Source organism: Acinetobacter ursingii DSM 16037 = CIP 107286, from assembly GCF_000368825.1.
Classification (GTDB): domain Bacteria; phylum Pseudomonadota; class Gammaproteobacteria; order Pseudomonadales; family Moraxellaceae; genus Acinetobacter; species Acinetobacter ursingii.
Genome location: NZ_KB849717.1, coordinates 1 through 57671, shown reverse-complemented (window position 1 = coordinate 57671; position 57671 = coordinate 1). Strand labels below are relative to the sequence as shown.

Below are 57671 nucleotides of genomic sequence, written 5' to 3'. Positions count from 1 at the left end.
GCTATAGACTTTAAGCGCTTGTAAGGCCTGTTCAATGGCTTGAATATCATTGGCATTAAGTTGTACATATAAATGATCTTTAGCGACATTTAATGCAGTCAACTGCTGTTCAGACAATAGCGTAGCATCGACTTTCAAGGCTTGCTCAAGTGCTTCAAGTTCACGTTGAGCTTCAACTTTGGCTTCTTGTAAATGACGCAATAATTTGTCTTCTTCAGCATGTTGAAAGCCTTCGATCAATAGACGTTCAGTGTCTGTATCTGATAAGCCATAAGAAGGTTTGATATCAATCTCAGCTTTTACGCCAGAAGTTGTTTCTTGCGCAGAAACAGTTAATAACCCATCAGCATCGACTTGGAACGTCACTTCGATACGTGCTTGACCTGCGGTCATCGGGGGGATGCCATGCAAGACAAAACGACCAAGTGAGCGACAGTGCTCAACCAGATCACGTTCACCCTGTACCACATGAATCAACATGGCGGTTTGACCATCTTGATAAGTCGTAAATTCCTGTCGACGAGCAACAGGGATGGCAGTATTGCGTGAAATGAGTCGTTCAACCAAACCACCCATGGTTTCTAAGCCAAGAGAAAGCGGAGTGACATCAAGCAGTAACGATCCATCTTGTGAATTACCAATCAATTGATTGGCTGTAATAGCAGCACCGATAGCGACCACTTCATCTGGATTGATGGTACAAAGCGGTTCCTGATCAAATACATCACGCACTGCTTTTTGTACAGCATAGGAGCGCGTAGAACCACCGACTAATACTACATTTTGAATATCGTCCAGATTCAGTTTTGCATCACGTAAAACACGTTTACAAACACTGATTGTCTTCTCTAGTGCGATTTGAATGATCGTTTCAAACGTAGCGCGATCGAGTGCTAAAGCATGATCTAGTGCTTTAAATTGAACCTGAGATTGATCAGATAAAGCTTCTTTTGCTTTGCGGGCAGCAACAATAAACGCAGCATATTCTGCATCATCCAATACATCGATATTAAGCTGTTTTTTAGCCCATTTCACAATTAAGCGATCCAGATCATCACCACCCAAAGCAGTATGACCACCTGTCGCAAGCACTTCAAATACGCCTTGTGAAAAACGTAAGATCGAAACGTCAAAAGTACCACCACCCAAATCATAAATCACATAATTATGATCGGTTTGTAGGTTTGTATCCTGATCGAGGCCATAAGCAACCGCAGCCGCAGTCGGCTCATTTAAAAGTCTTAGGACATTGAGACCTGCGAGTTGAGCTGCATCACGTGTTGCTTGACGTTGTGCTTCATCAAAATAAGCAGGTACAGTAATCACTGCGCCATTCACAGGGTTTTTAAGGCTGGCCTCTGCACGATCTTTAAGCTGCTTAAGAATTTCTGCTGAAACTTCAACAGGTGTTTTACGACCTGTACGAGTTTCAAAAGCAGGCATTTCATTGTCTGCACCGATTAACGTGTAAGGATGCTGAAATTTAATATCTGTCTTGGAACGACCCATAAAACGTTTAACTGAAATAATCGTATTTTTAGGGTCTGTGGTGATAAAGGACTTGGCATCATCACCATATTCTGTGGTTTTCTCAGCATAATGCACAATTGAAGGCAACAAGACGCGATCTTTGTCATCTGGTAGAACTTTTGCTTTGCCAGAGAGTACTGTGGCAACTAAAGAATGTGTTGTTCCAAGGTCAATCCCAATCGCAATACGATGTTGATGCGGGGCACTTGATTGACCTGGTTCAGCAATTTGCAAGAGTGCCATGAGTTAAATCCCTTGAAAGTAAATCGGTACAACTAAATTAAAATTCATCATCTAAATCGAAGCTCTCATCATCGAGCATTTGATCTTCAGCTTTATCGATATCATTGAGAACACGCTGAAAGAAACGTAATTTGCGGACTGTATCACGCGCTTCGCCCCAATCTTCATCTGCATAATCGATTTTAAACTCACGAATCAGACCATCCACCCATTGGTTAACTTCAATTTTTAGGGTTTCAAGTTGTTCAGGATCACTGGCTTCTTCGAGTTGCTCACGAATTTCCAATGCTGATTGCAAAAACTCAAAATCACTAATCGATTGATCCAGATGATAATCCTGCTTTTTAAGTGCTAATAAGTAAGCAGCGCGGCTGTCTACTTGTGAAAGTACTTTATAAGCTTGGTTGATTTCACTGGACTTGATGAGTGCCTGATCTTTATCTTCCGCTTTATCGGGATGATATTGTTGCTGCAAGTTCAGGAAATTTGTTTTTAACGTGGCTAAATCGATATCGAGTGCTACGGGTAAGTTAAACAACTCAAAATGATTCATGGGAGATGAATTCCGTAGTAAATAAATATATTAAAAACAGTGTAAAAACACTGCTTTTAATATGAAGTGAAAAGGGTAAGGGCTTTAAACTGTGAAGGATTCTCCACAACCACATTCGCCTTTTTTATTGGGGTTATTAAACTCAAAGCCTTCATTTAGACCATTTTTAACATAGTCCATTTCCATCCCGTCAAGATAAACAAGACTTTTGGGATCAACGAAAACTTTTACGCCATGCTGTTCAAACATTTGGTCATGCGTATCCATGTCATCGACAAATTCAAGCACATAAGCCAGACCTGAACAGCCTGAAGTTTTCACACCAACGCGAATGCCTTCACCTTTACCACGATTCAACAAATAATTGCGAATGTGAGTTGCCGCATTTTCAGTTAAATGAATCATGAAAACTCCGTCAAATTAAGGCAATCAATTAAGCTTTGGTCTTTTTGTTGCGGTAATCGTCAATCGCAGCTTTGATCGCATCTTCTGCTAAAACTGAACAGTGAACTTTAACAGGCGGTAGAGCAAGCTCAGTTGCAATATCAATGTTCTTGATTGCTTGCGCTTGGTCTAGTGTTTTACCTTTAAGCCACTCTGTGACCAAAGAGCTCGATGCAATGGCTGAACCACAACCATAAGTCTTGAAACGTGCTTCTTCAATCACACCGTCATCATTGACTTGAATTTGTAGGCGCATTACATCACCACATGCTGGTGCACCTACCATTCCTGTACCTACATTTTCAGCGTTTTTATCTAAAACACCAACATTACGCGGGTTTTCGTAATGATCAATAACCTTTTCACTATAAGCCATGTTGCTTCTCCAAACCTCGGGGTCAGCCTAATATTAAATATGAGGGCAAAAATATGTTTTTCAATCGACAGATCAATGGATTAGTGTTCAGCCCATTCAACTGTTGAAAGGTCGATACCTTCTTTATACATATCCCAAAGCGGAGAAAGTTCACGTAATTTCTCGACAGCAGCTTTGGTAATTTCAAGCACATGATCAATATCAGCTTCAGTAGTATATTTACCAAAACTAAAACGAATTGAGCTGTGTGCCAGTTCATCAGATAGGCCTAAAGCACGTAAGACATAAGATGGCTCTAGAGTTGCAGATGTACATGCTGATCCAGAAGATACAGCCGCATCTTTAAGTGCCATCATCAATGATTCACCTTCAACAAAGTTAAAGCTGACATTAAGATAATTTGCAACGTTCTGAGTTGGATGACCATTCAGGAACACTTGTTCAAGATCCTGTAAACCATTCCAGAGTTTGTCACGTAACTGACGAATACGAGTTTGTTCTGCTTGCATGGTTTTACCAGCAATTTCAAACGCTTCACCCATACCTACAATTTGATGAGTCGCTAAAGTACCTGAACGCATACCACGTTCATGACCGCCACCGTGTATTTGTGCTTTTAAACGAACACGTGGGCTACGACGCACATAAAGCGCACCAATACCTTTAGGGCCGTAAACTTTGTGACCAGAAAAACTCATCAAATCAATTTTCATGGTAGAAAGATCAATTTCAACCTTACCAGCAGCTTGGGCCGCATCTACATGAAAAAAAGTTTTATTAGCACGTGTAAGCTCACCAATTGCGGCAACATCTGTCACAGTACCAATTTCATTATTCACCATCATCAGTGACACTAAAATTGTATCTGGACGTAGTGCTTCTTTTACCATTTCAGGAGTAATGAGACCTGTACGCGGTTCTGGCTCAAGATAAGTAATCTCGAAACCTTGTTCTTCTAACTCACGGCAAGGATCTAAAATCGCTTTATGTTCAATTTTACTGGTAATGATATGTTTACCCTTTGAACCATAAAACTGAGCAATCCCTTTTAATACCAAGTTATCAGATTCAGTCGCGCCTGATGTCCATACGATTTCACGAGGATCAGCTTTGATTAAATTTGCGACTTGTTCACGTGCATATTCAACTTTTTCTTCTGCTTGCCATCCATATGCATGAGAACGTGATGCAGGATTACCAAACGTACCATCAAAAGTCAGGCATTCCATCATGCGTTCTGCAACTTCTGGAAGTACAGGCGTTGTTGCAGCATAATCAAGATAAATCGGACGTTTCATTTCAAATACCTGTAGCCGATAGTAGGGCAGAATCATAATCTGCTGAGTTCTGACGCAGTGCGACGGTTTGTACATTGTCGCGATTGACGAGATCAGCAAGTGAGATTTTTGCAAGGTAATCGGCAATGTGGTGGGAGAGTTCTTGCCATAAATCGTGAGTCAAGCACATTGCACCATTTTGACAGTTGCCTTTATGGTCACAACGCGTTGCATCTACAGTTTCATTTACGGCTTCGATAATTTCTAATATGGTAATTTCATTGGCTTTGCGAGCTAAATGATAACCACCATTCGCACCACGAACACTAGAAACTAATCCATGACGCTTTAGTTTGGCAAATAACTGCTCAAGATAAGCGACTGAAATGGATTGGCGGGCTGCAATTTCAGCGAGTGTGATCGTTTGTTCAGTTGGCTGCAAAGCTAGATCAAGAAGAGCAGTCACTGCGTAGCGACCGCGAGTTGTAAGGCGCATGATTCGGTACACATGTTTAGACTAGATAGGTTAATTTTAAGAATCCCGACTAAAATAGTCAAGTTTTTTTATAGTTATTAAAATGATTTGTTGAGCAGGAAAGATGTGTTGGTTAACCTGCCCATAAATTATACACTAATAAAGCAACTAAAACGACAGTAATTACGCCAAAACCGATATTGATGGAACGCTGACGCTGTTGAAGGCGGCGGATACGGTTTTTATATTGTTTAAGCTCCACATGTAGACTGTTAATTTGAGAGCGTTGAGTATCAATTTTCTCAAGTAACGGAGCGATACGTTTTTTTGAAGCAATCGCCTGATGGGGCTCATGAGGTTGGCGTAGCCATTGTTTCCAATCCGCAAACAGCTTTGGCAAACTAAAGTATAAAAGTAAATCTTTAAACTGTTCTTTGAGTTCAGTATCGCCACCAATCCGCATAGTTTTGATACTGCGACGATTTCCAAAAATAAAAATTTTAATCAAATCTAATAGAGTGCTACTGATCTCAAGATCGATATCTCGATCGGGCGCTTGTAAGTCAAATAACACGCCTTTGTCAGTAAACTGCACATAAAAATCAAAGTAAGGAATATAACTATTGATTCGTAATGAAATTTTTTTATCTACAAAAGGTTTAGATTGAAGGCGTATCACGCTATCATTTTTCAAAATAAACGAAAAAACGGTTTCAAGTACAATTAACAAAATGTTAAGCAACAAGTGAGACTGTTCTTTGCTTTGTTGCGACTCGCTCATACCCACATGGTCCTTAAACGCTATATAAAGTTCGAGATCCGATCTCAAATTGTAAAAATAAATAAAAAATAAAGTAATTGCCTTGCTTTGTAGAACACTTTAGCAAAAGGATCAAGTCTTTGGTTTGCTATTATGAATACATTTTATGGTTAAATGTAGCCATATGACGGTAAAGTGATCAGGAGTAACGAAATAATGGAAAAGGAAAGCATAGATCAGGGTACTGAACTTGAATCTGAGAAAACAAGAGGAAAAACCAGAGCTTCCCGTAAATCTGCGCTTGATTTTAGAAAATATTCAAAGCAAATTTGGTTAGCAGGTCTTGGGGCTTTTTCACGTGCAGAAGAAGAAGGGAATAAATTATTTGACTCATTAGTCAAAGTTGGTGAAGAGCTTGAATCAAAAACAATAGATGCTGCGGATACGACTGTTAACAAAGTAGCAGAAAAAGCAAAAGAGTCAGTGACTGATACTAAAGATAAAGTTGAGCGGATCATTGATCAGAGTATTCACCATTCATTGAACCGAATTGGTTTGGTGACGGCAAAGGATTTACAGCACATTGAACAGCTATTATTACAACTGCATACTAAGATCGATATGCTGATTGAGGAAAATGAAAACTTAAAGTCAAAATTGAGTGAAAAATAAAAAAAATAGCATTTAGGCGTTTTTATAGCAGAAATTCACGTTTATTTTTGATAAAACGCCTGATTCAGTATTGCCTTTTGCCCTAAAGCATTGCTATAAAGGCGTCATGGCCTTTTAAACTTACAGCCTTAGATTTTAAATAAACGAAATAAGAGGACGTTATCTTCATGAATAAATCAGAATTAATTGATGCGATTGCAGAAAAAGGGGGATTGTCTAAGACTGATGCTGGTAAAGCATTAGATGCGACTATCGCTTCAGTAACAGATGCACTTAAAGCGGGTGATACTGTTACTTTAGTAGGTTTTGGCACTTTCAGTGTTAAAGACCGTGCAGCTCGTACAGGACGTAATCCTAAAACTGGTGAAGAGTTACAGATCAAAGCGACTAAAGTACCTAGCTTTAAAGCAGGTAAAGGTCTTAAAGATTCTGTTGCTTAATTGCACGAGTTAAATTAACGCGCCTTTTGGGCGCGTTTTTTATTAAAAAGTGCAAAAGCAAGAGATTACGCATTCATTCAGCAAGCTTTTTCAGTTAAAATCTCTCCGAAATAAAATAGTGGAATACTTATGGAATCGTTTCGTACAATCATTAAGGGTTGGCTTGGCAAAGTGCTTCTAGTCTTGTTTTTGACGCCTTTAGCGCTTGTAGGTATTGAAGGGTATTTTGGTAGTCATAATAAGGCAGATGTTGCAAAAAGTGTAAACGGTCAGGATATTCCTAAAAAAGACGTTGAGAACTTAACAAAAACTTATAAAGATCAATATTTATCGATGGTTCATGGTGATGAAACTTTACTGAACCAACCATTTATCGAGCAAACTGCTTTAGATACGCTAGTTGCTCGTACAGTTCTTTTACAGCAGGCTGAAAAACTGGGAATTTCTCTCAGTGATGGTCAAATTGAGAAAATGTTGGCGCAACAACCAAGCTTTCAAGAAAATGGAAAGTTTTCTCAGACTTTATATGAAAATTATTTACGTTCAGTTGGAATGACCAGTCAGGCGCTCATTACCAGCCTGCGTCAAGACCATGCGCTTAAAATGCTGACTTCGAGTATTAATGGGACTGCATTGGTTAGTAAGGCTGACATCAATCAGATTGCGACTTTACAAACTGAACAGCGCACCTTGCATTTGGCGAGCATTAAATTAGATGATTATAAAAAAGATATTACCGTGAGTAATCAGGAAATATCTGACTATTATAACAAACACCAAAACAGCTTTAAGCAAGTTGCTAGCGTAGATGTTGATTATGTGGTTTTGTCTCCTGTGCAAGTGGTAACCAATGCCCCAGTAACAGATGCAGAATTGCAGCAAGCTTATAAAGCTTTTGTGGAAAAACAGCAAAAAGATGCAAAGCGTGATGTTAAGCATATTTTGATTACTACTGATGCGCGTTCGGATGCAGAAGCTCAAAAGCTTGCCAACGATGTTTATGCAAAAATTAGTGCAGGTACTTTATCTTTTGCTGATGCTGCTCAACAATATTCAGATGATACCAGTTCTAAAAATGAAGGTGGTTTACTGGCAGCATATCAACCAGGTGTCTTTTCGGCTGAATTTGATCAAGCTGTGAATTCATTAGGTAATGGCCAAATTTCTAAGCCAGTCAAAACACAATATGGCTATCATATTATCGAAGCAAATACTGCTACTGCGACAATTGCTTCATTTGAATCTGAAAAGGCACGTTTAACTGCTGAAGTTCAGAAATCTAAAGCAGCAAATGCATATTCAGATGCAGTGAATCGTCTAAATGAAATGGTGGTGAGTAGTGATGATCTGACCGCAATCACTCAGGAAGTCAAAGCAACGCATGTTGAATCTGTGAAAGGGGTAACTTTGGCTACTGGTCATCCTGTATTAAGTGATTCAAATGTTAAGACACGTATTTTTAACGATGATGTTAAAAATGGTGATCGCAATGCTTCGAGCAATATTCAGCTTGCCAATGGCGATACAGTTTGGGTAAAAGTTCGCGATTATCACGCAGCTGGTATTAAACCACTTGCACAAGCAACTGCTGATGTAAAAGCGAAATTGATTGAAGATAAAGCATATCAGGCTGCTAAAGCTAAAATTGCGAAGTCTTTAGATGCATTTAAAACACAACCAGCAGCACAAGTTGTTGCAGCAAGTGCTATTCATTTTGAAGATGCAGGTACGTTTACACGTTCACAAGGTTTAAAACGTGAAATTGAACGTGCGGCATTTAGCGTTGCAACACCTAAAGATGGGTTTTGGTCTGTTACGACAGCAAAGCTTCCAGATGAGTTAGTAGTGGTTGGTGTTTCAAATGTCAATTCAACCACTGCAAATGCATTGACACCAGAGCAGTTGAGTGAGTTAAGTAAGCTTTATCAGCAGTTCCGTGGTCAACAAGAATTGGATGATTATACGCAGTACTTAAAGTCCAAAGCTAAGATCAAGTAAGTTATAAGAAAACCGCTTCGGCGGTTTTTTTCTTTACCGTATTAAGTTTCATAGAGATATATTTTGATACTACGCTTTTCAATTTAATAAAATCAGGAACGTTTTATTTTCGACGAAAGTTTTATCGAGAGGTTTAATTTTATCTTAATCGCAACTATGGGAGAGATAGATAAGTTTTATCGCTTGATATCCCTCACTAAGTTCACTACTCACTATGCCTCGCACAATGTTAAATGATCAGTACTGATCAAAGTACAAAGTATTCTGCGTAATTTATCTGTTCATCACAATTCAAATTTACGTAATTTTATTATTGATGGAACCATGTATGATATTAAAATTGCACCAGAGTTAATCTTAGGACTGGATTTAAAAGAAACACAAGTTGTATGTGCAGATAAGGGCTATGATTCAGAACCATTAAGAGAGCTGATTAAGCAAACAGGCACTAAAGAGAAGATAGCTAACAAAAAAAGTCGAATAGTCAGTCAAATAACGATCATATGGACTGGTATTTATATAAAAGTAAGCATTTAACTGAAAATATGTTTTGTAGGTTAAAGCAATTTAGAGGAATAGCCACTCGATATGACAAACTCAAAAGAAATTATAAAAGTTCAGTTGTTCTAGCTTGTATATTTTGATGGCTACCTCGTATAGATCAGCATTTGATCATGGAATTTCAACAGACTTTAGATTATTTGGGACTGTTCTAAATTTTGTGTAAGTACTTAATTTTCATTTATCCTTCAGAGGATAATTACAAAAGGTACTTCACATGGATGAAGCAACAATCAAAAGTATGGCTGCTGAATTGGCTAAGGGTCTAAAAACACCAGAAGACTTAAACCAAATGACCGCCATATTTAAAAAGTTCATGATCGAAACTGCACTCAATACAGAGCTTTCAGATCATCTTGGTTATGAAAAGCATCAGCCGAAAAAAGGCTCAAATAGCCGAAATGGTTTTAGCTCAAAAACTGTTTCAACTCAAGATGGGCAATTGGCTTTAGATATTCCACGTGATCGGGAAGGTTCATTTGAGCCACAAATTATCAAAAAACATCAAACACGCATTACCAGTATGGATGACCAAATTCTTTCCCTGTATGCCAAAGGAATGACCAATAGAGAAATTGTCGCATTTTTCAAAGAAATGTACGATGCAGATGTCTCAGCATCACTTATAAGCAAAGTGACCGATGCTGTGATTGAGCAAGTGACTGAGTGGCAAAATAGAGCATTAGATAGTCTGTATCCAGTCGTCTATCTCGACTGTATTGTTGTAAAAGTCCGTCAACACTCCAATGTGATTAACAAGTCTGTATACCTTGCTTTGGGCATCAATATGGATGGGCAAAAAGAATTACTCGGTATGTGGATTGCTCAGACAGAGGGTGCCAAATTCTGGCTATCCGTCATGACAGAACTCAAAAATCGAGGGGTACAGGACATTCTTGTTGCCTGTGTAGATGGGTTAAAAGGCTTTCCTGATGCCATTGCCTCTGTTTATCCTCATACGGACATTCAGCTGTGTATCGTGCATGTTGTACGCAATAGCCTGAGATTTGTAAGCTGGAAAGACTACAAGGCTGTTACAGCTGGTCTAAAAGCGATCTATCAAGCAAGTACAGAAGAAAATGCCTTAAAATCTCTAGATATCTTCTGTGATCAATGGAATCATCAATATCCGAAAATTGGAGAATCCTGGAGAGCCAATTGGGAAAATATCCGTACAATATTTAGCTATCCAGCTGAAATACGTCATGCGATTTATACAACCAATGCAATTGAATCGTTGAATAGCGTAATTCGCCATTCAACCAAGAAGCGAAAGATCTTCTCGTCAGATGATTCAGTCAAAAAAGTCATTTACTTAGCAACAACCAATGCTGCTAAGAAATGGACAATGCCAATTCAAAATTGGCGTTTAGCAATGAATTGGTTTACGATTCAGTTCGATGATCGATTAAAAGATCATTTATAAAAAATAGAACTTACACAAAATAATTTACAGGCTCGATTATTTAAACGAATATTAAATCTATGAGTTCAAACCTGATGTGACTGTTAACGATATGCGTTTTCCAACTTATAAATTAAGATGTAAATTTTTTGTTTAAATAATGGTATAGCCACCATCAATCGTGATGCAAGCACCATTCATAAAACGTGCTTCATCGGATGCCAGAAAAATCGCTAGGTCTGCAACTTCTGATGCTTCGCCAAAACGATCTAATGGAATTTTATCTGTTGGCCGGGTTTCTAGCATTTTTGCAGTCATTGGCGTGCGAATGGTTCCTGGACAAATCGCATTAATTTTAATACCGTATTTTGCATACACAGCAGCCAAATGTTTGGTATAGCCAATCACCGCATGTTTAGATGCGGTATAAGACGCACCTCCCATTTGTGCGACCAATCCAGCAACAGATGCAATATTAATAATGGTGCCCGAACCTTGTTCAATCATTTTGGGTAAAACCAGATTGCTCAAACGAAAGACCGATTTGACATTAATATCAAACATGGCATCCCAAAGTTCATCTGATGTTTCTAAGCTGTTGGTATATTTATCAAAAACACCTGCATTATTGAGTAAAATATCAATTCGCCCAAATTTCTCAAGACTAAACTCAACCAGATGTTGTAGCTGATCTAGTTCAGTCACATTGACTTGACAGGCAAATGCTTCGCCACCCGCAGTGACAATCTGCGCTGCTACACGATTGGCCTGTTCTAGATTTAAATCTGCAATCACCAATTTAGCCCCTTGTTGTGCAAAGGCCAATGCTTCTGATTCTCCCATGCCTGAAGCGGCGCCAGTGATAATACAGACTTTATTTTTTAATCTACACATAATACGATTCCTCAATTCCAAACTCTGGTCGAAGTGATGTGGATAGCATTACTACTCCGATTCTGATGTATTCCTTCTCTTTAAATTACGTACTTAGTTTTGTTTACTCTAGATCATGGCTGTGATTTCAGACGATCTTCAGACATACTGAACGAACATCGGACAGGGAATGACAAGGAAAAATGAATGCGGGATCAAATTATTCAACATGAGCTTTCACAAGAAACCATCAAATATGATGACTATATTGCAGGCCTTGCCAAAGGTTTGAGTATTTTGGAGGCATTTGGGACAGATAGACAGCGATTGAATGTCACCCAAGTTGCAGAGCGTACCACCATTACTCGAACAGCTGCGCGTCGTTATTTAAAAACCTTAAAATTTTTGGGTTATTTAGAGAGTGACGAGTATTATTATTGGCTGACCCATAAGGTTCTAAAATTTTCAGGTGCTTTTTTAAGTACCGCTCATTTACCTAAAGTTGCTCAATCTGTTTTAAATCATTTGTCTGATAAAACTTCACTGGTGTTTTCAGTGGTAGTGCAGGACAGTTATGAGGTTGTCCCGATTGCACGAAGCATTCCGCAAAATGCCAATTTTCGGGTGAGTCCATTTGGGATTCATTTGGGGAATCGAATTCCAGCCCATGCTTCTTCAACTGGAAAGATTTTGCTGGCACACAAATCACTAGAAGAACAAAAAAATTGGATCAAACTTTATGGACTTAAGCGTCTTACGGCTTATACCTATACCGAGGAGGATGATTTTTTAGCTGCGTTACAGCATATTAAAGACAATGGTTATTGTATTTCAGCCGAGGAATATGAACTTGGTGTCACGGCAATTGCGATTCCAATTATTAATCAAAGGGGTCATATTGTGGCAGGACTCAATGCAGTTGCTCCGATCGCTAAAGTGAATGATCATTATTTGATCAACACGGTTTTACCTTTACTACAAGAAGCTGCCAAAGAAATTCGGGATATGATCTAACTGCGCGAGAGGTGATGAAGGCGTTCAGGATGAACGCTTTTTTTATGTCCTAGTTTTAACATATTGTTTTTAAATTGTATTTCATTAAATGATCGTTTTAATCTGCTTTTTTTATAATCAATGCACGATATAAGGTTGATTTGCGCGATGATCGCCTGAATTAGAACAAACTGATCTGGTCGGAATTAACTTTGCTCAGTAGTTTAATAAGAAGTAAAGACGTTTTGGTCTCACAGCAGTATTGTGAAGCCTTGATCGCTGAGGCGAATGAACGTAGGGAACGTCGCAAGGAGTGACAACAATGAATACAACATTACCCCAACAGCTTGAATGTGATTTAGTTGTGGTTGGCGCTGGTGCAGGTGGCTTATCGACAGCCATTACTGCCAAGAAAAAAGGCTTAAATGTGATTGTACTTGAAAAAGACCAAGTTTTTGGAGGGACAACAGCTTTTTCGGGTGGCGTACTCTGGATTCCGGGAAATCATCATGCCAAGCAAAAGGGTATACAAGACAGTCGTGAAGCAGCATTGACCTATTTAAAGCACTAAACAAAATCTTTTTTTAATGCAGATGCGGTCAATGCATTTTTAGATTATGGCCCTGAAATGCTTAAATTTTTTGAAAAAAATACTTCAGTTAAATTTATTCCAACTTTATATCCAGATTATCACCCTGATGCGCCGGGCGGTGTAGATATTGGACGTTCAGTTTTGGCTGCACCTTATGATATTCGTGGTTTGGGCGACAATATGCAACGCCTGCGTCCACCGCTTAAAACCATTACTTTTATTGGTATGATGTTTAATTCATCCAATGCTGATTTAAAACATTTCTTTAATGCGACGAAATCATTTACATCATTTATCTATGTGGCAAAACGTCTGGCAATTCACTTAAAAGAATTAGCTCGATATGGCCGAGGAACCAATGTAACCAGTGGTAATGCCTTAGCTGCACGATTGGCGAAGTCGGCGTTTGATCTGGATATTCCAATCTATACCAATGCATCGGTACAAGGCTTGGTCTTTGATGATGGAAAAGTGACGGGAGTTAAAGTCGGGCAACAGCAACAAAACTGTCAAATCAAAGCCAAACATGGTGTGGTATTGGCATGTGGCGGATTTTCCCATGATCTTGAACGATTAAAACAAGCTTATCCACATCTCAAACGCGGCGGGGAACATATTTCTCCTGTACCCAAAACCAATACAGGTGATGGCTGCCGTTTGGCTGAATCTGTTGGTGGAATTGTAGATCTTCAATATGCAGATACTTCTGCATGGATGCCAGTATCTAAAGTGCCTGATGCAGAAGGTTATGGCGTATTTCCACATTTGTTGGATCGTTATAAACCGGGCATTATTGGCGTGTTAAAAAACGGTAAACGCTTTACCAATGAATCAAATTCCTACCACGATGTCGGTGCAGATTTATTTCGTGCCTGTAAAAATTTTGATGAAACGGCCATGTGGCTTATTTGTGATCAAAAAACCATCAGCAAATATGGTTTAGGATATGCCAAACCTGCACCTATGCCATTGAGTTCATTAATCAAAAAAGGTTATTTGATTAAAGGCAATAGTTTGGAAGAATTGGCTCAACATGCGGGTATAGATGGCAAAACACTGGTTAAAACTGTGCAACATTACAATATAGGTGCAATAAAAGGCGAAGATCCTGAATTTCATCGTGGCTCAACTACATTTAACCGTTATCTCGCTGATCCAGAGCATAAACCAAACCCATGTGTTGCGCCGATTGAGCAAGGGCCATTTTATGCAGTTAAAGTATTTATGGGCGATTTGGGTACTTTTGATGGTATACGAACCGCAGTAACAGGTGAAGTTCTCGATCAAGCCAATCAAAAAATCACGGACTTATACGCCGTTGGAAATGATCGCGCCAGTATCATGGGTGGAAATTATCCGGGTGCAGGGATTACCTTGGGGCCGATCATGACCTTTGGATATATCACAGGCTCACATATTGCGGATTTGGCAAAAGGCGGTCAGGGCTTGTTATGTTCTCAGTCCCAACCTGTTGTAAATCAGCAGTCTACTGAGGAGATGCGTCATGTTTCATAAACCGATTGTGGATCATCGTATCTATAACATCACGCCGCGTTGCATGCCTAAATTTTTAGAGGTATTTGATCAATTGGCTATGCCTGTTTTAAAGAAGCATTTAGGCGAACCGTTTGGTTTTTATGTCAGTAGTGTAGGAATACTGAATCAAGTCGTACATTTATGGGGCTATGACAGTCTGGATGATTACGAAAAACGTAGTCATGCCCGAGATACAGATCCCGAATTTCAAATTTATTTAAAAGCATCAGAAGGATTGGTGGTGTCACAGGTCAATCAAATTGTTAAACCTGTACATCTCAGCTCTTTGCTTCAACCCTAACTCAGCAGTTTTTTTAAAAAAAACGCCCTTCAGGAACGGTATTTTGAGAAAAATACCGAAGGGTCACTTCGTGCTTTTCTCAGGAGAATCTAATGAGCACAAGTCAAATACACAGGAAGGATGTAAAAACAATACTCAACGAAAATAAAATGGGTGCGTTGCAGAAACTTATTTTATTCTTTTGTTTTGCGATTATTGCGTTAGATGGTCTGGATGTGGTGGTGATGGGATTAATCGCGCCACAAATTATTCAGGAGTGGGGCGTAAGCGCTCAGGAGCTTGCGCCTGTGCTTAGTGCTGCATTGGTTGGACTTGCAGTTGGAGCTTTAGTATCAGGCCCGCTTTCCGATAAATTTGGACGCAAGCCCGTCCTGATTTTAAGCGTATTGGCCTTTGGTATTTTTACTTTATTGACGGCATTTTCAAGCGACATTCACCATTTGATGATTTATCGTTTTCTCACTGGACTCGGTGCGGGTGCTGCTGCCCCTAATGCAGCAACACTTGCCTCTGAATATGCGCCAGATCATCGTCGGTCTTTTTCAGTAACGGTGGCGTATTGTGGTTTTTCATTGGGTGCGGCGGCAGGTGGCTTTTTAGCAGCATGGATGATTCCAGAATTTGGCTGGCGCAGTATGTTGATCTTAGGTGGCGTATTGCCGTTAGTTTTAGTGCCATTTTTATATTGGAAAATGCCAGAATCGATAACTTATGTGGTGAAGCATTCGACCTCTCAAGATCAAATCCAGAGGATTTTAAAGCGACTTTTTCCAGATAAATCTTATGCAGGACAGCAGATTTATTTAAATGAAGTCAAAACTGAAAAATCGGGTCTAAGCCTGATCCTATCAAGCAAATATCGCTATGGTACGATCATGCTCTGGATCAGTTATTTCATGGCTTTATTTTTGATTTATCTATGCAGTAGTTGGCTACCAACGCTGATTAAAGCCAATCATTTCAGTATTTCGCAAGCCGCTATTGTCACCTCATTCTTTCAAATGGGTGGGCCGATTGGCAGTATTACACTCGGTTGGTGTATGGATCGCTACCGTCCACGCTTAGTCTTGTTTATTGCGATGATGATTGGTGCATTAGCCACTTTTGGGCTTGGACACTTCAATCAGGATATGCTGTTGATGTGCATCTTTGCATGGATTTTAGGCTTTAGCTTTAATGGCGGTTCGGTTGGACTGAGTGCATTGGCAACAGGATATTATCCAACATCAGCAAGAGCAACAGGCGCAAGCTGGATGAATGGCATAGGTCGCTTTGGTGCAATTCTAAGTGCCTTTGCTGGTGCCGCGATGATTGGTTCGGGCATGCCATTTTCAACGATGTTTTCTTTATTGATGATTCCTGCGGTTTTATCTGGACTTGCAGTTTTGATGCAAGGTGCCAAAACCAAATCTATCAACCAAGTTGGCAACTCACGCTTCAGTCTGGATCAACAATAACACCAGTCGATTGCTGAGGTTCATCGTATTTGATCCTCAGCTATTTATTTAAAAAAACTTGCGATGGGCTTGATTCGTATAGGGATCAGCTCAGGGTAGATACATACCTAAAATTTAACAAATAGCAGGTATTGAGCCTGACTTTAAATTGAATGAAGTCTTGCTCAATGCAACCGATAACAAGCGTATGCTAAGGATCAGCATTCATGAAATTTTCAGTGACATCTTTGGTTGTTATGTTGACCGCAACGATCAGTTCACACACAGTTTTTGCCTTTCAACCCTTTGCTCAAGATCAAAAATGGCTTTTGGGTGACTGGAATGGGAAACGCAATGAATTGGCACAACAAGGTTATCAATTTAATCTCGCATTTCAGAATGAAAGTGCAACAAATCTAAAAGGGGGCTATGACGACTCACAGAAGCTTTTCAACGCCAATCAATGGACATTTGGAGCTTTACTGGATCTAGAGAAAATTGCGGATTGGGACAATACACAAGCCAATATCAGCATCACCAAACGAGATGGTCAGTCTTTATCCAATGATCGAATCAGTGACCCAAGAGCTGCACAATTTAGTAGCGCACAAGAAATTTATGGGCGTGGGCAATGGTGGCGCTTAAGCAGTGCATGGATTAAAAAAGGACTTATCGAAAATCAGCTACACATTAAATTTGGTCGAATGGGGTTTTCAGATGACTTTAATAGCTCACATTGTGAGTTTCAAAACTTGATGTTATGTGGTGGACAACTCGGCAAAACCGTAGGCGATATCTGGTTTAATTATCCAGTGAGTCAATGGGGGATCAATGCCAAATATCAATTTTTACCTACATGGTGGATTGGTGCGGGCATTTATGAAGTCAATCCTGAGAATTCATTGGAAAAACATGGTTTTAATCTGGATACGGATCATATCAAGGGCGCTTTGATTCCAGTAGAACTGGCATGGAAACCTAAATTGGAGGTGTTTCATGGATTAGCGGGTGAATATAAAATTGGTGGATTTGTTTCGACAGCAAAAACCAGAGATGTCAAAAAAGATGACCAAGATCAAATTCAGCTAAAAGCTGTAAATCGACAATGGCATGATAGCAGACACAGTATTTGGTTGAATGCACAGCAACAACTCATCGCACATGACAATGATGTCAAACGCGGTTTATTTGTTTCTGCAAATTTTACCTTTAATGATCCAGCCACGACGGTCGTTAAATCCAGCCAGCAACTTGCGTTTTGGTATAAAGGTGCTTTTGATCAACGACCAAATGACACCATTGGATTAGGTTTTGCTCATTTTGAGGTTAACCCACGTGTGCGTGAGCGACAAAATGCATCTAATCAGTTATTGGGACTCACTCAAGATGACTATGCCAATCCTTTGTACAGTCCAGTTCAGCATAACGAGTTAAATATCGAATTGAACTATCATTATCAATGGTCACCTGTGATTGCGCTACGTCCTAATCTTCAATATGTGTATCAACCTGGCGGGGTCAAACAAGTTGAAGATGCTTGGGTTGCGGGGCTAACCATGAAACTTAATTTTTAGATGTTAGAGATTGAAAACAGCAGGAGTAAGCCACATGGCTTTCTCCTGTTTTGATTAGGATTGTCCAAACAATATTTTGAGATTTTCTTGGAAAAGTTCGACCATAGGCAAGCATCCATCGGGACTTAAGATCCCGTTATGAATCATGCTCATCCACATGGGGCTTACGATGAGTAGTGCAAATTGTTGTGGTGAAATTTGCAGTGATAATTCCCCACGTGTTATGGCAAGCAAGGTGAGTATTTCAAGCTCACGCTGAATCGGTAGAAAAATTTTACTGACATAGGTTTGTCGAATATGAGGGAAATTATTACCTTCACGCAAAATTAAACGTGCCATATCCGCACGACCTGTTGACTCTAGTGTGAATACACTTGGTATAATTTTTTTGCAAATAAATGCATAAACCGATTCATCCTCAGTGATTTCCTTCGCTTGAATTGGGCGAAACGACTCATTAATTAATGCATCAATTACACCTTCAAAAAGTTGTTCTTTGGTCTCAAAATAAGAATAAATCGTACCTTTACCTAACTCAGCACCTTTGGCAATTTCTGAAATTTTAGCGCGGGCAAAACCAACATCGATGAAATGGTGCAAAGCCGAATCAATGATCTTTTTTCGTGTTTCTTGCGTTTTTTCAAGGCTCGGGCCCCGTGTCTTAGGTTTTTCCATGCCGAATAAAATTTGCAATTCCAGCTATTAGTCTAACATAAATTGACCTTGGGGTCATATTTGATTAAAATCGACCAAAAGGTCATTTTTGATTATGCCATGCAAACGCCAAAATCAGGTATTCAATACAGCATTATCAGTTTTGCGCTCTGTCTGGCTGCATTAAGCACCGCCTTGGCCAGTCCACTGTATGCGATTTATGAGCAGCAATGGGGCATTAGTACCTCACAAGTTGGCTATATTTTTATTGCTTATATGTTGGGTGTGGTTTTTTCATTATTGTTTCTAAATAAGTTGAACGCTATTTATCACTATAAGCATGTGATTTTGGTCAGTTTGGCAATCACCATTTTAGGGTTACTTTTATCTGCACTCGCAAGCTCGGTTTGGTGGCTCGGTTTTTCCAGATTCTTGATTGGGATTGCGTCTGGCCTAATTACTACAGCGGCAATGGTAGGCTTAAAAGATCAATATCCATTCGCCAATAAGGCACTCGCGGAAAAACTCACCTCGATGATTACAGTCTTAGGTTTTGGCTTGGGACCTTTATTGGGCGGGATATTTGCCGATCATACTGCGCGACCATTGGCAGATCCGTACTGGATCATCATTTTCTTCTCGACTTTGATCTTGATCAGTGTGTTTTGGGTCAAACCTAAGTTGAAATTGCAAAACAAGCCACATTGGACTGCATTATTCAAAATACAGCGCCTTGATTTACCTCAAACACCATCACGTAAAATATTTTGGGTATGCAGTGTTTCTGCGTTATGTAGTTTTGGCGCGTTTAGTCTATATGCAGCATTGGCTGGAACATTTATTCATGAATTACCTATCCAATCTTCAGCAACACTGACAGGTGTTTCGATTTCAATCATTTTGTTTGTATCAGTATTTAGCCAGCTTTTATGTAAATCTTTTAAAGAGTTACATGTGTTATATGCAGGTTTGGCTGCTTTATTACTGGGCACAATGAGTCTGATTATCGCGGAAGTGGAACATACAGTTGGGTTTTTATTCCTGAGTATTTTGTTAACTGGAATAGGGCATGGTTTTTCTTTGAGTGCTGCTTATTACTTTATTGGCAAAATGATGGATCACGAAAAAAATCCGCTGATTTTTTCCAGTTATTTGTTGATTGCCTATCAGGGCACCATTTGGCCAGTCATATTTTCGAGCTATTTAATTGAATCTGTGGGAGTGGTGATGACCTTGCTTGTGATTGCAATATTTTTGATGATCACAATTCTTTGGCTGATGTACCAACTTAAATTCAAAGTTGAACCGCTCTTGGCCTGTCAAAAATCAGGCTAAAGCTGATGCTATTTAAGCAATGAAATGCCGCAAAGAAAAATACAAGACTGGCAATCGAAAAATTAGTTTCGATTGCCAGAGGAAATTTAAAATTAAATATGGATTAAATTAATGATCGACGCAATTTTATCTGAAGTGGCATGTAATGCAGGAGCAAGCTCTTCAATACGTTTTGGACTTAAACGCACTGATGGCCCCGCGATACTGACTGTGCCAAAAGGTTGACCCGTTTGCGGATTAATAATGATTTTAGCCATCGCCGACATGCCTAGTTCATAGGTGTCACTAATCACACCATAACCACGCTGTTTCGATGCCTCAATCATTTGTTCAAGTTCGGTCAGGTTTTTAGGTGAATTTGGACCAAAGTTCTGGGCTTTTTCAAAACCTTCACGTTCTACCAAACGTTTGAAGTCATGTTGATCAAGCTCCGACAAATACGCTAAACCACAGGCAGATGCAGGCAAATAAGCGACATTACCTGAATCTGGATCGTATTTTAGTCCAGATTTCGCGCCTTGTGCTTTTCCGATCCAGATGATCTTTTCATCTTCGATGAGTCCAAGGCGTACCAATTCAGAAGAGGTTTCAGCCAGTTCATTTAAGTAGGGTTGGAAGGTTTCTGTAATTGAACGTGAAGACAAATAGCTCAGACCCATAGAGGCAATTTTTAGGGTCAGTTTGTAATGTTGAGTAATGTCATCCTGATAGATATATCCCATATCTTTCATGGCAGTCAAAATGCGATGCATGGCTGATTTGGGGATATCGAGGTCAACTGACATCTGACTTAAAGCACATCCATCGACTTGTTTTAATAGTGCTTCAAGAATGGCTAAAGAACGATCGGTATTACTAATCATAAAAATCCTGATATTTTTTGGAACAATGTTCCAAAAATTTAAAAAACAGATTATAGTTGCTGTAGATTCTATCTTAAATGCCGATGAGATAAATCATTTGGGAAGGCGGTTTCCCATTTTTTAATAGTTTGTTAAAGAATTGAGAACAAGATTGACCGTGCAATGGAAAAAGCACATTTGTCAATAAACACTAATGGAGAAAGTGTATGACTCAACAAATCGATTTAAGGGAGTTTATCGATGAAAATCGTGTTTCCCCAATGCAGAAATTAGTCATTTTTCTGTGTTTGATGATTGTCGTAGTAGATGGTATCGATATTTCAATCATGGGTTTTGTTGCACCCGTAATTAAGCAGGAGTGGGGCATTAGCACGACCGATCTTGCGCCTGTAATGAGTGCTGCATTGGTTGGTTTGGCATTGGGCGCGGTCGTTTCAGGGCCTTTAGCAGATAAATTTGGTCGTAAAAAATTATTAATCATTAACCTGTTGGGTTTTGGTTTATTTACTTTATTGGCTGCGCTTTCGAGCGGTGTAACCGAATTGATGATGTATCGTTTCATTGCAGGCTTGTTTATGGGCGGTGTGATGCCACAAGCAGTTACCTTAGTCACAGATTATTCACCAATGCGTTTGAATGGACGTATGGTGACGATTATTTTGAGTGGTTTTACCATTGGTGCAGCAATTGGTGGATTTCTTGCTGCGTGGATAATTCCACACTACAACTGGCATGCCATGATGATTATTGGTGGTGTATTACCAATTATCCTTGCTGTTGTTGCGATTTTTACTTTACCTGAATCGATTGGTTATAAGGTGTTAAAGCAACATCCTAAGCCAGAAATTGATGCCATCATTAATAAAATGGCACCTGATTTTGATACACGCAATAAAGTTTTTGTATTGCCAAAAGCCAAAACCAGTACCACTAATCCTGTCAAAACAGTCTTAAGTCCATTTTATGTATTGGGAAGCTTTCTGCTGTGGTGGAGCTACGCATCAGGTCTATTCGTGGTGTATTTGCTCGGAAGTTGGTTACCAATGATGAGCCATGAATTTGGATTTAGCATTAGTGAGGCTTCTTTGATTACGGCGATTTATCAGTTAGGTGGTCCAATTGGCTGTATTGCTTGTGGTTATTTGATGGACAAGATCAATCCACATATTGGTCTAGTGATTGGTTACGTTGTCGCAATCACTTTCATGGTGTTTGTTGGTGAAGTAGGACATAACTTTGTGATGTATAGCGTAATGTGCTTCTTTATTGGTATGTGGATGAACGGTGCCAATGCTGGTTTAAATAGTGTTTCAAGTGCTTTTTATCCAGTATTTGCACGTGCGACAGGTAATAGTTGGATGCATGGGATTGGGCGTTTGGGTGCGGTCGGTAGTGCATTTGCAGGGGCTTATTTTTTGAGTTTAGGCTGGCCTGCAAGCAAAATCTTTTTGATTTTATGCCTGCCTGCATTTGGCATTATTCTGGCACTTTTGATCATGAAGTTTTTCTATTCACCCAAAAAGTTACGTCAGCAAGAACTGAATAACGTTCAAGCCTAGAATTCAGATTTAACACTCACAGCAAAGCTCTCTAAATCTAAGATTTTTAAGGAGATTGAATAATGGATATTCAATTGAATGGTTCGACTCGTCTTTACTTTGTAGTAGGACATCCGATTGTACAAGTCAAATCGCCTGAAGGTGTGACTTTGGAACTGTTAAAAAAAGGACTCAATGCGATTGTGGCACCTGCCGATGTTGCACCTGCGCATTTTCCAGATTTTGTTCAGCAAAACCTGTATTTGAACAATACGGACGGTTTAATTGTAACTGTGCCGCATAAAATTTCGGCTTTGGCATGTTGCCAGAAGCTTAGCCCCCGTGCTCAGTTTATTGGTGCGGTCAATACCATTCGCCGTTGTGCAGAAGGTTGGGAAGGCGACATGCTTGATGGTAAAGGCATGGTGCAGGCGATCCGCAATAAACATATCGAACTGAAAAATAAACGTGCAATTTTGGCGGGTGCGGGTGGTGCTGGTAAGGCCATTGCTTATGAATTGCTTCTAGCGGAAGTCAGTGAATTGGCCATTTTTGATGTTGATCAAAAGCGTCAACAGCAATTGGTTGAACAGCTTCAGCAGCTTAATTTAGGTAAGGTTATAGCACATGATAATAACCCAACAGGTTATGACGTGGTGGTGAATGCAACACCGATGGGTATGAATGGTGATCCGTCAGCAGCTTTTCAACTCGATCAATTAAGCGCAGAGATGTCGATCGCAGACGTGGTCACAAGCCCTGAAAATACGCCTTTTGTACAGCATGCAACTGCCTTGGGCTGTGATGTAGTCAAAGGCACGGATATGTTTGTTCAGGTACGGGATCTGATGGTGGCGTATTTATTAAAGCAAGATCAGGAGCAGCAAGATGCAGCGTGAATATTCACTGTCATTTCTAACCGTTGCTGATGTCAGTCCTGTTGATGCGGTAAAAATTGCGGCTGAATGTGGTTATGCGGCAGTGGGCTTACGCTTGCTGCCCGCAGCACCCAATGAAGCGGATTATCCAATTTTAACAGATGCATCTTTAATCAAGGAAACTCAAGCCGCTCTAAAAGATACTGGCGTTAAGGTCGCGGATGTCGAAATTATACGAATTACGCCTGAATTTGAAGCTAAAAAATATTTGCAATTTTTAGAGGTTGCAGAGCAGTTAGGTGCCAAACATATTTTGATTGCAGGTAATGATCCTGAACAGGCACGTTTAACCCAAAACTTTGCGCAGTTTTGTGAGCTGAGTCAGCAGTATGGCTTGAGCTGTGATCTGGAATTTATGCCGTGGACAGACGTAAAAAACCTGACTCAGGCACAGCAGATTGTTGAGGCTTCAGGACAGGATAATGCTGCGATCTTGATTGATTCGCTGCATTTTGATCGTTCTGATTCAACACTTGAGCAAGTGAAGCGCTTGATCCAAAACGTATCAACTACGTGCAACTCTGTGATGGACTCGCGCATTATGATTCGAGTGATGCGGGACTGATCAAGATTGCACGTTCAAATCGGTTGGTTCCGGGGCAGGGTGAAATTGATTTGGTGAGTCTGATTCGTGCCTTGCCTGCCAATATGACCTTAGCGGCTGAAGTTCCAAACTTGATGTTAGCACAACGCCCCGCACTGGAACGTGCCCAAATTAATTTAAATGCAATGAAACAACTCGTTGCCGAAGCCGAGCAGAATGCTGTTGCGGGGTAAATGTCTATGAATGCAACCATCCAATATCCTTTCCAGACCACGACCATGCCAATTCGCCAATCTTATGATTGTGACGTTCTGGTGATTGGTTCAGGCGCAGGCGGTTTATCCAGTGCAGTCACCGCCGCACAGCAAGGCTTGAAAGTGATTGTGGCCGAAAAATCTGCTGTTTTTGGGGGTACGACCGCAGTATCTGGTGGCTGGTTATGGATTCCGAATACGCCACATGCACAGCGTGAAGGACAAGCTGAACCGATTGAAGCACCGAAACAGTATCTCAAGAATATTTTAGGTGAGCAGTATGATGAGCAAAAAATTCATACTTACTTAACCCAAGCACCTGAAATGGTCGATTTTTTTGAAACACATACTGAGGTGAAATTCAATATTGGCGCAACAGTTCCAGATTTTTTCGATGTCGCGGGTTCTCGGGTTGGATGGCGTTCGATTGTTGCAGCACCGTATGATGGTCGTGCTTTAGGCAATCAATTGCATTTATTACGTCCAGCTATTCCGGAAACCACATTATGGGGAATGGGGATTGCATCTGGCGCAGATATGAAGCATTTCATTAATACCTTTCGCGCGCTATCCTCCTTTATCTATGCGACCAAACGTGTATTACGTCATTTCGCCGATTTGCTGTTAAGAAAACGATCAACACAAATTGTCAATGGAAATGCCTTGGTCGCTCGTTTAATCAAATCGGCTTTGAATCAGCACGTTCAACTTTTAGCCAATCATGCCATGACTGAGTTATTTGAAGAAAATGGACACGTCACAGGCGCATTATTTAAAACTCCCGCAGGTTGGGTCAAGATCAATGCCAAACATGCTGTCATCTTGGCAACAGGTGGTTTTCCGCATGATGAAACACGCAAGCAGGCTTTATTTCAGCATGTCGCAGACGGCACACCGCATCATTCAGCTGCGCCTGAAACCAATACAGGCGATGGTTTAAAAGCAGCCGAAGCGATCGGTGCAGTAGTTGATCAGCATCTACCTTGGGCAGGTGCATGGGCACCAGTTTCACTGATGCCGCGTCTGGATGGTACTTTGGGCCGTTTTCCGCATCTGGTTGAACGTGGTAAACCAGGACTGATCGCTGTACTGAAAAATGGTCGCCGTTTTACCAATGAAGGGGATTCTTATCCTGCTTTTATTAAAGATTTATTTAAAAGTACAAACAAAGGTGGTCAAGCTCATTGCTGGTTGATTTGTGATCATCAGTTTATCCGCCGTTATGGTTTGGGGGCGGTCAAACCTTTTCCTATTTCCATGCAATCTTGGTTGGATAATGGTTATTTAAAGTCGGGCAAAACCTTACATGAGCTGGCGATGGCTTGTGGAATCGACGCATTACAGTTTCAAAAAACGGTTCAATCCTACAACCAACATGCAGCGCAAGGTCAGGATCCTGAGTTTCATCGCGGAAGCACGCCGTATCAAAAAGCGCAGGGAGATGCGGAACATCAACCGAATCCATGTATTGCGCCTATCGAGCATGGGCCATTTTATGCAGTGGAGGTTATGCCGGGAAGTCTGGGAACTTTTGCAGGCTTAATCACCAATGAACATGGCAATGTTTTAAATAAACAAACGGGTCAACCGATTCGCGGTTTATATGCGGCAGGAAATGATTTGAATAGCATAATGGGCGGCCAATATCCAAGCGGTGGCATTACGCTTGGGCCAGCCATGACCTTTGGCTATATCGCGGCAAAACAGATTGCACAACAGGCACGAGCAAGTAATGACTATTCTGCTGCTGCATGCTCTGAGCAGTGTTAAGGAGAATTCAATATGGATCAACAGGTCGATTTATTGGTGATGGGTGCAGGTGCAGCGGGAATGTCGGCTGCCTTGTTTGCCAAGTTGAATGGTTTAAATGTACTCCTTTGTGAAAAGGCCACGCAGGTAGGAGGAACTTCGGCGACTTCAGGCGGTACAATTTGGGCGCCGGGATCACATTTAAGTGTAAAAGCAGGTGTGCCTGATGATATTGAACAAGCACGTATTTTTCTGAAATCGGTGGTGGGTGATCGTGGTGGTGAAGAGCTGCGTGAAGCTTTCTTGGCTTCCAGTGCCGATATGATTCGTGAGCTGGACGAAAAAACCTCGGTTAAATTAAATGCGTGTCTGGCACATCCTGACTATGTCAAAAACCAGCCCGGTGAAGCTTTTGGTGGTCGTGCTTTAGCACCCGCAGAGTTTGATGGGCGTGTATTGGGTGCAGATTTTAAATATGTGCGCCCACCACGACCTGAATTTATGGGGCTGGGTGGCATGATGGTCAATCGTAATGAGTTAAATGCATTGCTGAATCCTGTGCAAAGCATTCAAAATTTAATGACCACGTTTAAAGTGGTGTTGCCTTATTTCTGGTCACGTTTGCGTTTTAATCGTGGTACACGTTTAGTTATGGGCAATGCACTGGTAGGAAGCCTGTTCCACAATTTAAAACAGCAACAGGTGCCTGTTTGGTTAAATTCAGCTTTACAAGAATTGATCGTTGAAAATGGCAAAGTCGTAGGGGCCAAAATTCAGACTGAACAAGGCACTCAAGTGGTTTATGCACGTCAAGGCGTAGTTTTAGCCACAGGGGGTGTGGGTTGGAATGCGCAACTTAGACAACAATTATTTCCTAAAGGTTTAATTGCCGATTCATTGTCACCGCTGTCCAATACTGGCGATGGATTGAGCAAAGCATTGCAAAAAGGCGCAAAACTTGATCCTTCTGTAGACAGTAGCGTGTTGTACTTTCCTTGTTCGATCCATACGCATGCCAATGGTTATAAAGCGATTTGGCCGCACATTATTCTTGATCGTGCCAAACCGGGCGTGATTGCGGTCAATGAAGATGGCAAGCGTTTTGTCAATGAATCTGACTCCTATCATGACTTTTGTATGGCGCAAATCAAAAGTAATCGTGGCAAAGCAAAAATTCAGTCTTATCTGATTTGTGACCATACTGCAATTCAAAAATATGGTTTGGGCTTTGTGCTACCCGGAGCCAAAAAGCTAGGTGATTACCTAAAAGCCAATTATTTATTTGCTGCAAATAGTCTGGACGCATTGGCGAAAAAAACAGGTATTGATCCACAAGGTTTGCTCACAACCGTTCAACATTTTAATCGAATGGTCGAGCAGGGTGTAGATAGCGACTTTGGCAAAGGTTCAGGAGTGATGAATCGTTTCAATGGAGATCCAGAAGTTCAACCGAACCCTTGTTTGGGTAAATTGGAACAAGGCCCATATTACGCGCTGCCAGTAATTCCTATGGACTGCGCCAGCAGTGGTGGTTTGGCAGGTGATGCCTATGGCCGCGTTTTAGACCAAAACAATCAAGTAATTTCAGGATTATTTGCCTGTGGCAACGATCTCTCTTCAATTTTTAAAGGCACTTATCCGGGGCCTGGCACCACACTTGGGCCGGGCATGGTATTCGCATGGCGGATTGCTCAATTCGCCGCGGGTAAATTAACCGAACAATCTCATCCGCTACATCAACAATCGACTCAAGCAACACCACAACGGAGATCCGCATGAAACTTTATCAATTGATTAATATCACCATCAAAATGGGTACAACTGCCGCGGTTGCGCAAGGGATTCAACATTTTTATCAGGATCAGGCCGCAAACGGTAAATTACTGGGCGTCTTTTTCTCTGATATTGGGCAACTGAATCAAGTCGTGGTGTTACGCAGTTATGCATCTCAACAAGAATTAGATACAGAAAATGCCCGTTTAGCCACTCAGGAAAATCTCTTTGGTGCGGCTGAAAATATTATTCAATATTCGGTGGAAAATTTTGCAGGTTTTGATTTCTTGCCAGAAGTTGAATTAGGCGAGTTTGGCCCTGTTTATGAAATTCGTACCTATGAACTCAAGCATGGTGGTGTACCCCATGTGCTTGAAGCATGGAAAAATGCGGTGCCAATACGTACTCAATATTCAAAATTGACCATTGCCATGTACGCACTGGATGGTACGCCTCGTATTGTCAGCATTTGGCCATATACTTCATTAAATGAACGCTCTGAAGTCCGTGCCAAAGCGGTGGCTGATGGAATTTGGCCGCCAAAAGGTGGCCCACAATGGCTCACCCATGAAATGCAATCTATGATCGCATTACCAACAGCAGTTTCACCATTGAAATAAAAATCAACATATTTGATTGCAGCAAAGAGCTAGTTTAGAACTGGCTTTTTCTGTCTTTATATCGAGTTTTAATCAAAAAAATTAGTAGTAAAATCAAATACCATTGAGGATATCATGCATCAATCACACGCATTTTCTAAAGAATTTTCAAAAATCATTTTTGGTGGTAATGTCTTTGGTTGGACTGTTGATCAGCAGCAATCGTTTAACTTGCTCGACTATGCCCTAGAGCATGGGATCTACACCATTGATACTGCCGATATCTACTCGACATGGGTACAAGGACATCAGGGTGGTGAATCTGAAACGGTGATTGGACACTGGTTACAACACAAACCTTCTCATCGCGATAAAATTATTTTGATCAGCAAAGTGGGTGCGCCACTTGCTGAAGATAAAAAAGGCTTGTCTAAAAAATATATCAAACAAGCGATTGAAGCTTCATTAAAACGCTTAAATACCGATTATCTCGATGTCTATTTAAGCCATTATCCTGACCAAGATACCCCAATAGAAGAAACCTTATCGGCCTATGCGGATCTTATCGCGGAAGGAAAAGTATTAAAAATTGGTGCATCCAATTATTCAGCTGAGCAGTTGCAACAGGCATTGCAAGTCAGTGCTGAACAGGGTTTACCCAAATATGAAATTTTTCAGCCGGGTTATAGTCTGGTCGAGCGTGAGCAATATGAAACTGAATATTTACCGATTTGTGAAGTAAATCAGTTAAAAGTCATCACTTATTTTAGTCTGGCTGCGGGTTTTTTATCAGGTAAATATCGAGATTTGGATCAGTTACAACATTCGGCGCGTAAACGTCAGTTAGAACGCTATTTTAATGAACGTGGTCTGAATATTTTAAATACTATGGATCAGTTAAAAGAAAAGTATCAGGCTGAATTATCTGAAATTGCTCTGGCTTGGACCATGGCACAACCGAGTATTACAGCTCCGATTGCATCAGCGACCTCCACGCTGCAACTGGATTCTTTTGTAAAAGCCATGAAACTGCAATTAGATTCTGCTGATATCGAGTTACTGAATCAGGTCAGTCAATATTAAAAAAAGACCTATTAAAAAAGCCCTTTCTGGGCTAAAGAAAGGGCAAAAATTAAACCAAGTTAAGATGGATAAGTTAAGCGGTCGATTTGAAAAGATTTGCCGCTTAACTGATTTGATTCAGGCTGATTGAGCGAATCCATCTAAAGATTCAAGATGAATCGTGCGCTGTTCTTTGGCCGCTTTTTCAATGCACTCCAAAAGCTGAATATTCTTAATCGCATCTTCTGGTGATGAGATCGGTTGCGCAGTCCCATCAATCACGTCAACAAAATGTGAAAGTTGTGAGATATACACATCTTCGTCTTTGTTGGGTTCTAGCTTATTTTTGATGAGAGGGGTGGCCCAACTTTTTGCTGTTTCGCTTGGATAATTCCAATATTCCAGATTCGGCACACTCAGCGCGCCCTGTGTTCCACTAATGAAATAGCAATTTTGATCAGGTGAAGTAGCAAAACTGTTTTTATTTTCTTCACTATTTTGATCCCATCCCCACGGTGAAACCGCAGCATCCGAGGCCATGAGTGAACCTAAAGATCCATTTTTAAAACGTACCAGAATCGAGATAGTATCTTCGACTTCAAGTTGTCGATTTCGATACGACATCATGGCTTGCACCGATTCAATCTCACCATTTAAATAACGCATCAGATCCAGATCATGCACCAGATTGATTGCGAGTAGGCCTGCACCGGTTTTACGATGCCACTCAATATCAAAATAGGAATCAGGTTTATAGACTGACCACAGGGCATTAAAAGTGTTGATCTGACCTAGGGTGCCTGTTTGAATCAATTCGTATGCCTGCTGAATAATTTTATTGTGGCGACGGTGATGCCCAACCAAAATTGGAACTTGATAATGCTGTTGTTGTTCAATTAAATATAACGCTTCTTCGGTATTTAATGCTAATGGTTTTTCAAGCAAACTTGGGACACCTGCCTGCATACACTGAATCGCAGTATTGACATGAAAACGATTTGGATTAGCAATGATCACACCATCTGGCTGAACTTCTTTTAATAAAGTATCGAGATTTTGAAAGTTGGGTAGTTGATATTCTTGTGCCAACGCTTCTGAAAATGGATCGCAGACTGCAACCAATTCTGTTTCAGGATGCTGTTGAATGGTTTGAGCATGTTTTTTACCCATGACACCTGCACCAATAATCGCGATCTTTTTCATTTATGCTGCTCCTTGCTGTGGTTGTAGAGATGCCCGTAATTGTTTTAAATAATCAATACTGTCTTGAATGGCCTGATGTTCAGTACCATTTTGCATATAATCTGGATGTAAATAATCAATTTCTAGCGCCAATAAACCCTGATAATTATGTTCGGCCAACCACTTCAGTGTTTTTTCTAAAGGGATAATACCTTGACCTGCGGGAACACTTGGCCAAAATCCAAAAGTTTTGGGATCACCTTGGTACGCTGTGACATCTTTGATATGTGTCGCCTTGGCATAGGGCAGCATTTTCTCAATCGCTTGCAACGGGTCTTCGAGCATGCGTAAATTATTGGCGGTATCTAGGCAGATCCCCAAATAAGGGGAGCCAATGCTTTGAATCAGATCAACGATTTCATCCGTATAAAAATCAACATGATTTTCCAATGCCAAGACCAAATCAAATTGTTCAGCATACAGGGCAGCTTGTTGTAACAATGGAACCAAAGCCTCTTTATGACTTTGCCAATCCGTTTGTGGACGAGTTTTACGTCCTCCTGCACAAATACGCATGACCTTGGCCCCAAGTGCTTTGGCAATCTGGATATGCCGATATAGGTCTTGTAGCAGTTCAGGTTTCTGACCTGAATATAACCCTGATGGATGTCCCCACGCCCAGACCAGTTCAAGCTGATGTTGTATAAGTATTTGTTTTAATTGTTGGATATCCTGCTGAGAAGGGCAATCCAACATAAAACTTTCAATAGAAATTCCTTCAATTCCAAACGTGGTACATAATTGTATGCATTCTAAGAGATTCATTTTCTGTGAAGGAGATTGCTCTAAATCTGGATAAATTTCACCGAAGTAACGATGAAAACAATAACTATCGATCGCAATTTTCATATCTATTTAAGCCAATTTCCATGTGGTCTTTTTAATGATGAAAGTATGTTCATCTTGTCATGTGTGATTGATACTAACAAAGATGTTGTAAAATTGGAACATTGTTCCATAAATTTAATTTTTAAAAATTTGTTGTTTGAATTTTTTAAAAAAAAGGAGCATTGATTAGTGATTTAACTTCTTTTTTTGATTAACGCTTTAAAATAAATTTATCTTTATCGTAAAAATTTAAATAAGATTAAGAACATAGATAAATTTTAATACAGGATGATAGAATTGTCTAAGTCATTATTTAATTTGCTAATTTTAATCAACTATTAATCAGTCTATAAATTACAATTGATACCTTTATATGTAATTACAGGCAAGATTAAATTATTGAAAATAAATAGGAATATTACACAGTGTTAAGCCTTTCAATCACGACCAAACTCGGTGGTTTCTATTTTTGCTACTATGCGATCGTGGGAACATTTATGCCGTATTGGAGTTTGTATCTGGAGGATCAAGGATTTAATTATCAAGAAATTGGTATTTTATCTTCAATTGCAATTATTACTCGCTTTTTTGCACCCTTTATCTGGGGATGGATTGCAGATAAATCTGGCAAAAGAATGCGATTAGTGCGCATTGCAACATGGATGGAGTCTTGTATTTGGTTCGCAATTTTTATGATTCCCAATACTTTTCAGTCAATAGCCTTATTAATGTTGATTTTCAGTTTTTTTCAGAATGCAATTTTAGCTCAGTTTGAAGGGGTGACTTTATTTTGGCTTGGGGAGCAACGCAGCAAACTATATGGCAAAATTCGTAAATGGGGTTCTGTTGGATTCATCGTCGGTGTGTTTAGTATTGGCGCATTATTAGAAATCATTCCAATTGCCATGCTGCCAGTTCTGTTATTGAGTGTTGCTTTTTTAGCATTTATTTGGTCATTTACGATTCAGGAGCCAGACTCAGCACCACGTTCTCAAACAACGCTTGAACCCTTACTTCCTATTTTAAAACGGCCACACATCCTTGCTTTTTTTGCTATTGAATTTATTTTATTATTTTCACATGCACCATTTTATAGTTTTTATAGTAATTATTTAAAAGAAGCGGATTTTACAACGACAGAAATAGGTTTCTTATGGGCGGTTGGTGTTATTGCTGAAATTATCATGTTTGCTTACGCCCATTTGTTTTTATCGCGTTATTCGTTAAAAAAATTGGTCAGTTTATGTCTGATAATGACGAGTATTCGTTGGATGGTCGCAGGACTATTTTCAAACAGCTTTATTGCTCAATTTGCTGCACAGACGATTCACGCGTTTAGTTTTGGATTATTTCATCTAATCGCCATGCGAATGATTTTCCAAAATTTTTCCGCAGGGCAACAAGGACGTGGTCAGGCTTTATATAGCACGATGTGGGGCTTGGGAGTTGCTTTTGGAAGTATCTTGGCAGGGCATTATTGGAAAATTTATGGCGGTTCTATTATTTTTATAAGCGCATCTGGAATAGTCCTACTCGGATTATTATGGGTTAAATGGTTGCCCAGTCAGTTTGAACAACCTATTTCGATGCGTAACTAAACCACAATATCTTGATATTTTTTTGACCAAGGCTGCGCTTGTTCTAATTGTCCTGCAAGTTGGAAAAGAAGATCTTCACGAGCAAAAGGGGCAATAAACTGCGAACCTAGTGGAAGATGGTCTTTGTTCCAATATAGGGGAACTGACATCGCGGGTAATCCTGTAATATTAGCCAACTGGGTAAAGGGAACCCACTTCAGGTTTTCACGGATGATCTGTTCGACCAGTTTGCCTTTTGCCAAATAGTGTGCCTGACCTATTTTAAGTAACGCTTTGATCACAGGTTGTTGCCATTTGGGGGTGGCGAGCTCACCATTTTTAGGTGCAACTGAAGCGGTAGCAGGAGTTAAATATAAATCATATTGATCAAAGAATTGGTTCATCTGGGTGACATAAATACCCCAGTTATTTAGATTATGAATATACTCATGTGCTGTAGTTTTTGCACCAAAGGCAGCAAGAGCAAGTGAATCAAGCTCAAATTCATCATCGGTCGCACCTGACATTTGTTTGATTTGATGCAACATATATGAAAATTGACTGAACCATGTGGTGATGAAATCTTTAGCGAGTGACATGCCATCAATTTTAGGGGTATCTTCAACCACAATATGCCCCAATGATTCCAAGAGTTCGGCAGTATGTTTGACCGCTGCCACAGCATCTTTAGATATTTTTGTACCAATGGGTGATTGTGTATTAAATGCAATTTTTAACTGTTGAGGAGGACGTATTAAGTTCTCTAAGAAAGGACGTTCTGGTTTCTCAATTTTAAACAATGAACTGTTTTCAAAGCCATGTGTCGCATCGAGCATGGCTGCACTGTCGCGTACAGATTTAGTCAGTACATGCTGAATTACAGCACCATGCATGCCTTCACTCATTTGTGGTCCCCATGGGGTACGCCCGCGACTTGGTTTTAAACCAAATAGTCCACAATAAGATGCCGGAATACGAATAGAGCCTCCACCATCGCCAGCACCTGCGATCGGCACGATTCCTGCTGCCACTGCGGATGCAGAACCTCCAGAAGAACCGCCACTGTTATGCTTTAGATGCCATGGATTTGAACAACTTCCCCAAGCGTCGGGTTCAGTAATTCCCTTAATTCCGAACTCAGGTGTATTGGTACGACCAAAAGTTATGATTCCTGCTTTTTCCCAGCGATTTACAATTTCAGCATTAGTCTCGGGGGTATACTGACGACTTTTTAAAGCATTACAACCGTATGAGGTAGGAATACCTGCATATTCCTGAAATAAATCTTTCACTAAAAATGGAACACCAGCAAATGCACCAGTCAGTTGCTGTTTGGCTCTGTTTTTTGCATATTCATGCATTGGAATAATAATAGCATTCAGTTTTGGATTGACCTGATCTGAGCGTTGTAGCGCGAGTTCAAGTAATTCTATTGGTTGAACTTCTTTTTTTTCGATCAGTTGTGCAAGTCCCAATCCATCATAATGAATATATTCGTTGAGTTTCATATGTCCCTTTTGTGTATCTTGTATTTTATTGAATTAGGTTTTAAATCAATTACGTAACTTATTCAAGTATGGTGATGGTTTCCGATTTGAGTTGCTTGATCTACATATAAAAATATTGTTTTTATATCGTTATGATCGAATGTAATTTTCAAAAAGTATGATAAGTTAAGTCCATGCGTTTAGTTATCAATAAATCTATGAAAAATATTTATATTGTTGGATTATTAAGTCTTTGCTGTTCATTTGCTATGGCAGATGAAGCAGAGCAAAAACAAGTGGAAACAGAAGCTCAGGCGATGGATTTAAATGCCAACACCATTCAAATCGAAACTCGTCCAGAAATTATGGGTTTATGGGGAATGGAAATTCCGACCAATAAAAAATGTGTGGAATATTATAATTTCCGTAATGCCAATGAAGTTGTAGTCAAGAGTGGCAAAGAGTGGTCATACGGTGTGTATGATTATCAGCCATCTCAGGACATGAAAGAGAAACTTCCTGCGCTCATTATGCAGATCAAATATGACAATAACGAAGTCGATTGTTCAGGTCAGCAAGAAGACCAATCAGGCGAAGTTTCACAATATTTCGTTCAGTGGAAATCACCAAACACGATTAATTTTTGTGCAGGCGAAAATGGGCAGCAATGCTTTGCAACCCTAAGACGTGTTTTGCCTTAATTTATTGAAATAATAATTGTACTGGTGTTGATTTAAAAAAACCTCTTATCGAAATAAGAGGTTTTTTTTAACATTAAACTTTTTCAGTGGGTGCTGCTTCTAATTGTTTGAGCAAATGTTTTTCAAGATAGTGAATATCCATAGCCTGAGCACAGAATTTTTTATCTTGTAAAATAAGGTCTTTATGCAAAGGAATATTGGTTTTCACCCCAGTGAGAATAATCTCATCCAATGCTTGACGCATACGAGCCAATGAGGTCTCGCGATCTTTACCGTGAGCGATCAATTTAGCAATCATAGAATCGTAGTAAGGCGGAATGCTATAGCCCGGATAGATGTGTGAATCCAGACGAATACCCGCACCACCTGGCGCATAGAAATGCTCAATTTTTCCGGGTGAAGGTAAGAATGTGGTTGGATCTTCAGCATTGATACGGCATTCAATCGCATGACCGCGTACTTCCACATCAGACTGTTCAATTTCAAGCCCTAGACCTGCAGCAACACGCAGCTGCTGTTCAATGATGTCGATGCCAGTCACCATTTCAGTGACAGGATGCTCCACCTGAACACGGGTATTCATTTCAATAAAGAAGAACTCACCATCTTCAAATAGAAACTCAAATGTGCCTGCGCCGCGATACTGCATGAGCTTACACGCATTGACACACGCTTCTAAAATATCAGCGCGTGCTTGCTCTGGTAAATTCGGTGCTGGTGCTTCTTCTAAAACTTTTTGATGACGACGTTGTAATGAGCAATCACGATCATATAAATGAATCGCATGACCATTACCATCACCCAAAACCTGTACTTCTACGTGACGTGGTTTTTGCAGAAAACGTTCCATGTAGACGGTATCATCACCAAACCACATTTCAGCATCACGTTGTGCCGCTTGAACAGATTCAAGTAGAGTATCGACACGCTCAACAATGCGCATCCCACGACCACCACCACCAGAAGCTGCTTTGACAATTAACGGAAAACCAATTTCTTTGGCCTCAGCCAGTGCATTGTGAATGGTTACCGCATGGTCACAACCTGGAACAGTTGGAACACCTGCTTTTTTCATAGCAACAATAGCAGAGACTTTATTGCCCATTAAGCGGATATGTTCAGGGCGTGGGCCAATAAAGATGAATCCTGAGGTTTCTACAATTTCGGCAAATTCCGCATTTTCTGAGAGAAAGCCATAACCGGGATGGATGGCATCTGCACCTGTAATTTCTGCTGCTGTAATAATTGCAGGAATATTTAAATAGCTATCACTACTTGCACCCGGGCCAATACATACAGCTTCATCGACGAAACGTAGATGCATTAAATCTTTGTCGGCATCAGAATAAATACCAACAGTTTTAATGCCTAATGTTTTACAAGCACGGGTAATTCGTAATGCGATTTCACCACGGTTTGCAATTAATACTTTTTGCAACATACATGCCCCCGTGGATTACGCGCGGTAGCGGAATAATGGTTGACCGAACTGAATCACGTCACCGTTTTTCACTAGAATCTCTTCAACAACACCGCTTTGAGTTGCCTCAATTGGGTTCATGATTTTCATCGCTTCAATAATACCCAACGTTTCACCCGCAGAAACAGTTTGACCAACTTTCACAAACGGCGCTTCACCTGGACTTGGTGCTGCATAAAATACGCCAACCATTGGTGATGTTTCGACAGCACCACGGGGTGTTTTAGCAGCAGGTGCTGAAGAAGGCGCAGCAACGGGAGCGGCTACTGGCGCAGTGGTATATACAGGTGTTGGGCGAGTAAGAGAGATAGATTGGTCACCTTCTTTAACCTCAATCGCTTGTAAGTCAGATTCAATCATCAAGTCGATGAGTTTCTTAATTTTGCGAATATCCATAGGTGAGTATTCCTAAATCATGGTGAATTAATGGGAAGATTGTAGTTTTTCGATGGCTGTGTTGAGCGCATAGGAATATCCTTTTGCACCCAAACCACAAATCACGCCAACGGCTTTATCAGATAAATAAGAATGATGGCGAAAAGCTTCGCGCGCATGTACATTCGATAAATGCACTTCGATAAAAGGTATGGCAACGCCAAGTAAGGCATCGCGAAGCGCAACTGAAGTATGAGTAAGCGCAGCAGGGTTAATGACAATAAATTTAACGCCTTCGGTCTGAGCTTGATGAATGCGATCTACAATCGCACCTTCCCAGTTGCTTTGGAATGTTTCTAATTGAATACTGGAGTTTTGGGCTTGGCTAATCAACTGTTGATTGATATCTTGAAGAGTAAGATCACCATAAACTTCTGGTTCGCGTTTTCCTAACAGATTCAAATTCGGTCCATGAATCACCAAAATGGTTGAACTCATTCTGCTTGCTCCAATTCATAAAATGCAAATAAGCTTTGCAAGATGTCTGCAAAGTTTGCTCATTATGGCATATATTTCTACATATTTTTTATAATTTGTTTTAATTGAAGCAGAAAGCATTTGCCAAAACTCAGCGCCTATATTGCAAACTTTGCTGAAAATTGGCAATGTTAAAAAATGACAAATTTTATCGTTTTTTCATCGCATACTATTTTAAACCGAATTGACGAAAACAGTTCATTTATTTTGTGTAACTGCCATGTGTGAATCATCAATACAAAGTAATTCATTCCATCGGGTTAGATAATGAGGTGAGCAATAAAGTTGCTTCATTTTCCATTGGGACTGGCAGGAATGATAACCCACTTGCAAACTTTCATTGCCAAATCGGTTTTTGATCGAACTTAGAGTCAACATCAGGTTTTGACGCTCATGAATTTGTTCAAGAGGTTGCCAAAGGTCATCAATATGTTGCTGGCGAGGATATAAGCCACAGAACATTATACCAATTTTGATATATTTTTTATTTTTATCAAATAAAACATCAAGTTGCTGTAAAGAAAACTTTGTTAAAATTAATAGATCATCTGTCGAATATTCCAGACCGACAGCATGTACATGTGCTTTTTTATAGGGCTTGGCTTCGATTTTTTCATACAAAAAAACTTGAATACAATGACATAGCTGTTGTTGTGACATGAGTCGCCGATGTGCACGATTTAAATGAAAAATCAAAGCCTGTTTAATTTGATTTAAATCGTTTAGAGCTTTTGAAAAACTTCGGGATGCCAGAATACGTTTACTTGGAATTTTTGGATCGTCAAGTGAGATACAGGATTGGCCTTTTAGCTCACGGATTGTACGCGCAATAATCACTGAAAACTCTTTAGCAAGATAGTGTTCATTGGCAAAAGTTAAGTCATAACAACTATAAATATTGTAGGCTTGTAAACGTTTGCTGATTTGATGACCAATCCCCCAGACTTCTTTGGCAGGGGTGTTGATCATTAAATCTTCCAAAATCAATGGGTCTAATTGTTCTAAATAGCAAACGCCTTTGAAACTGGAAATTTTCTTGGCAAAATGATTGGCGAGTTTTGCTTGTGTCTTACTGTGACCGATGCCTATTGAGCAGGGTAATCCTAAACATTGTTCAAGTTTTTTAACAAGCTGTTGGCAGTAATCCTTGATATCAAATAAATCAACATAAGCAGTCAGATGAATGAAACACTCATCGATGGAGTAGGCTTCTGTATCCTCTGCATGGAAGAATTCTTGAATCGTTAAGAAAAAGCGTCGTGACATTTCTGCATATAAGGTGTAGTTGCTAGAAAATACCTGTACGCCTTGATACTGGGGAAGATCTTTAATTTGATGCCACGGCACAGCCATTTTTATCCCAAGTGCTTTTGCTTCATTGCTTCTTGAAACGACACAGCCGTCGTTATTGGACAATACCACAACAGGCTGGGTACTGAATTTAGGTTGAAATAATCGCTCGCAACTGACATAACAGTTATTAATGTCAATCAAGGCATAATATTGTCGCTGAAAATTCATCATGACTATTTTAGCTTTTTAAGGATACAGGTAATGATGCCCCAAACTTTTACCTGTTCATTTTCACGAGGATAGATATCTGGAAAGTCAGGATTTTCGGCTTTTAACCAAAAATCATGAGGATTATTGCCATGGCGCATATAACGTTTCACTGTAAAGTCGTTATTGACCAATGCCAGAACAATATCTCCGTGTTCTGCCTCTATACTTCTGTCGATAATAATTTGATCGCCAATATCAATACCCGCATCACGCATAGACAGTGAATTTACTTTTAATATAAAAGTAAATAAAGGATTTTTAATCAGGTATTGATTTAGATCTAAAGTCTTTTCAATATCATCCTGCGCGGGTGATGGAAATCCAGCAGCAACCGATTCAAGTGGAAAAGGAATCTGAACCGAGCTTTTTGCTACCAGTTTTTGTAGATTGTAAATGGGTTCAATATCATCTGGATGACGAGGTTTTAGCCATGCTTTGACAGCATTGACTTTGGATTCAGGCACTCGCATAACCACTGTTTTTTCCTGATATTGGGCTTTTCGACCAGCATTTTCACGCTTACCACCGTGCTTTTTAGCTGTCTTGAATGGGATTTCATTCATTGTGATTTAGTTTGGATTGAATTTGTAACTTAATCAAGATAGCAAAAAAAACAGCATCGGGCTAATTGATAAAAAGAATAAAAAATCGAAGCTAAAATAATAATCCAACTCAAGCTGAGTCTTGTAAGTCAGCTTCTAGGTTCATTTTAGAAAAGAGTGTGAGTCAAGATCGTAATTGGAACGGGGAAAGGGGAACGGTATGGGTTATGCTTTATCGAAAGAGATAACCCACACAAAATAAGCTTAGTTTTTGATTTGTTCCTGAATGATTGGCCATAAACTTTGATGAGATTTTTTAAACATCAACATATGCCCAATAGTTTGAAAACCAAGTTGTTTTGGTTCTAGCTTAATCATCTCAGTCTTGGCATTTGGATATAAACTTAATAGATCTTTCACATTAATTTCTGTTGCAATCTCATCATCGGTTGCCCAAATTGAAGTCACTGGACATGCAATTTGATGATGAAAGTCATGATGTACGGTTTTTCCTATCGCATTTTTGACATAGCCTGCTTGACTACAAAATTCACGCCATTGTTTGGCGACTAATTTAGGTAGGTTTTCTCCCATACCAATAAACTGAGTTGCACCATATCCTTTGATCAGACTTGAAATAGGGAAGACAAAATTGAACATCACAGGTGCCAAAATTTTGGTTCTACCTTTTAATCCTTTTATATAACCTGTCGATCCAGCCACCGCGATCACTTGATGTACTTTTGCATATAGTGGATTAATACCTAAAAGTTGACCTCCTGCGCTATGACCGAGCAAAATGACTTTCTCTGCACCTGATTTATTGAGTAATGTGGTTATTGCAGCGGGAATGTCCAGCGTTCCCCAGTCAACAATACTGGCGGAGGAATGATGTAAACTGCCATGTAAGGACTCTCCAATTCCACGAAAGTCAAACACCATCACATCATAACCTTGCTCACTTAACCAGCTTGCAAATGCATGATAAAACGATTTGGTAATGCCAGTCGCAGGACAAATTAAAATAGGATAAGTCTTAGCGGTTTGGGTATTTTTGGAAATGCTATAAAACTGAGCCGCAAGTTGATAACCATCTGCACAGCTTATCCATAATTTCTCAAAATTTTCCATGATATGTCATTAAGTAATAATCTTGCTTTTACTTTAAACGAGTTCCAAAAAGAGACTTGATAATTTTATGACTTAAAAGTCAAAAAAATATGATATAACGGGCTTCCAAAAATAAACATAGAGATGGAATCTCATGATTTTTTTAGCTTTTGCGGTAAAAATAGGGATTATTTTTAGTGGTATTTTTCTTTGGGTGGGAATGCTTACAGGGGTTTGGAAATACTATCAAATTCGTCATTCACAACAATCACGTGCACATTATTATGTTGATATTGCACATCGAAGCAGTCTTTTATATGCACCTGCAAGTCTAATTTTGGCGGTCTTGGCTTATTTTTCTGTATGGTCAGACATGCTGAATGTAATCTGTGTGATCCTGAATTTGATCGTTTTTAGTTTTTCAATTGGATCTTATATCTTGCATGGCTTTTTAAAAGATACCACCAACGAATTTCAAAGACCGCATAAACTTGGACAGTATAGTTTAGCTACATGGATGATGACTTTGGCAATGCTGGCTTTAATCGTGATTGAAGTGGGTGCAACCTTTATTTTATTACTCGGTTGTATCGTTCAATTTATTTAAGGGATGAAGAAGGAAAGGGCATAAAAAATGGATGATTACTCATCCATTTTTTCCATTTTTGCTTTGGCACGTTCTAGGCTAAGCTGGCGGAATTTGTGATCGACAAAAGCCCAGACTGAAAAAGCAACAGAAACCACCAATGCATACATAAAGTATTCGGGTTTTAAATTGCCTTTTATCATTCCTTGAAATGCAAGCGTCAACATCAGGGCAACAGTAGTTATTCCATAAATGACTGTGTCTGAGGTCTTCAGAGCGTTAATGAAGACTTGCTTATTGAAATGTAATGATAACATCTCCATCCCTCCTTCTTTAGTTTGACTAAACATAATTGTTTTAGTCGGAATTAATATTACAGTTGTACTTCGAATTTAGCGGTATTTCAATAGGTGATAACACTATTTCCCAAAATATTTAGCGTATATATAAAATATATGATAGTTATTTATATTTTTGTAATAAATATAGGTATTACTATCAAAAATATTTATATATATTGCCGAATTAATTGGAAGCTCTTTACATCCTATGTATATTCAAGAGGAAAAGACATACGACTTAAGCTAAATAAAGCATGAAGTATGCCAGCTTTTTTGAATGTGAAACGACAAAGGTTGATTTTTAGCCTAAAATGCATTTCTTAAAAATAATTAAAAATACGCGATGTGTGCGATGATTATTTGCAATGTATTAGTTTGGAGAAGATGGCTGATAATTGTTTTTATTTTGATAAAACCAGTACGACTGAATTGATACAACAGACCATGTTGTAGATGAGGGTTGTTGAAACAAAAATGCCTGTTTTGGGTAAAAACAGTGGCATTTTTATTGGGCTTAAAATCAGGTTTGGATAAAACTAGACTTTAATTAACAACAAAATAATCAAACGTTCGGTTTTTTGATTTTGTCGATCACAATAGAAATGACGAGTACAACAATAGACGGAATTAGCCAAGCTAAATTTTGTGCATTTAATGGCAAATCTTGAACGAAACTTGGAAGATGTGCTTCAAAACCAGCAACTTTTAAGCCCTCAAGAATACCAAATAAGAAAGCAATGGCTGTAACAGGTGCAACGACGCGAGCAGGTACATTCCAGTATTTCCAGAAAAAACTCAGCATAATGACGACGATAGCGGGCGGGTAAATCGCTGTTAAAACTGGAACTGAAATTGCGATCAGCTTGGTTAATCCTAAATTCGAAATGATTAAAGAAAATCCAACCAGAACAAAGACATATAGTTTATACGGCAAATTGGTTAACTGTGCAAAATATTCAGCACACGCACAAGTTAGGCCAATGGCAGTCACCATACAGGCAATAAAGATCAGGATCGTTAAGAAGAAAGAACCAAGATCACCGAAAGCATGTTGTACATAAGCATGTAAGATTACAGCGCCATTGCTTGCATTTGGTGCAACTTCATGACTACCTAGCCCAAGTTTGAACAAACTGATATATACCAGTGTCAAACCAATTCCTGAAATAATACTGGCAATGATCGCATAACGTGTTACCAACCTCGGCTCACGTACACCACGCGAATAAATCGCCTGAATAATCACGATACCAAATACCAAAGCACCCAAAGTATCCATGGTTAAATAACCACTTACAAAGCCTTCGGAAACTGGATGGGCAACATAATTATTAATCGCAGGTGGGATATAGCCTGATGGAATAAGAAAAGCGGCGACACCTAAAACTGCAAGTGCAGCAATTTTTAAAGGTGCAAGAAAACGTCCCACGGTATCCAGAAGTTTATTTGGATAAAGCGAAACCAAAGTCACAAATGCAAAATAAACAATACTATAGATCAGCAGGCTGTGACTGGATGTACCAAAATAAGAGGAGAAACCAATTTCATAAGAAACGGTTGCAGTACGTGGGGTGGCAAATAATGGTCCAACCGATAGATAGCACACAATCGTAAGTAATAGGCTAGCTACACGTCCAAGTGGTGAACTGATCATCGCAATAGAGCCTTCCATGCGGGAAAGCGCCATAATGGTGATAACAGGTAAACCTACAGCCGTAATCAAAAAGCCTGCTGCGGCTAACCATACATGTTCACCTGCTTGTTGAGCAACAATCGGTGGGAAAATAATATTACCGGCCCCAATAAATAGAGCAAAGGTCATAAAACCAAGTGCAATAATATCGGAAGTGCGAAGACTGGTCATAAAATGAGTTTTGGTGATAAAAACATGCAAATTTTATTATAAAAATGGGATGTTTGTGCAATTATCTGAGTTATTGATCATTTCACCATAGCAGCGAAATTAGCGTAAATAGTAAAAATGGTTAAATTAAACTTTTGAAAACAAAAATGAAATTTCAACGACTTCAAGGCTTTATCTATAAAATTATGTTATGAATAAATAAAGGTATTAAAATTAATTGATTAAAAAACAACCTAATTTGCTAGTGTGTTAGGTTCTAAACAGAAATGATAAGCATTAATGCAATGTAAGTCTGATGGTAAAGGGAGTATAATTCACTCAATCAAAGAGGGGGATTGCAATGCGAGCATCTACAGTGACCATCAAAACTGAACAAGATATTGAAAATTTGCGTATTTCAGGTCGGCTTGCTGCACAGGTTCTGGAGATGATTGCTGATTATATTAAACCAGGTGTGAGTACCGAGTATCTGGATGATATTTGTAATGATTATATCGTTAATACTTTACAGGTGATTCCTGCCAATGTGGGTTATCACGGTTTTACCAAAACCACCTGTACCTCAGTTAATGAAGTGGTCTGTCACGGAATTCCTTCTCCTGCTAAAATTCTGCAAGATGGCGATATCATTAATATTGATGTTGCTATTATTAAGGATGGTTATTTTGGTGATACCAGCCGTATGTATCTGGTGGGTGATGTGCATCCTGATGCAAAAAAATTGGTTGAAACCACCTATAAAGCGATGTATGCAGGTATTCAAGCAGTAAAACCGGGCGCGACATTAGGCGATATTGGGTATGCGATCCAGTCTGTCGCTCAAGCTCAAGGTTATAGTATCGTGCGTGAATATTGCGGTCATGGCATTGGAAAGGTTTATCACGAACAGCCAAATATTCTGCATTATGGTCAGCCGGGACAAGGCATGGTCTTACAAAAAGGTATGGTCTTTACGATTGAACCTATGGTAAATGCAGGACATGCACAGGTTAAAGAACTTAGTGATGGTTGGACAGTGGTGACCAAAGATAAATCATTATCGGCGCAGTGGGAGCATATGGTTGCAGTCACAGAAACAGGTTATGAATTATTGACACCGTGGCCAAATGGTACAGGGTTATATCCTGATATTGAAGTTCTACCTATAATAGAAATTGAGTAAATCTGCGCTAAAAACAGCTTGTTTCTATACAAACAAGCTGTTTTTTTTATCTCGTGCTTAATTGTTCAACTAAATAATCAATAAACACCCGAACAGCAGGTAATTGACCACGACGTGATGGATACACGGCATGGAAAATACCATGGGGTGCTTTCCAGTCTGGTAAAATTCGTACTAATTCACCAGTGCGGACATATTCACTCGCAATGGTATCGGGGAGTAAGGCAACGCCACAATTTTGACTGGCTAAATTGGCTAACATCAATAAGTTTGAAGCCATAATAACTGGATTTACTTTTACTTTTTCTTGTTGGTTTTCTTTATTGTGTAAAATGATTTGTTGATCCAGATGATCATCAGCCAAACTTAAAATACGGTGCTGAGTGAGATCTTCGGGTTTTTTTATGGAGCCGTATTCATTTAAATAGGCCTGACTTGCAAAGATATGCTGTTCAATGGTGCTGAACTGGCGTATCACTAAACTTGGATCATCATCCAGATTGGATCGAACACGCAAAGCAATATCAATGCCTTCATTAATCACATCAAAACGTCGATTACTAATAATCAGCTGCACCCGAATTTCAGGATATAATTTTAAAAAATCAGGCAAAATCTTGGTCAGTTGATTCTGTGCAATATCAACCGGAACGGTAACTTTGATCACACCACGAGGTTTAACACTCAAATGATCGACCAAGTCATGTGCGGCTTGTGCAGCATTCATCATCACTTGGGCATGTCGATACACATTCATGCCGATTTCAGTCACAGCAAAATGGCGCGAACTACGCTGAATCAGGCGAACCCCGAGACGTTCTTCAAGGTTATAAACACGACGGCTCAATTTTGATTTTGGAATATCTGTAGCTCGTTCGGCTGCACTAAATCCCCCATGTTCAACGACTAAAGCAAAACAATAAAAATCGTCTAAATCAGTGAGCATAATGGATTTCCGTTGAGCAGCAAATTTAATTTTTTAAGCAATACTGCATATTATACCCAATAATTTTAAAGCTTTATGTTAAACCTGAGTAAATAGCTCAAAATTATATGAGAGCTGCGGGCGGGTTTAGTAGAAAGTCTTTTACTTTTTTATATTCTTCAAGGCGCATAAAATCACGTTGCGTTGGCGATTTGATTCGGCTTAAGTCCATATTATCTGCAAGATCAGCTAATTTAACTGTTCTTGCGAGTGAATTTTTCACGATTCTTTTGGCTGCATCCAGACGGCTTTCACCTTCTTTTTTGGTCAATGCAACGACTGCATCAATCACATTCTGACTGAACCCCAAAGTAATCAGATCAACAATCGTGGTATCCGTGTCTTCAAGTAGATCGTGCATTACCGCGACCATTTTCTGATCCATACTCTCTACATTCAACATAAGCCTTAAAGGATGTAAAATGTATGGTTGCCCCGCTTTATCAAGTTGTCCCGCATGTTTTTTTGTTGCCAGTGCAATGGCTTTTTCTAGTGTTGACATGAAATCTCCATTTCAAAAATGTCGTTAATTCAAAATTCACACAACTGAGCACGTTTTTTCTTTCTATGATAATAAGCATGAGTGGAAATGAATAGCAATTCACCAAAGGTGGATTTTAAAAAAATTAGATGCAAGCAAATATTTCTATTAGACTACTCTTGACGTTATTAACTACATTTTAGAGTAAGTCTATGTCCTGCAAGCTTATCCAGCAGCCCGATGCTTCTGCCAATATTCTCTGTCCGATTTGTCAACATGCTATCGTTGACTGGATGCAAGAGCAATATATTCAGCCTTGTGAACACACTTTATTTGTTGCAATGGACTTGGGTTTTGAATTTGTTGCAGATCGCTTTGAAGCTCAAATGACAAAGTCTGTGGATGAGTTACACGAAGATCCAGACATGAATATTTTTACTGCGATTACTGAAACTTTATACCCTGAAATGACTATTATCCAGACGGATTTAGGGGTTGAAAATTTATCACGCTATGCAGGATTTAGTTCTCATGAGTCTTGATCTGTTGTAAGCCAGTTTTAGATTGATAGGTCTTCACTTCTTTTTCAAGCCATTCGGTAAATTTTAAAATCAGTGCGTTATTGTGTTGTTCAGAATAGACGAAATAATAAGAACGCGCACCGACTAACTTTAAAGATGAGGCAATGACCAGATCAGCATTGTTCAGTTCTTTCTCAAGTAACATTTGTGGAATGAGTGCCACGCCTAAATGATGGCTTGCGGCTACTGCAAGCATGGAAAAAAGTTCATGACGCTGACCTTCCATGGCATACGGATAATCATATGTCGCCGCCGTAAACCATTCTTTCCAGATGTAAGGGCGTGTAGTTTGTTGTAATAAGGGGAGTTGGCTAATCTGCTCGGGAGATAGATCAATACCTTGGCTTGCATCAAGTCGCATTTGAGGGAAATGCTTGTGAATCAAAGCCAAAGAGCACACAGGAACGACTTCTTCTTGCATTAAAAATTGAATTTTTGCACCCGGCCAGTTTTCCATTTGTGACGGTGTTCCTGCATAAATGGCGGCATCAAAAATATGATCACTAAATAAAAAAGGTTTGGTACTGGTTTCAAGGTGAATGGTAATTTCAGGAAAAATTTCATTAAAACGATATAAACGAGGTAATAACCAGCGCGTAGCAAACGTCGGGACAACTCCTAGCTTTAACGTTCCACCTAAACCTTTGTGCGACATCAAATCTAGCGTACTTTGTTCAATGCCGAGCAAATACGGTTTGATACTCTTAAAATATTGTTCACCTGCTTGAGTAAGTTCTACGCCGTGTCGGGTGCGATTAAACAGCTCAATATTTAAAAATTCCTCAAGCTGCTGGACTTGTCGAGACACTGCACTTTGTGTAATCGAAAGTTCTTGCGCCGCGTAGGTATAACTTTTGTGCTTGGCGGCTGATTCAAAACAAATGAGTGCTTGTAGGGAGGGAATCATGCGCCGCATGGGATTGTCCTTAATGATGATTGCAAAATGAAGATATTTGTAAATCACATATATTTTGAAAGTGTACTCTATCTTTCTATAGTCAAAAAAACCTATTTGCTTGAATTAAGAGTAAAACGTAATTTAAATATAGCCTAAAATTAAAATAAGATATGCGTAAATGGAATGACTGTATGCAAATTTATCGTTTGCTGCTTTGACTGCGACATCGTAGCATCGGGTCAATGACAAACAAACAGGCTAGGAAAGCGATGAATCAAATGGTCGATACAGCTAAAAAATCTGCACGTGTTCACTTCAATTGGGAAGACCCATTCTTACTTGAGCAACAGTTAACTGAAGAAGAACGTATGATTCGTGATTCTGCGCATGCATATTGTCAAGATAAACTCATGACACGTGTATTGGAGCAATTTCGTCACGAAACCACCGATCCTACTATTTTTCGTGAAATGGGTGAATTGGGTCTACTTGGCCCAACCATTCCAGAACAATACGGTGGCGCAGGTTTAAATTATGTCAGTTATGGTTTGATTGCACGTGAAGTTGAGCGTGTCGATTCAGGCTATCGTTCAATGGCAAGTGTACAAAGTTCTTTAGTGATGGTGCCAATTAATGAATTTGGTACAGAAGAACAAAAGCAAAAATATTTACCGAAACTTGCAACAGGTGAATACATTGGTTGTTTCGGTTTGACTGAACCTGATCATGGTTCTGATCCGGGCAGTATGATTACACGTGCCAAAAAAGTAGATGGTGGTTATCGTTTAACTGGCGCAAAAATGTGGATTACTAACAGCCCAATTGCTGATGTGTTTGTGGTATGGGCAAAAGAAGTGTCTGCTGAAGGTAATGTGGGTGAAATCCGCGGCTTTATTTTAGAAAAAGGTTGGGAAGGACTTTCTGCTCCAGCAATTCACGGCAAAGTAGGATTACGTGCTTCCATTACTGGCGAAATCGTGATGGATAATGTGTTTGTTCCAGAAGAAAATGCATTCCCAGACGTTCGTGGTCTAAAAGGTCCATTCACTTGCTTGAACAGTGCGCGTTATGGAATTGCTTGGGGGGCAATGGGTGCAGCAGAATTTTGTTGGCATACCGCACGTCAATATACCCTAGATCGTAAACAATTCGGTCGTCCATTGGCTGCCAATCAGTTGATTCAGAAAAAACTGGCTGATATGCAAACTGAAATCGCATTAGGCTTACAGGCGGCTTTACGCTTTGGTCGTATGAAAGATGAAGGTATTGCTGCGGTTGAAGGTACGTCTTTAATTAAACGTAATAACTGTGGTAAAGCGCTTGATATTGCTCGTTTAGCCCGTGACATGATGGGTGGTAACGGCATTAGTGACGAATTTGGTGTTGCACGTCACTTGGTGAACCTAGAAGTCGTCAATACTTACGAAGGTACACATGATGTACATGCCTTGATTTTGGGACGTGCTCAAACGGGTATTGCGGCTTTTAGTAACTAGACTCATAGTTTAATTAATTCGTTTTTCATTTTTTAAATTAAATCTTGATGCTTAAAGATGCGCGCCATGCGTGTCTCTAAGCGGCTTTTGCTTAAAAAAGACAATACAAAAATAGTCAGGGAGTCATCATGGAATTTTTCATGAAGAAATGGCACTTTGCTTGGGCAAGATAAAACAACAATAGCAAAGCGAACATGGCATGATCAATCGATGAAAACTCGAGACTCATTTAGGAAAAATGAGGTGAAATAAAATGAACAATGATGTTCAAACCGTTACAGGAAATCTTCCAAATACACTAGCATCCAATATTGGAACATATGATCGCATTACCCCAAATACATGGAAGTGGGCATTGTTATTTGCCTATTTCGCGATGGTGGTGGATGGCGTGGATATCATGTTGTTGTCTTATAGCTTAACCAGTTTAAAAGCAGATTTTGGTTTGTCGACTTTTCAGGCGGGCGCATTAGGCAGCGCATCCTTAGCAGGGATGGGAATTGGAGGTATTTTAGGTGGTTGGGCGTGTGATAAGTTTGGTCGTGTTAGAACCATTGCGCATTCAGTGACATTCTTTTCAATTGCAACTTGTATTTTAGGTTTTACACAAACTTTTGAACAATTCATGGTGCTTCGTTTTATCGGAGCTTTAGGAATTGGTGCGCTGTATATGGCGTGTAATACTTTAATGGCCGAATACGTTCCGACTTCATATCGTACAACCGTCTTAGGAACATTACAGACTGGACAAACCGTAGGTTACATCGTAGCTACATTATTAGCTGGTGCAATTATTCCTGAACATGGCTGGCGTATTCTATTTTTTATTACCGTGATTCCTGCCATTATTAATGTCATTTTACAGCGCTTTGTCCCTGAGCCAAAGTCATGGCAATTAACAAAAATTGCAGCTTTAAATCCAGAAAAACAAAAAACAGAACAACCAGATGTGAAACCTAAAAGCGGCAGTATTTATAAACAAATCTTCAATAACTTCAAACATCGCAAAATGTTTCTACTCTGGATGACCACAGCATTCTTTTTACAGTTTGGTTATTACGGGATTAATAACTGGATGCCGAGTTATCTTGAAACTGAAGTCCATATGAATTTTAAATCCTTGACCAGTTATATGGTGGGTTCATATACCGCAATGATTTTAGGCAAAATTCTAGCAGGATATTTAGCGGATAAATTTAATCGCCGTGCTGTGTTTGTCTTCGGCACACTTGCCAGCGCAATTTTCCTGCCAATCATTATTTTCTTTAATACGCCTGACAATATTCTGTATTTATTGATCACTTTTGGTTTCCTTTACGGTATTCCATATGGGGTAAATGCCACTTATATGGCGGAGTCGTTCTCAACTGATGTACGTGGGACTGCGATTGGTGGTGCTTATAACATTGGTCGTGTCGGTGCTGCGATTGCGCCTGCGACTATAGGCTTTTTGGCATCAGGTGGGACTTTTGCAATGGCATTTATTGTCATGGGGGCAGCCTACTTTATCGCGGGCGTATTACCAGGTTTATTTATTAAAGATCGTCAGTACGATCCACAAAAATCATGAGATAAAAAACCGACATCTAAAAATAAGATGTCGGTTTTTGGAGGAATAAATTATGGGTGCATTGACAGGCTTAACAGTATTGGATTTAAGTCGGGTTTTAGCAGGACCATGGTGTGGTCAAATTCTGGCAGATCTAGGTGCAGAAGTGATTAAAGTGGAACGTCCAAAAGTGGGTGATGATACTCGCATGTGGGGGCCGCCGTGGATGTTAAATGATCAGGGTCGACCAACTAAAGAAGCAGGTTATTACCAGGCTGCGAACCGAAATAAATATTCTGTGGCAATCGATATTGCAACTGAAGAAGGTCAACAATTGATTCAGGAGATGATCAAAGATGCGGATGTATTAATTGAAAACTACAAAGCTGGCTCATTGGCAAAATATGGACTTGATTACGCGACACTAAGTCAAATTAACCCTCAACTCGTCTATTGTTCAATTACAGGTTTTGGACAAACAGGCCCTCGTGCAGAAGAGCCTGGCTATGATTTTGTCATTCAAGGCATGTCAGGATTGATGAGTATTACAGGTGAGCAAAACCAAGAACCACAAAAAGTTGGAGTTGCGGTTGCAGATATTCAAACTGGATTGTATGCCACAGTTGCGATTCAGGCAGCATTATGGTCACGATTGAGTACAGGTAAAGGGCAGCATATTGATTTGGCTCTTTTGGATGTACAGGTTGCAACATTGGCTAATCAAGGTATGAACTTTTTAACGACAGGAAAATCTCCTGTACGAATGGGAAATTCGCATCCGAATATCGTGCCCTATCAAGTATTTAAGGCAAAGGATAAAGACTTTATTATAGCCTGTGGTAATGATAAACAATTTAAAGACTTGTGTATTGCAATAGATCGGGCGGATTTATTGGGTCAGCCAAACTATTTGACCAACAAAGATCGAGTTGCACATAGGCATGAATTAATTGGTGTATTGAGTGAGCATTTTCAAACGCAAGATGCAAATCATTGGGTCGCACAAATTCATGCGAAAAAAGTTCCAGTGGGCATGATCAACTCCATTGAAGAAGCATTAAATGAGCCACAAATTCTGGCTCGTCAAATGGTAGTGAATATTCCACACCCACAAAATCAGAGATTTAAAGTAATTGCTTCACCAATCAAATTATCGGGCACTCCAGTTGAATATCATCATGCTCCACCACAGCTAGGTGAGCATACTTATAAGATACTGAAGCGTTATAAATCGAACGATCAACTTAATCAGTTCAATGAAAAAGGCATAATTGAGGATAAAACAGGCGAATACAGCAAGGAAAAAGCGTATGTTGATTAAAAAACATCCTAATGATGTTTATTTGAAAAATAGGGCTTGTGTTGCTTTAAAAACTGTATAGAATACGCAGCATCCCGACGCGATACACGATGAAGATCTTGGCTTTTAGGGTTAAGGTTGAGTGGTTTGTATTGAGTTGAATTTCTTACTGACGAGGTAAGGAATAGATCATTAAGAGAATAGAAGAACAACTTGTGTGGATTTTTACCAATTGATTGATCGAAATATTATCATTGATTGATTGGTTTAAATTACTCGAAGTTTATTTGAGAGAATTTGTCAGTAATTGATGAGCCAGAATTGGCACCTTGTCTTTAATAAGGTGCGAAATGATTTTAACTGAAGAGTTTGATCATGGCTCAGATTGAACGCTGGCGGCAGGCTTAACACATGCAAGTCGAGCGGAGAGAGGTAGCTTGCTACTGATCTTAGCGGCGGACGGGTGAGTAATACTTAGGAATCTGGCTATTAGTGGGGGACAACATTTCGAAAGGGATGCTAATACCGCATACGTCCTACGGGAGAAAGCAGGGGATCTTCGGACCTTGCGCTAATAGATGAGCCTAAGTCGGATTAGCTAGTTGGTGGGGTAAAGGCCTACCAAGGCGACGATCTGTAGCGGGTCTGAGAGGATGATCCGCCACACTGGGACTGAGACACGGCCCAGACTCCTACGGGAGGCAGCAGTGGGGAATATTGGACAATGGGGGGAACCCTGATCCAGCCATGCCGCGTGTGTGAAGAAGGCCTTATGGTTGTAAAGCACTTTAAGCGAGGAGGAGGGTACTGGTATTAATACTACCAGGTACTGGACGTTACTCGCAGAATAAGCACCGGCTAACTCTGTGCCAGCAGCCGCGGTAATACAGAGGGTGCGAGCGTTAATCGGATTTACTGGGCGTAAAGCGTGCGTAGGCGGCTAATTGAGTCGGATGTGAAATCCCCGAGCTTAACTTGGGAATTGCATTCGATACTGGTTAGCTAGAGTGTGGGAGAGGATGGTAGAATTCCAGGTGTAGCGGTGAAATGCGTAGAGATCTGGAGGAATACCGATGGCGAAGGCAGCCATCTGGCCTAACACTGACGCTGAGGTACGAAAGCATGGGGAGCAAACAGGATTAGATACCCTGGTAGTCCATGCCGTAAACGATGTCTACTAGCCGTTGGTCTCTTTGAGGGATTAGTGGCGCAGCTAACGCGATAAGTAGACCGCCTGGGGAGTACGGTCGCAAGACTAAAACTCAAATGAATTGACGGGGGCCCGCACAAGCGGTGGAGCATGTGGTTTAATTCGATGCAACGCGAAGAACCTTACCTGGTCTTGACATAGTAAGAACTTTCCAGAGATGGATTGGTGCCTTCGGGAACTTACATACAGGTGCTGCATGGCTGTCGTCAGCTCGTGTCGTGAGATGTTGGGTTAAGTCCCGCAACGAGCGCAACCCTTTTCCTTATTTGCCAGCACTTTGGGTGGGAACTTTAAGGATACTGCCAGTGACAAACTGGAGGAAGGCGGGGACGACGTCAAGTCATCATGGCCCTTACGACCAGGGCTACACACGTGCTACAATGGTCGGTACAAAGGGTTGCTACCTAGCGATAGGATGCTAATCTCAAAAAGCCGATCGTAGTCCGGATTGGAGTCTGCAACTCGACTCCATGAAGTCGGAATCGCTAGTAATCGCGGATCAGAATGCCGCGGTGAATACGTTCCCGGGCCTTGTACACACCGCCCGTCACACCATGGGAGTTTGTTGCACCAGAAGTGGATAGTCTAACTGCAAAGAGGACGTTCACCACGGTGTGGCCGATGACTGGGGTGAAGTCGTAACAAGGTAGCCGTAGGGGAACCTGCGGCTGGATCACCTCCTTAACGAAAAGATTGGTTGATTGGTAAGAATCCACAACAAGTTGTTCTTCTGGTATCTGAATGAAAAAGATTTAGAGAGAAGCTTTTAAAAAAAGAGCGAGAATCAAACACTACGCACAGCGAAGCTGTTTGTCTTGCGAAACTTTTAAAGCGGTGCTTTAAAACTTTCTCAGGGTCTGTAGCTCAGTTGGTTAGAGCACACGCTTGATAAGCGTGGGGTCACAAGTTCAAGTCTTGTCAGACCCACCATTCTGACGAATAGATTAATGAGTACAGAGTTAAAGATACGTAAATGATATAAGCTGGGGACTTAGCTTAGTTGGTAGAGCGCCTGCTTTGCACGCAGGAGGTCAGGAGTTCGACTCTCCTAGTCTCCACCAAATTTCAAGAATAGAAAACTTAAAGCATCGCTTTAAGGCTTTTTCTTGAAATTTAAGCAAGAAGCTATGCTTCGCGCAGTATCTGATCGAACACGAAAGTGAAAGAAAAGATGGTTATAGAGATTAATAAATAAGAAGATTGCAGGATCTTGGTTTATTAACCTCTGTGATTAATCACAGTTTAATGTAGCTGACGAGGTTACATTAATTCATTAACAGATTGAGAATTGAGTCTGAAATAAATTGTTCACTCAATAACAAAGAGAGAAGAAGTCATTCTGATCTTAGAGTTAATTGAGAACTAGCAAATTAACTGAATCAAGCGTTTTGGTATATGAATTTAGATTGAAGCTGTACGGTGCTTAAGTGCACAGTACTTCAAACTGTAATGTTGGTAATACTACTTGTAGGTATTAACGACTGTTTGGGGTTGTATAGTCAAGTAATTAAGTGCATGTGGTGGATGCCTTGGCAGTCAGAGGCGAAGAAAGACGTGATAGCCTGCGAAAAGCTCCGGGGAGGCGGCAAATATCCATTGATCCGGAGATGTCTGAATGGGGGAACCCACCTACTATAAGGTAGGTATCAATAACTGAATACATAGGTTATTGAAGCGAACGAGGGGAAGTGAAACATCTCAGTACCCTTAGGAAAAGAAATCAATTGAGATTCCCTTAGTAGCGGCGAGCGAACGGGGATCAGCCCATTAAGTGATGTGTGTTTTAGCGGAACGCTCTGGGAAGTGCGACCGTAGAGGGTGATAGTCCCGTACACGAAAGGGCACACATCATGATGACGAGTAGGGCGAGGCACGTGAAACCTTGTCTGAATATGGGGGGACCATCCTCCAAGGCTAAATACTCCTGACTGACCGATAGTGAACCAGTACCGTGAGGGAAAGGCGAAAAGAACCCCTGTGAGGGGAGTGAAATAGATCCTGAAACCGCATGCATACAAGCAGTGGGAGCCGACTTGTTCGGTGACTGCGTACCTTTTGTATAATGGGTCAGCGACTTATATTCAGTAGCAAGGTTAACCGCATAGGGGAGCCGTAGAGAAATCGAGTCTTAATAGGGCGTTTAGTTGCTGGGTATAGACCCGAAACCAGGCGATCTATCCATGAGCAGGTTGAAGGTTGGGTAACACTAACTGGAGGACCGAACCCACTGTCGTTGAAAAGCCAGGGGATGACTTGTGGATAGGGGTGAAAGGCTAATCAAGCCTGGTGATAGCTGGTTCTCCCCGAAAGCTATTTAGGTAGCGCCTCGGACGAATACCATAGGGGGTAGAGCACTGTTTCGGCTAGGGGGTCATCCCGACTTACCAAACCGATGCAAACTCCGAATACCTATGAGTACTATCCGGGAGACAGACTGCGGGTGCTAACGTCCGTAGTCAAGAGGAAAACAATCCAGACCGCCAGCTAAGGCCCCAAAATCATAGTTAAGTGGGAAACGATGTGGGAAGGCATAGACAGCTAGGAGGTTGGCTTAGAAGCAGCCACCCTTTAAAGAAAGCGTAATAGCTCACTAGTCGAGTCGGCCTGCGCGGAAGATGTAACGGGGCTAAAACTATGTGCCGAAGCTGCGGATGTAACTTTAGAGTTACGTGGTAGGGGAGCGTTCTGTAAGCCGATGAAGGTGTGTTGAGAAGCATGCTGGAGGTATCAGAAGTGCGAATGCTGACGTGAGTAACGACAAAACGGGTGAAAAACCCGTTCGCCGAAAGACCAAGGGTTCCAGTCCAACGTTAATCGGGGCTGGGTGAGTCGACCCCTAAGGCGAGGCCGAAAGGCGTAGTCGATGGGAAATTGGTTAATATTCCAATACTTCTGTGTAATGCGATGAGAGGACGGAGAAGGTTAAGTCAGCCTGGCGTTGGTTGTCCAGGTGGAAGACAGTAGGCATGCATCTTAGGCAAATCCGGGGTGCTCTATGCTGAGAGTCGATATCAAGCTGTACTTGTACAGTGAAGTGGCTGATACCATACTTCCAAGAAAAGTCTCTAAGCTTCAGTTACACAGGAATCGTACCCGAAACCGACACAGGTGGTCAGGTCGAGTAGACCAAGGCGCTTGAGAGAACTCTGCTGAAGGAACTAGGCAAAATGGTACCGTAACTTCGGGAGAAGGTACGCTGCTGAGGGTGATGGGACTTGCTCCCTGAGCGCTTGGCAGCCGCAGAAACCAGGCCGCTGCAACTGTTTATTAAAAACATAGCACTCTGCAAACACGAAAGTGGACGTATAGGGTGTGATGCCTGCCCGGTGCTGGAAGGTTAATTGATGGGGTTAGCGTAAGCGAAGCTCTTGATCGAAGCCCCAGTAAACGGCGGCCGTAACTATAACGGTCCTAAGGTAGCGAAATTCCTTGTCGGGTAAGTTCCGACCTGCACGAATGGCATAATGATGGCGGCGCTGTCTCCAGCAGAGGCTCAGTGAAATCGAAATCGCTGTGAAGATGCAGTGTACCCGCGGCTAGACGGAAAGACCCCGTGAACCTTTACTGCAGCTTGACATTGAACTTTGACCTTACTTGTGTAGGATAGGTGGGAGGCTATGAAGATGTGACGCCAGTTACATTGGAGCCATCCTTGAAATACCACCCTGGTAATGTTGAGGTTCTAACTCTGCCCCGTAATCCGGGGCGAGGACCATGTCTGGTGGGTAGTTTGACTGGGGCGGTCTCCTCCTAAAGAGTAACGGAGGAGTACGAAGGTGCGCTCAGCGTGGTCGGAAATCACGCGTAGAGTATAAAGGCAAAAGCGCGCTTAACTGCGAGACCCACAAGTCGAGCAGGTACGAAAGTAGGTCTTAGTGATCCGGTGGTTCTGTATGGAAGGGCCATCGCTCAACGGATAAAAGGTACTCTGGGGATAACAGGCTGATACCGCCCAAGAGTTCATATCGACGGCGGTGTTTGGCACCTCGATGTCGGCTCATCTCATCCTGGGGCTGAAGCAGGTCCCAAGGGTATGGCTGTTCGCCATTTAAAGAGGTACGCGAGCTGGGTTTAGAACGTCGTGAGACAGTTCGGTCCCTATCTACCGTGGGCGCTGGAAATTTGAGAGGATCTGCTCCTAGTACGAGAGGACCAGAGTGGACGAACCTCTGGTGTACCGGTTGTGACGCCAGTCGCATCGCCGGGTAGCTATGTTCGGAAGGGATAACCGCTGAAAGCATCTAAGCGGGAAGCCTACCTCAAGATAAGATTTCCCTGTGACTATATGTCACCTAAAGAGCCGTTCAAGACTAGGACGTTGATAGGTTGGATGTGGAAGCATAGTGATATGTGAAGCTGACCAATACTAATTGCTCGTGAGGCTTGACTATACAACACCCAAACAGTTGTTGTATTCAAGATAAATTC

49 protein-coding genes, 2 tRNA genes, 2 rRNA genes and 2 pseudogenes (1 of these 55 running past the window's edge) are annotated in these 57671 nt (G+C 40.5%); 31 read left to right on the top strand and 24 right to left on the bottom strand.

Features of this window, described 5'->3' with window-relative positions; all coding sequences use genetic code 11:
* The 7 genes from hscA to F944_RS07800 all read right to left on the bottom strand — a co-directional run.
* On the bottom strand, positions 1 to 1773 hold the 5' portion of the coding sequence (gene hscA, locus F944_RS07830) for a Fe-S protein assembly chaperone HscA (RefSeq protein ID WP_004989076.1). The gene continues 87 nt to the left of window position 1, outside the view; 1773 of the gene's 1860 nt are visible here — the first part of the coding sequence; it begins with the start codon at positions 1771 to 1773; its stop codon lies beyond the left edge, outside the window.
* A 37-nt stretch (positions 1774 to 1810) separates the two neighbouring features.
* Positions 1811 to 2326: a Fe-S protein assembly co-chaperone HscB gene (gene hscB / locus F944_RS07825; protein WP_004989074.1), complete on the bottom strand. Its 516-nt coding sequence runs from the start codon at positions 2324 to 2326 to the stop codon at positions 1811 to 1813.
* Positions 2327 to 2410: 84 nt separating this feature from the next.
* Entirely contained in the window at positions 2411 to 2731 is a 321-nt protein-coding gene (iscA, locus tag F944_RS07820) for an iron-sulfur cluster assembly protein IscA (RefSeq protein ID WP_004989073.1), read from the bottom strand.
* A gap of 28 nt (positions 2732 to 2759) precedes the next feature.
* A complete protein-coding gene (iscU, locus tag F944_RS07815; protein ID WP_004989072.1) occupies positions 2760 to 3146 on the bottom strand; it encodes a Fe-S cluster assembly scaffold IscU in 387 nt (128 codons plus the stop codon).
* 80 nt (positions 3147 to 3226) lie between these two features.
* The gene (locus F944_RS07810; RefSeq protein ID WP_004989071.1) at positions 3227 to 4444 is read right to left on the bottom strand and encodes an IscS subfamily cysteine desulfurase; all 1218 of its coding nucleotides are present in this window, start codon (positions 4442 to 4444) and stop codon (positions 3227 to 3229) included.
* 1 nt (position 4445) lies between these two features.
* Positions 4446 to 4919 carry an Rrf2 family transcriptional regulator gene (locus tag F944_RS07805; protein WP_004989069.1) on the bottom strand — a complete coding sequence of 158 codons (474 nt, stop codon included), beginning with the start codon at positions 4917 to 4919 and terminating at the stop codon, positions 4446 to 4448.
* Between the two features lie 112 nt (positions 4920 to 5031).
* Positions 5032 to 5679, bottom strand: a complete 648-nt coding sequence (locus F944_RS07800) for a hypothetical protein (RefSeq protein ID WP_004989067.1) — start codon at positions 5677 to 5679, stop codon at positions 5032 to 5034.
* Positions 5680 to 5874: 195 nt separating this feature from the next.
* Between F944_RS07800 and F944_RS07795 the strand changes: the two genes are divergently transcribed.
* From F944_RS07795 to F944_RS07775, 5 genes and pseudogenes are all read left to right on the top strand, one after another.
* Entirely contained in the window at positions 5875 to 6330 is a 456-nt protein-coding gene (locus F944_RS07795) for a phasin family protein (RefSeq protein WP_004989065.1), read from the top strand.
* A gap of 167 nt (positions 6331 to 6497) precedes the next feature.
* The gene (locus F944_RS07790) at positions 6498 to 6770 is read left to right on the top strand and encodes an HU family DNA-binding protein (protein WP_004989063.1); all 273 of its coding nucleotides are present in this window, start codon (positions 6498 to 6500) and stop codon (positions 6768 to 6770) included.
* Between the two features lie 129 nt (positions 6771 to 6899).
* Complete coding sequence (locus tag F944_RS07785; protein ID WP_004989062.1) at positions 6900 to 8768, top strand: SurA N-terminal domain-containing protein; 1869 nt, start codon at positions 6900 to 6902, stop codon at positions 8766 to 8768.
* Between the two features lie 309 nt (positions 8769 to 9077).
* Positions 9078 to 9412: pseudogene (locus F944_RS16755) on the top strand (transposase); the annotation flags it as partial.
* Between the two features lie 134 nt (positions 9413 to 9546).
* Positions 9547 to 10755 (top strand): IS256-like element ISAba26 family transposase, encoded by a 1209-nt coding sequence (locus tag F944_RS07775; RefSeq protein ID WP_004987597.1) that lies wholly within the window; start codon positions 9547 to 9549, stop codon positions 10753 to 10755.
* Between the two features lie 132 nt (positions 10756 to 10887).
* On the opposite strand, the gene F944_RS07770 is transcribed toward F944_RS07775, so the two are convergent.
* On the bottom strand, positions 10888 to 11628 hold the full coding sequence (locus F944_RS07770) for an SDR family NAD(P)-dependent oxidoreductase (protein ID WP_004989058.1): 741 nt from the start codon (positions 11626 to 11628) through the stop codon (positions 10888 to 10890).
* Between the two features lie 186 nt (positions 11629 to 11814).
* Between F944_RS07770 and F944_RS07765 the strand changes: the two genes are divergently transcribed.
* From F944_RS07765 to F944_RS07740, 5 genes and pseudogenes are all read left to right on the top strand, one after another.
* The gene (locus F944_RS07765; protein WP_004989056.1) at positions 11815 to 12621 is read left to right on the top strand and encodes an IclR family transcriptional regulator domain-containing protein; all 807 of its coding nucleotides are present in this window, start codon (positions 11815 to 11817) and stop codon (positions 12619 to 12621) included.
* Between the two features lie 301 nt (positions 12622 to 12922).
* A pseudogene (locus F944_RS07755) lies at positions 12923 to 14707 on the top strand (FAD-dependent oxidoreductase).
* Positions 14697 to 15029: an NIPSNAP family protein gene (locus F944_RS07750; RefSeq protein WP_004989052.1), complete on the top strand. Its 333-nt coding sequence runs from the start codon at positions 14697 to 14699 to the stop codon at positions 15027 to 15029. Before F944_RS07755 ends, F944_RS07750 begins: the two are co-directional and overlap by 11 nt.
* Positions 15030 to 15121: 92 nt before the next feature.
* Positions 15122 to 16486, top strand: coding sequence for an MFS transporter (locus F944_RS07745; protein ID WP_004989051.1), 1365 nt, complete (start codon positions 15122 to 15124; stop codon positions 16484 to 16486).
* A gap of 206 nt (positions 16487 to 16692) precedes the next feature.
* Entirely contained in the window at positions 16693 to 18039 is a 1347-nt protein-coding gene (locus tag F944_RS07740; RefSeq protein WP_004989049.1) for a carbohydrate porin, read from the top strand.
* 54 nt (positions 18040 to 18093) lie between these two features.
* Here the strand turns inward: F944_RS07740 and F944_RS07735 are convergent, their stop codons facing one another.
* Positions 18094 to 18714, bottom strand: a complete 621-nt coding sequence (locus F944_RS07735; protein WP_004989047.1) for a TetR/AcrR family transcriptional regulator — start codon at positions 18712 to 18714, stop codon at positions 18094 to 18096.
* A 99-nt stretch (positions 18715 to 18813) separates the two neighbouring features.
* Between F944_RS07735 and F944_RS07730 the strand changes: the two genes are divergently transcribed.
* Entirely contained in the window at positions 18814 to 20028 is a 1215-nt protein-coding gene (locus F944_RS07730; RefSeq protein ID WP_004989044.1) for an MFS transporter, read from the top strand.
* A gap of 92 nt (positions 20029 to 20120) precedes the next feature.
* Here the strand turns inward: F944_RS07730 and F944_RS07725 are convergent, their stop codons facing one another.
* Positions 20121 to 20891 (bottom strand): IclR family transcriptional regulator, encoded by a 771-nt coding sequence (locus F944_RS07725; RefSeq protein WP_004989041.1) that lies wholly within the window; start codon positions 20889 to 20891, stop codon positions 20121 to 20123.
* A gap of 206 nt (positions 20892 to 21097) precedes the next feature.
* Here F944_RS07725 and F944_RS07720 point away from each other — a divergent pair, with 206 nt between their 5' ends.
* From F944_RS07720 to F944_RS07685, 8 genes are all read left to right on the top strand, one after another.
* Positions 21098 to 22450 carry an MFS transporter gene (locus tag F944_RS07720; protein WP_004989038.1) on the top strand — a complete coding sequence of 451 codons (1353 nt, stop codon included), beginning with the start codon at positions 21098 to 21100 and terminating at the stop codon, positions 22448 to 22450.
* Between the two features lie 62 nt (positions 22451 to 22512).
* Positions 22513 to 23328 carry a shikimate dehydrogenase family protein gene (locus F944_RS07715; protein ID WP_004989035.1) on the top strand — a complete coding sequence of 272 codons (816 nt, stop codon included), beginning with the start codon at positions 22513 to 22515 and terminating at the stop codon, positions 23326 to 23328.
* On the top strand, positions 23318 to 23932 hold the full coding sequence (locus F944_RS07710) for a sugar phosphate isomerase/epimerase family protein (RefSeq protein WP_004989033.1): 615 nt from the start codon (positions 23318 to 23320) through the stop codon (positions 23930 to 23932). Before F944_RS07715 ends, F944_RS07710 begins: the two co-directional genes overlap by 11 nt.
* Positions 23881 to 24144 (top strand): hypothetical protein, encoded by a 264-nt coding sequence (locus F944_RS17275; RefSeq protein WP_004989031.1) that lies wholly within the window; start codon positions 23881 to 23883, stop codon positions 24142 to 24144. Before F944_RS07710 ends, F944_RS17275 begins: the two co-directional genes overlap by 52 nt.
* Before the next feature lie 6 nt (positions 24145 to 24150).
* Positions 24151 to 25935, top strand: a complete 1785-nt coding sequence (locus tag F944_RS07700; protein WP_010588940.1) for an FAD-dependent oxidoreductase — start codon at positions 24151 to 24153, stop codon at positions 25933 to 25935.
* Positions 25936 to 25947: 12 nt separating this feature from the next.
* Positions 25948 to 27693 (top strand): FAD-dependent oxidoreductase, encoded by a 1746-nt coding sequence (locus F944_RS07695; protein WP_004989026.1) that lies wholly within the window; start codon positions 25948 to 25950, stop codon positions 27691 to 27693.
* A complete protein-coding gene (locus F944_RS07690; protein ID WP_004989024.1) occupies positions 27690 to 28307 on the top strand; it encodes an NIPSNAP family protein in 618 nt (205 codons plus the stop codon). Before F944_RS07695 ends, F944_RS07690 begins: the two co-directional genes overlap by 4 nt.
* A gap of 114 nt (positions 28308 to 28421) precedes the next feature.
* A complete protein-coding gene (locus tag F944_RS07685; RefSeq protein WP_004989023.1) occupies positions 28422 to 29369 on the top strand; it encodes an aldo/keto reductase in 948 nt (315 codons plus the stop codon).
* Positions 29370 to 29486: 117 nt separating this feature from the next.
* Here F944_RS07685 and F944_RS07680 read toward each other — a convergent pair whose 3' ends face one another.
* On the bottom strand, positions 29487 to 30551 hold the full coding sequence (locus F944_RS07680; protein WP_004989021.1) for a Gfo/Idh/MocA family protein: 1065 nt from the start codon (positions 30549 to 30551) through the stop codon (positions 29487 to 29489).
* Positions 30552 to 31439: a sugar phosphate isomerase/epimerase family protein gene (locus F944_RS07675; RefSeq protein ID WP_004989017.1), complete on the bottom strand. Its 888-nt coding sequence runs from the start codon at positions 31437 to 31439 to the stop codon at positions 30552 to 30554.
* A 404-nt stretch (positions 31440 to 31843) separates the two neighbouring features.
* Here F944_RS07675 and F944_RS07670 point away from each other — a divergent pair, with 404 nt between their 5' ends.
* The gene (locus tag F944_RS07670; RefSeq protein WP_004989014.1) at positions 31844 to 33016 is read left to right on the top strand and encodes an MFS transporter; all 1173 of its coding nucleotides are present in this window, start codon (positions 31844 to 31846) and stop codon (positions 33014 to 33016) included.
* On the opposite strand, the gene F944_RS07665 is transcribed toward F944_RS07670, so the two are convergent.
* Positions 33013 to 34503 carry an amidase gene (locus F944_RS07665; protein WP_004989012.1) on the bottom strand — a complete coding sequence of 497 codons (1491 nt, stop codon included), beginning with the start codon at positions 34501 to 34503 and terminating at the stop codon, positions 33013 to 33015. The two genes, F944_RS07670 and F944_RS07665, sit on opposite strands and share 4 nt — an antisense overlap.
* Before the next feature lie 248 nt (positions 34504 to 34751).
* Here F944_RS07665 and F944_RS07660 point away from each other — a divergent pair, with 248 nt between their 5' ends.
* Positions 34752 to 35183 (top strand): hypothetical protein, encoded by a 432-nt coding sequence (locus F944_RS07660; protein WP_370684984.1) that lies wholly within the window; start codon positions 34752 to 34754, stop codon positions 35181 to 35183.
* Between the two features lie 73 nt (positions 35184 to 35256).
* On the opposite strand, the gene accC is transcribed toward F944_RS07660, so the two are convergent.
* From accC to F944_RS07630, 6 genes are all read right to left on the bottom strand, one after another.
* Positions 35257 to 36624 (bottom strand): acetyl-CoA carboxylase biotin carboxylase subunit, encoded by a 1368-nt coding sequence (gene accC, locus F944_RS07655; protein ID WP_004989008.1) that lies wholly within the window; start codon positions 36622 to 36624, stop codon positions 35257 to 35259.
* Between the two features lie 15 nt (positions 36625 to 36639).
* Positions 36640 to 37059 (bottom strand): acetyl-CoA carboxylase biotin carboxyl carrier protein, encoded by a 420-nt coding sequence (gene accB, locus F944_RS07650; RefSeq protein ID WP_004989005.1) that lies wholly within the window; start codon positions 37057 to 37059, stop codon positions 36640 to 36642.
* A gap of 27 nt (positions 37060 to 37086) precedes the next feature.
* A complete protein-coding gene (gene aroQ / locus F944_RS07645; RefSeq protein WP_004989003.1) occupies positions 37087 to 37536 on the bottom strand; it encodes a type II 3-dehydroquinate dehydratase in 450 nt (149 codons plus the stop codon).
* Between the two features lie 237 nt (positions 37537 to 37773).
* Positions 37774 to 39099 carry a Y-family DNA polymerase gene (locus tag F944_RS07640; RefSeq protein ID WP_004989001.1) on the bottom strand — a complete coding sequence of 442 codons (1326 nt, stop codon included), beginning with the start codon at positions 39097 to 39099 and terminating at the stop codon, positions 37774 to 37776.
* A 2-nt stretch (positions 39100 to 39101) separates the two neighbouring features.
* The gene (locus tag F944_RS07635; RefSeq protein WP_026039982.1) at positions 39102 to 39692 is read right to left on the bottom strand and encodes a LexA family protein; all 591 of its coding nucleotides are present in this window, start codon (positions 39690 to 39692) and stop codon (positions 39102 to 39104) included.
* Between the two features lie 252 nt (positions 39693 to 39944).
* The gene (locus tag F944_RS07630; RefSeq protein WP_004988995.1) at positions 39945 to 40811 is read right to left on the bottom strand and encodes an alpha/beta hydrolase family protein; all 867 of its coding nucleotides are present in this window, start codon (positions 40809 to 40811) and stop codon (positions 39945 to 39947) included.
* Between the two features lie 133 nt (positions 40812 to 40944).
* Between F944_RS07630 and F944_RS07625 the strand changes: the two genes are divergently transcribed.
* A complete protein-coding gene (locus F944_RS07625) occupies positions 40945 to 41397 on the top strand; it encodes a hypothetical protein (protein ID WP_004988993.1) in 453 nt (150 codons plus the stop codon).
* Between the two features lie 35 nt (positions 41398 to 41432).
* Here the strand turns inward: F944_RS07625 and F944_RS07620 are convergent, their stop codons facing one another.
* On the bottom strand, positions 41433 to 41693 hold the full coding sequence (locus F944_RS07620) for a hypothetical protein (RefSeq protein WP_004988991.1): 261 nt from the start codon (positions 41691 to 41693) through the stop codon (positions 41433 to 41435).
* 586 nt (positions 41694 to 42279) lie between these two features.
* On the bottom strand, positions 42280 to 43581 hold the full coding sequence (brnQ, locus tag F944_RS07615; protein WP_004988989.1) for a branched-chain amino acid transport system II carrier protein: 1302 nt from the start codon (positions 43579 to 43581) through the stop codon (positions 42280 to 42282).
* Between the two features lie 340 nt (positions 43582 to 43921).
* Here brnQ and map point away from each other — a divergent pair, with 340 nt between their 5' ends.
* Positions 43922 to 44743 carry a type I methionyl aminopeptidase gene (gene map, locus F944_RS07610; RefSeq protein ID WP_004988987.1) on the top strand — a complete coding sequence of 274 codons (822 nt, stop codon included), beginning with the start codon at positions 43922 to 43924 and terminating at the stop codon, positions 44741 to 44743.
* Between the two features lie 46 nt (positions 44744 to 44789).
* On the opposite strand, the gene F944_RS07605 is transcribed toward map, so the two are convergent.
* Positions 44790 to 45689, bottom strand: coding sequence for a LysR family transcriptional regulator (locus F944_RS07605; RefSeq protein WP_004988983.1), 900 nt, complete (start codon positions 45687 to 45689; stop codon positions 44790 to 44792).
* 103 nt (positions 45690 to 45792) lie between these two features.
* Positions 45793 to 46230 carry an HD domain-containing protein gene (locus tag F944_RS07600; RefSeq protein WP_004988982.1) on the bottom strand — a complete coding sequence of 146 codons (438 nt, stop codon included), beginning with the start codon at positions 46228 to 46230 and terminating at the stop codon, positions 45793 to 45795.
* A 191-nt stretch (positions 46231 to 46421) separates the two neighbouring features.
* On the opposite strand from F944_RS07600, the gene F944_RS07595 reads away from it, so the two are divergent.
* Positions 46422 to 46751 carry a hypothetical protein gene (locus tag F944_RS07595; RefSeq protein ID WP_004988981.1) on the top strand — a complete coding sequence of 110 codons (330 nt, stop codon included), beginning with the start codon at positions 46422 to 46424 and terminating at the stop codon, positions 46749 to 46751.
* Here F944_RS07595 and F944_RS07590 read toward each other — a convergent pair.
* On the bottom strand, positions 46732 to 47706 hold the full coding sequence (locus tag F944_RS07590; RefSeq protein ID WP_004988980.1) for a LysR substrate-binding domain-containing protein: 975 nt from the start codon (positions 47704 to 47706) through the stop codon (positions 46732 to 46734). The two genes, F944_RS07595 and F944_RS07590, sit on opposite strands and share 20 nt — an antisense overlap.
* A 251-nt stretch (positions 47707 to 47957) precedes the next feature.
* On the opposite strand from F944_RS07590, the gene F944_RS07585 reads away from it, so the two are divergent.
* The 7 genes from F944_RS07585 (at position 47958) to F944_RS07555 (ending at position 57634) form a co-directional block, all read left to right on the top strand.
* Positions 47958 to 49184, top strand: coding sequence for an acyl-CoA dehydrogenase (locus F944_RS07585; RefSeq protein ID WP_004988979.1), 1227 nt, complete (start codon positions 47958 to 47960; stop codon positions 49182 to 49184).
* Positions 49185 to 49437: 253 nt separating this feature from the next.
* Positions 49438 to 50754: an MFS transporter gene (locus tag F944_RS07580; RefSeq protein ID WP_004988978.1), complete on the top strand. Its 1317-nt coding sequence runs from the start codon at positions 49438 to 49440 to the stop codon at positions 50752 to 50754.
* A 52-nt stretch (positions 50755 to 50806) separates the two neighbouring features.
* Positions 50807 to 52054: a CaiB/BaiF CoA transferase family protein gene (locus F944_RS07575; RefSeq protein ID WP_004988976.1), complete on the top strand. Its 1248-nt coding sequence runs from the start codon at positions 50807 to 50809 to the stop codon at positions 52052 to 52054.
* Positions 52055 to 52390: 336 nt separating this feature from the next.
* Positions 52391 to 53927 (top strand): 16S ribosomal RNA (locus tag F944_RS07570).
* Between the two features lie 169 nt (positions 53928 to 54096).
* Positions 54097 to 54173 (top strand) — tRNA-Ile (locus tag F944_RS07565).
* Positions 54174 to 54228: 55 nt separating this feature from the next.
* Positions 54229 to 54304: transfer RNA gene (locus F944_RS07560), tRNA-Ala, on the top strand.
* A gap of 436 nt (positions 54305 to 54740) precedes the next feature.
* A 23S ribosomal RNA gene (locus F944_RS07555) occupies positions 54741 to 57634 on the top strand.
* The 16S and 23S rRNA genes sit together here with 2 tRNA genes alongside, the layout of an rRNA operon.
* Positions 57635 to 57671 lie beyond the last annotated feature (37 nt).

Coding starts and splice junctions, on each gene's coding strand:
- hscB (WP_004989074.1), bottom strand. CDS start 2,326: ATGAATCATTTTGAGTTGTTTAACTTACCCGTAGCACTCGATATCGAT.
- iscA (WP_004989073.1), bottom strand. CDS start 2,731: ATGATTCATTTAACTGAAAATGCGGCAACTCACATTCGCAATTATTTG.
- iscU (WP_004989072.1), bottom strand. CDS start 3,146: ATGGCTTATAGTGAAAAGGTTATTGATCATTACGAAAACCCGCGTAAT.
- F944_RS07810 (WP_004989071.1), bottom strand. CDS start 4,444: ATGAAACGTCCGATTTATCTTGATTATGCTGCAACAACGCCTGTACTT.
- F944_RS07805 (WP_004989069.1), bottom strand. CDS start 4,919: ATGCGCCTTACAACTCGCGGTCGCTACGCAGTGACTGCTCTTCTTGAT.
- F944_RS07800 (WP_004989067.1), bottom strand. CDS start 5,679: ATGAGCGAGTCGCAACAAAGCAAAGAACAGTCTCACTTGTTGCTTAAC.
- F944_RS07795 (WP_004989065.1), top strand. CDS start 5,875: ATGGAAAAGGAAAGCATAGATCAGGGTACTGAACTTGAATCTGAGAAA.
- F944_RS07790 (WP_004989063.1), top strand. CDS start 6,498: ATGAATAAATCAGAATTAATTGATGCGATTGCAGAAAAAGGGGGATTG.
- F944_RS07785 (WP_004989062.1), top strand. CDS start 6,900: ATGGAATCGTTTCGTACAATCATTAAGGGTTGGCTTGGCAAAGTGCTT.
- F944_RS07775 (WP_004987597.1), top strand. CDS start 9,547: ATGGATGAAGCAACAATCAAAAGTATGGCTGCTGAATTGGCTAAGGGT.
- F944_RS07770 (WP_004989058.1), bottom strand. CDS start 11,628: ATGTGTAGATTAAAAAATAAAGTCTGTATTATCACTGGCGCCGCTTCA.
- F944_RS07765 (WP_004989056.1), top strand. CDS start 11,815: ATGCGGGATCAAATTATTCAACATGAGCTTTCACAAGAAACCATCAAA.
- F944_RS07750 (WP_004989052.1), top strand. CDS start 14,697: ATGTTTCATAAACCGATTGTGGATCATCGTATCTATAACATCACGCCG.
- F944_RS07745 (WP_004989051.1), top strand. CDS start 15,122: ATGAGCACAAGTCAAATACACAGGAAGGATGTAAAAACAATACTCAAC.
- F944_RS07740 (WP_004989049.1), top strand. CDS start 16,693: ATGAAATTTTCAGTGACATCTTTGGTTGTTATGTTGACCGCAACGATC.
- F944_RS07735 (WP_004989047.1), bottom strand. CDS start 18,714: ATGGAAAAACCTAAGACACGGGGCCCGAGCCTTGAAAAAACGCAAGAA.
- F944_RS07730 (WP_004989044.1), top strand. CDS start 18,814: ATGCAAACGCCAAAATCAGGTATTCAATACAGCATTATCAGTTTTGCG.
- F944_RS07725 (WP_004989041.1), bottom strand. CDS start 20,891: ATGATTAGTAATACCGATCGTTCTTTAGCCATTCTTGAAGCACTATTA.
- F944_RS07720 (WP_004989038.1), top strand. CDS start 21,098: ATGACTCAACAAATCGATTTAAGGGAGTTTATCGATGAAAATCGTGTT.
- F944_RS07715 (WP_004989035.1), top strand. CDS start 22,513: ATGGATATTCAATTGAATGGTTCGACTCGTCTTTACTTTGTAGTAGGA.
- F944_RS07710 (WP_004989033.1), top strand. CDS start 23,318: ATGCAGCGTGAATATTCACTGTCATTTCTAACCGTTGCTGATGTCAGT.
- F944_RS07700 (WP_010588940.1), top strand. CDS start 24,151: ATGAATGCAACCATCCAATATCCTTTCCAGACCACGACCATGCCAATT.
- F944_RS07695 (WP_004989026.1), top strand. CDS start 25,948: ATGGATCAACAGGTCGATTTATTGGTGATGGGTGCAGGTGCAGCGGGA.
- F944_RS07690 (WP_004989024.1), top strand. CDS start 27,690: ATGAAACTTTATCAATTGATTAATATCACCATCAAAATGGGTACAACT.
- F944_RS07685 (WP_004989023.1), top strand. CDS start 28,422: ATGCATCAATCACACGCATTTTCTAAAGAATTTTCAAAAATCATTTTT.
- F944_RS07680 (WP_004989021.1), bottom strand. CDS start 30,551: ATGAAAAAGATCGCGATTATTGGTGCAGGTGTCATGGGTAAAAAACAT.
- F944_RS07675 (WP_004989017.1), bottom strand. CDS start 31,439: ATGAAAATTGCGATCGATAGTTATTGTTTTCATCGTTACTTCGGTGAA.
- F944_RS07665 (WP_004989012.1), bottom strand. CDS start 34,503: ATGAAACTCAACGAATATATTCATTATGATGGATTGGGACTTGCACAA.
- F944_RS07660 (WP_370684984.1), top strand. CDS start 34,752: ATGGCAGATGAAGCAGAGCAAAAACAAGTGGAAACAGAAGCTCAGGCG.
- accC (WP_004989008.1), bottom strand. CDS start 36,624: ATGTTGCAAAAAGTATTAATTGCAAACCGTGGTGAAATCGCATTACGA.
- accB (WP_004989005.1), bottom strand. CDS start 37,059: ATGGATATTCGCAAAATTAAGAAACTCATCGACTTGATGATTGAATCT.
- aroQ (WP_004989003.1), bottom strand. CDS start 37,536: ATGAGTTCAACCATTTTGGTGATTCATGGACCGAATTTGAATCTGTTA.
- F944_RS07640 (WP_004989001.1), bottom strand. CDS start 39,099: ATGATGAATTTTCAGCGACAATATTATGCCTTGATTGACATTAATAAC.
- F944_RS07630 (WP_004988995.1), bottom strand. CDS start 40,811: ATGGAAAATTTTGAGAAATTATGGATAAGCTGTGCAGATGGTTATCAA.
- F944_RS07625 (WP_004988993.1), top strand. CDS start 40,945: ATGATTTTTTTAGCTTTTGCGGTAAAAATAGGGATTATTTTTAGTGGT.
- F944_RS07620 (WP_004988991.1), bottom strand. CDS start 41,693: ATGTTATCATTACATTTCAATAAGCAAGTCTTCATTAACGCTCTGAAG.
- brnQ (WP_004988989.1), bottom strand. CDS start 43,581: ATGACCAGTCTTCGCACTTCCGATATTATTGCACTTGGTTTTATGACC.
- map (WP_004988987.1), top strand. CDS start 43,922: ATGCGAGCATCTACAGTGACCATCAAAACTGAACAAGATATTGAAAAT.
- F944_RS07605 (WP_004988983.1), bottom strand. CDS start 45,689: ATGCTCACTGATTTAGACGATTTTTATTGTTTTGCTTTAGTCGTTGAA.
- F944_RS07600 (WP_004988982.1), bottom strand. CDS start 46,230: ATGTCAACACTAGAAAAAGCCATTGCACTGGCAACAAAAAAACATGCG.
- F944_RS07595 (WP_004988981.1), top strand. CDS start 46,422: ATGTCCTGCAAGCTTATCCAGCAGCCCGATGCTTCTGCCAATATTCTC.
- F944_RS07590 (WP_004988980.1), bottom strand. CDS start 47,706: ATGCGGCGCATGATTCCCTCCCTACAAGCACTCATTTGTTTTGAATCA.
- F944_RS07585 (WP_004988979.1), top strand. CDS start 47,958: ATGAATCAAATGGTCGATACAGCTAAAAAATCTGCACGTGTTCACTTC.
- F944_RS07580 (WP_004988978.1), top strand. CDS start 49,438: ATGAACAATGATGTTCAAACCGTTACAGGAAATCTTCCAAATACACTA.
- F944_RS07575 (WP_004988976.1), top strand. CDS start 50,807: ATGGGTGCATTGACAGGCTTAACAGTATTGGATTTAAGTCGGGTTTTA.